A 57671-nucleotide genomic window follows, 5' to 3' on the forward strand; every position below is an offset into this window, starting at 1 on the left:
CAGTCGGCTCTACCCCGTCGGTTCTATCCTGCCGGCGCGTTCCATATCCGCGTCCACATCACCGCGAAGCGGCGCTTGACCAGCGCGCGGCCCTGCTGGCCCTCGTAGACGGGGCGCAGCTGCTCCGGCGGAATCGCCACCCAGCGCTCGCCCTCCGCACGCGCCACCGCGAAGGTGAACGTGTAATCCGGCTCCAACCCCATGCGCAGGTCGCTCAGCTGCAGGCGGCCATCCACCACCTGCGCGCGCATGAAGCCCCGGTTGAACCAGTTCAGCCGCGCCACCGCCGGGATGTGCGCGGCCTGGCGCAGCGCCTGCACGTTCGAGGGATAGCCACGGAACGTCATCGGTCCCGTGTCGGCCACCAGCGAGCGCTCACCAATCACGTAGCCGCTGGGCGTCATCGCCACTACCTGCCACAGCAGCGTGTTGAACGGCGTGGCCACCGAGAACCGCGGCGCATCGCCCAGCCCCATCGCCGCCAGCGCACGGTCGGCCTCGCGCTCGACCTGGTGCTTGGCCAGCAGCGACCAGCCCAGGTAGCCGGTGCTCAGCACCAGCCCGGCCACCAGCGCCTTCTGCGCCAGCGGGCGGCCGCGTGCAAACCACGCCACCACGCAGCCCAGCAGCAGCCACACCGTGTACAGCGGGTCGATGATGAACACACTGGACCACATCGTCGGCGACGGGGTAAACGGCCACCACAGCTGGGTGCCATAGACGGTGAACGCGTCCAGCAGGGGGTGGGTGATCAATGACAGCAGGATCGCCCAGAACCACCGGCCCGGTGATTGCGCCACCCGGCCGTGGCCGAAGCGTTTGAAGCCCCACCAGATCAGCAGCGCCACCCACGGCAGCACCAGCAGCGAATGACTGTAGCTGCGGTGTTCGGTCATCAGCGCCACCGGGTCGGCGGCGGTGAAGGCGAGCAGCAATGCATCCAGGTCCGGCAGCGTGCCAAGCGCGGCGCCGGCAAGCAGGGCGGCGCGGCGGTGGCCGGCAGGGGCGATGGCGGCGGCGATGGCGCCGCCCAAGACGATCTGGCTTAAAGAATCCATTGGCAGATGGTACGTGAGGCTTGTGTACGTGCGCAGGGTCATGGCTTTGACACGCATGGCTTGTGTACGTGCACAGGGTCATGGCTTTGACACGCATGGCGTGTCACTACGACCCTTGGTCGCTCGGGTTTGGGGTCGAACGGTGATGGTGGGCTGCACGCGTCGCGTAGGGACACGCCATGCGTGTCCGGGTGTCAGGCGGCCGCGGCCCGCCGCGGCGCGACCAGTTGCACCAGCGTGTGGCCGTGGTGGTCGAGCAGGCGCAGGCTGCCGTCGGGGTCTTCGGCCAGGGCGGTCAGGCTTTCCACCCAGTCGCCGTCGTTGGCGTAGACCAGGCCGTCGCGCTCGACCAGCGCGGCGCGGTGGATGTGGCCGCAGATGATGCCGTCCAGGCCGCGTCGGCGGACGTCGGCCAGGCCGGCCTGCACGTATCGTTCGATGTAGCGCTCGGCCGCACGGCTGCGCTTCTTCAGGAACTCCGACAGCGACCAGTAGCGCATGCCCAGGCGGCGACGCGCGGCGTTGAGCAAATGGTTGCCGGTGAGGATGCGGTAGTACAGCCAGTCGCCGAAGCGCTCCTGCAGGCCACCGAAATGCGTCGCGCCGTCGTAGTCGTCGCCATGCACCACCAGCAGCCGGCGGCCGTCGGCGGTGGTGTGGATGGCGCGGCGGCGCACCCGCATTGCCGGCAGCATCAGCCCGCACAGCTGGCGCAGCGAGGCATCGTGGTTACCGGGGATGTAGACGATCTCCGTGCCGGCCCGGCGCAGCGCATGCAGGGCCTCGATCACCTCGCTGTGCGCCGGCCGCCAGCTGGCACGCCGGTGCGCCAGCCACCACAGGTCGATGATGTCGCCCACCAGGTACAGCCGCTGGCAGCGCAGCGTGGACAGGAAATGCGCCAGTTCGGCCGCGTGGCAATGCCGCGAGCCCAGGTGGACATCGGAGAGGAACACCGCGCGCCGCCAGGGCGCAGGACCCGGCGGGGACGGCGCCGGGCGTGCCGGGGGCTGCGCGTCGGCCGGGAGATCCAGTGCCGGCGACCGGCCGACCTCGGCCCGACCCACTTCGCGATACTGCAGACGCTGCTCGATGGCGTGCATGGCGCGTGCTCCTGCCTGGCGGCTGAATTGGCCGGGAGCCTGCGCCCGTCACGCGGCAGGCGCATGACCGGCCGGCGACAGCCCCATGACGGGCGCCGGTGAAGGGGCCGCACCGGACCGGCCAATTGTCACGCTGGTGGAACACTGGGCGCCGACGCTGGGGGCCAATCACGCTGCGGCGCCCTCTGGCGGTGGGCACACAGGCTTAACCACGGGCAACCCCCGCTGGGCCACAATGCAATGGCGCGACTTGCCGTGTATCATTCGCGCCCATCTTTCCATCCGAATAAAAGGATATTACGCCTGATGTCCAGCTACCTGTTCACCTCCGAATCGGTCTCCGAAGGCCATCCGGACAAGATTGCCGACCAGATCTCCGATGCGGTGCTGGACGCGATCCTTGCCCAGGATCAGCGCGCCCGCGTGGCCTGCGAGACCATGGTCAAGACCGGCGTGGCGATCGTGGCCGGTGAAATCACCACCAGCGCCTGGATCGACCTGGAAGCGGTGACCCGCAAGGTGATCCTGGATATCGGCTACGACAGCTCCGACGTCGGCTTCGACGGCGCCACCTGCGGCGTGCTGAACCTGATCGGCAAGCAGTCCCCGCACATCGCCCAGGGCGTTGACCGCAAGAAGCCCGAAGAAATGGGCGCTGGCGACCAGGGCCTGATGTTCGGCTACGCCACCAACGAGACCGACAGCTACATGCCGGCCGCGATCCACCTGTCGCACCGCCTGGTCGAGCAGCAGGCCAAGATCCGCAAGAAGAAGAACTCGCCGCTGTCGTGGCTGCGTCCGGACGCCAAGAGCCAGGTCACCCTGCGCTATGAAAACGGCGCCGTGTCGGCCATCGACGCCGTCGTGCTGTCGACCCAGCATGCCCCGGGCATCAAGCAGAAGGACCTCATCGAGGCCGTCCGCGAAGAGATCATCAAGCCGGTGCTGCCGGCGAAGTGGCTGCACAAGGGCACCAAGTTCCACATCAACCCGACCGGCAAGTTCGAGATCGGTGGCCCGGTGGGCGACTGCGGCCTGACCGGCCGCAAGATCATCGTCGACACCTACGGCGGCTGGGCCCGTCACGGTGGCGGCGCGTTCTCGGGCAAGGATCCGTCCAAGGTCGACCGTTCGGCTGCCTATGCCGCCCGCTATGTCGCCAAGAACGTCGTGGCTGCCGGCCTGGCCGACCGTTGCGAAGTGCAGGTCTCCTACGCCATCGGCGTGGCCGAGCCGACCTCGATTTCGGTCACCACCTTCGGCACCGGCAAGATCAGCGATGACAAGATCGAGAAGCTGATCCGCAAGCATTTCGACCTGCGTCCGTACGGCATCATCAAGATGCTGGACCTGATCCACCCGATGTACCAGCAGACCGCTGCCTACGGTCACTTCGGCCGCAAGCCGAAGGATTTCAGCTACCTCAACGCCGCTGGCGAGACGGTCAACGCCACGGCCTTCTCCTGGGAGAAGACCGACCGCGCCGCCGCCCTGCGCGCGGATGCGAAATTGAAGTAAAAGCGGCGTAGCGCCGGGCTCTGCCCGGCGATGGTCGATACAGGAAGGGCCGCGCAAGCGGCCCTTCTTTTTGCCCGTTGCAAACAACCGCCAACTCAAGCGAGCATGTCGCCATCGACCAAGGACGCTCGCATATGCTCTCCACCCTGTTGGACAAGTGGTTCAAGGACACCCCCGGCAACGACGCATTCGCCGAACGTTTCATCGCCACCGCACGCCGCAGCGGCGTCACCAAGCCGATGACCTACGACGCCGCGCTGTTCCGCGTGCAGGTGGGTGAGAGCAGCTACTTCAACCTGCACAACGCCCACCAGGCCTACGTCGGCGCGCCGCGTGGCAAGCAGCAGCAGGCGCTGGACCAGTTCGTGCGCACCCTGCGCGCCAGCGATGACCGCGAGCCCGGATGGGAGGAACTGCGCCCGCTGCTGCGCCCGGTCATCCGCAACCTCGGTCAGCTGGAGCATGTCCGGCTGCAGGGCATTGCAGACAAGGGGTGGGACACCCCCAACACCCTGCAGTACCGCCAGCTCAGCGAGGACTGCGTGGAACTGATCGCCATCGATCATGCCGAACACACGGTCACCCGGCAGCAGGGACCGGCGCCGGAATGGGGTGTTTCGCTGCACGAGGCACTCAGCATCGCGCGCAGCAACCTGCGTGACATCGCGCCGGTCGACTTCGAACCCATCGCGCCCGGCCTGTTCCGCGCCGCGTGGGCAGACTGCTACGACAGCAGCCGCGCCCTGCTGCCCGAGCTGGTGAACCGGGTACCGGTGACCGGGCGCCCCGTGTTCCTGCTTGCCACCCGCGACCTGATGATGGTGGCCGGGGAGAACGACGAGGCGGCACAACGCCAGATGTTCGACATCGCGCTGGAGGAGATCAAGGCAGGACGGGCGATCTCATCGGACCTGTTCTGCCATGACGACGGCGGACGGATCACGGTCCGTGAGCCCGCGACGGCCGAACTGCGCCAGAAGCAGCACCAGCTGCGCCTGTCGCTCCGCCAGGACGCCTACCAGGAGCAGAAGGCGCTGCTGCAGCGCGTGCACGAGACCCACGGCGTCGATGTGTTCGTAGCCACGTTCATGGTGTACCGCAACGACACCGACACCTTCTCGATCGCCAGCTGGGCCCAGGGCGTGGAGGCATCCCTGCCCCACACCGACTACCTGGCCTTCGTGGTTCCTGACGACAACGACTCCCGCGTGGTCCGCGCGCCCTGGAACACGGCGATGCCGATCGTGGGTCACCTGCTGGAAGCCGATCCCCGCCATCTGTACCCGCCGCGCTACCTGACCCGTGGTTTCCCCACCGCGGAACAGCTGGCACAGTTGGAGGGACGCTGAGCGGTACACTCGGGCAATGACGATCGACATTCAATCCCACCAGCTGACCATGACCGTGCTGATGTCGCCGGAGATGGCCAATTTCTCCGGCAAGGTGCACGGCGGCGCGGTGCTGCGCCTGCTCGACCAGGTCGCCTACGCCTGTGCCAGCCGTTACGCCGGCCGTTACGTGGTGACGCTCTCGGTGGACCAGGTGACCTTCCGCGAACCGATCGCCGTGGGCGAGCTGGTGACCTTCCTGGCCTCGGTCAACTACACCGGCACGTCCTCAATGGAGATCGGGGTGAAGGTGGTCGCCGAGGACATCCTCAAGCGCAGCGTGCGGCATGCCAACAGCTGCTTCTTCACCATGGTCGCCGTCGATGACGACGGCAAGCCCACGCCGGTGCCGCCGTTGCAGCTGGACTCCAGCAACCAGCGCCGCCGCCATGCCGCCGCACTGCTGCGCCGTCAGCTGCGGGCGGAGATGGAACAGCGGCACCGCGCCTTGCTGGCGTCCAATCCGCCGTCGCCGGAATAACCGTCACGACCAACGGTATGCCCGCCCGTGGTTCGGTCACGACCAACGGTCGTGACCTACCGGGTCGGGTGCTCATGACACGGGGTAGGTATCGACCGTTGGTCGATACGTGCCTCACCCTGTGTTCTGCACGCCCTGCGAGACGCCATTCACGCACGCCACGAGGGCGCGCAATACATCGTCATCCTCACCGCCGCTGTCGCGCCAGCGACGCAGCAGGTCCACCTGCAGCACGCTGATCGGATCGATGTAGGGATTGCGCAGGCGGATCGACAGCGCCAAGCGCTGGTCATGCTGCAGCAGTTCGTCCTGCCCGGTGATGTCCAGGATCAGCTTGCCGGTAAGCGCCAACTCGCGCTGGATCTGTGGGAAGAACCGCTCATGCAGCGCGCCCGACAACCGCGAGAACTGCTCGGCGATGGTGATGTCACCCTTGGACAGCACCATCGCGATGTCGTCCAGGAACGTGCTGAAGAACGGCCAGTCGCGCGCCATCTCCTGCAACGTCGCGCCATGCCCGGCGTCGATGGCGGCCTGCAATCCGCTGCCCACGCCGTACCAGCCCGGGATCACCGCACGCGCCTGGCTCCAGGCGAACACCCACGGAATCGCCCGTAGATTGGTCAGCGCCGCGTCCTGCCCCAGCCGGCGCGAGGGCCGCGAGCCCAGCGTCATCCGCTCGATCACATCGATCGGCGTGGCCTGGCGGAAGTACTGCATGAAATCGGGCTGGCCCACGAACGCGCGGTAGGCCTCGGCGCTCTTCTCCGCCACCAGGTCCATCACCGGCCGCCACTGCGCCTCGCGCGGCTCCGGCGCACGCGGGCGCAGGCTGGAGCGCAGCACCGCGCCGGTGGACTGCTCCAGCGAACGCAGCGCCAACGCACGGATGCCGTATTTGCGGTGGATCACTTCACCCTGCTCGGTGACGCGCAGGCGGCCATCGATGCTGCCGCGTGGCGAGGCATCCACCGCGTCGGTGGTCTTGCCGCCACCGCGGCTGATCGAGCCGCCGCGGCCATGGAAGAACGTGAGCCGGATACCGCTCTCGGCCGCCACCTCCAGCAGCTCCACCTGCGCCCGCTGCAACCCCCAGCGCGACGCGGCGATGCCGCCGTCCTTGCCGCTGTCGGAGTAGCCCAGCATCACCATCTGAACGTCGTCGCGTGCGACCAGGTGCGCGCGGTAGACCGGATCGGCCAGCAGGTCGCGCAGCGTGTCGGTGCCGCGTTGCAGGTCGTCCACGGTCTCGAACAGCGGCGCGATATCCAGCGGCACCGCACCGTCGTCGTCCACCAGCCCGCCACGCCGCGCCAGCGCCAGTACCGCCAGTACGTCACTGCGGTCATGCGCCATCGAAATGATGTAGCTGCCCAACGCATCGGCGCCGTGGCGGCGGCGGGCATCGGCCAGCGCGGCGAACACCGCATCGAGGCGTTGCCCGCCCTCCTCAGTGCTTTCCGGCAGTGCCTGCTCGCCGCTGGCGAAGGGCGCCAACCGGCTCGCACGGGCCAGCGCGTCGGCTGCATCCCAGGCGTCCTGGCCATCCAGCACGCTGGCCAGCGCGCGCCCGTGCACGCTCGATTCCTGGCGCACGTCCAGCCGCGCCAGATGGAAACCGAAGGTGCGCACCCGCCACAGCAGGCGGCGCACCGCGAAGCCGCCGGCGTGGTCGCCCTTGTTGGCGTGCAGGCTGTCGAGGATCAGCGTGATGTCGTCCTCCAGTTCCTGCGGCGATGCATAGCCGCCTTCGGCATCGTCCAGCGTGGCCTGCACGCGCGCACGCATGCGGTCGTTGAGCAGGCGATACGGCATATCGGCATGACGCGGACGCGAGGTCACCTGTGGCAGCAGCTGCTGGTAGTGCAGCACGCGCGCCTGCAGCGCCTCGCTGACCGCCACCCGCTCGGTGGACTGACTGAGCAGGCTGGCCAGCTGCAGCAGATCCTTCTGGTAGCGCCCCAGTACCGCCTGGCGCTGTGCATCGAGGGTGTTGCGGATGGTGCCGGCATCCACATTGGGATTGCCGTCCATGTCACCGCCCACCCACGTGCCGAAGCGCAGCAATCGCGGCAGCGGCAGGCTTTCGCCATAGGTGTCCAGCAGCGCCTGCTGCAGCGATTCGTACAGCACCGGGATTACGCGGTACAGCACCTGCACCAGATAGAAGCCGACGTGCTCGCGCTCGTCGTCCACGGTGGGCCGTACGGGTGAGGAATCGGTGGTCTGCCAGGATGCGGTGAGCGCCATGCGGAAGCGTGCCGCGTCCGACGCGGCCTCGCCCGGAGTGCGCTGGCCATCCAGGTTGTCGACCAGGCTGGCCACCATCAGCTGCTCTTTTTCCAGCAGCGCGCGGCGTACCGCTTCGGTGGGGTGTGCGGTGAACACCGGTTCGATGTCGATGCGCGGCAACCACTCGCCCAGCTCGGCCAGAGTGACGCCCTGTGCCTTGAGCTTCTGCAGGGCGTCCTGCAGGCCATCGGGCTGCGCCGTGGCTGTACCGGCGCGCTGGTAGTCGCGACGGCGGCGGATGCGGTGCACGCGCTCGGCGATGTTCACCACCTGGAAGTAGGTGCTGAACGCACGCACCATCGCCTCGGCGCGTTCGGGCGGCAGCCCGGTCAGCGCATCGTTGAGGTCGGACAGCGGCGCGTCGCTCTCACGGCGTGCAATGGCGCGCGTGCGCACCTGTTCCACGTCATCGAAGAACTGCGTGGACACCTGCTCGGCAAGCAGGTCGCCGACCAGCGCGCCCAGTCGGCGCACGTCGTCACGCAGGGGAATATCGGGGGTGGCAAAGACGATGCTGCTGCGGTACTCGTTCATCTGCGACGCACTGGCCTCGGGAACGGAATCGCATCAAGCCTAACCCAGATTGTGCGGCGCATTGCGCCGCACAATTGGTTTCATCTGCATGTGTTGCATCGGCAAACCGGCAGACCGTTGCAACGGCAGCCGGGCAGAGCGTTGCAAGAGCAGCCGGGCAGAGCCCGGCGCCACGTCACTTTGTTTTCTTACCCGGCCCGATCGTCTGCTCCAACCAACGCTCGCTCTCGGCCAGCATCGTCATGATCGATTCGCGCGCGCGGTAGGCGTGCGACTCGTTGGGCAGCATCACCAGCCGTGCGGTACCGCCCAGACCCTTGACCGCCGCGAACATGCGCTCGCTCTGGATCGGGAAGGTGCCGGAGTTGTTGTCGTCCACGCCGTGGATGAACAGGATCGGGTCCTTGATCTTGTCGGCGAAATTGAACGGCGACATCTTCAGGTACACATCCTGCGCCTGCCAGAAGTTGCGTTCCTCGGCCTGGAACCCGAACGGGGTGAGCGTGCGGTTGTAGGCACCGCTGCGTGCGATACCCGCCTTGAACAGCCGCGTATGCGCCAGCAGGTTGGCGGTCATGAACGCACCGTAGGAGTGTCCGCCGATGGCGATGTGGTCGCGGTCGGTCACCCCACGCCGCACCACTTCGTCCACCGCCGCTTCGGCGTTGGCGATCAGCTGCGGCAGGTAGGTGTCGTTCGGTTCCTTGTCGCCTTCGCCGATGATCGGCATCGACGGACTCACCAGCACCGCATAGCCCTTGGCCAGGAAGGCCTGCGGACCCCAGTAGCTGATCGCGTTGAAGCGGTACGGCGAATCGGTGACCTGGCTGGCGGCCGCGGCCGTCTTGAACTCGCCCGGGTAGGCCCACATCAGCATCGGCAGCGGGCCGTCCTTCTTCGGGTTGTAGCCCGGCGGCAGCATCAACGTAGCGGTGAGATCCACACCGTCATTCCGCTTGTAACGGATCTGCTCCTTGCTCACCCCGCGCAGCTGCGGCAACGGGTGCTCGAAACGGGTCAGCGCGCGCGGGGGAGCGGCGGCATCGCCCAGTGCCTGCACGTAGTAGTTGGGCGGCGTGTCGGGTGCTTCGCGGGTCAGCAGCAGCGAGGTGCCTTCCTGGTCCAGCAGTGCCTGCGGCAGCGCATAGTCCGGGGCCTGCGAATGGAACAGGCGCGTGGTCTGCCGGCTTTCCAGGTCGAAGCGGTCCACGAACGGGCGGTCGCCCTCCGCCGAGGCGCCCTGGCCGAGCAGGAAGATGCTGCGCCCATCGGCCGTCGTCTGCAGCCGCCCGCGACCGTTGACGTCGCGCACCAGCGCCGGGCGGCCGGGATCGTTGTAGCGGTCCTGCGACGAGCGCTCGGACAGCAGCTGCGGCGCCTGGTCGAGCTGGTCCGGGGCAATCCGCCACTGTTTGACCACGCGGCTCTTCCACCACGACTCATTGAGCAGCGCCAGGTCGCCACGGCCCCATTGGATACCCGCGTAGCGGCTGCCCAGCTGGGCCAGCGTCACCGGCGGGGTCTCGAACGGCGCGGCCTGCATCAGCACCGCGTCGCGCACCTTGGCGTCGCGGCCCGGGTCGCCCCCGTCCTGCGCCTCGGCCCAGACCAGCGTGGCCGGGGCATCGGCGCGCCAGCTCACGTCGCGCACCCCGGTGGGCACCGCGTCGTTGCCGGTCGGCAGGCCTTCCACCAGCGGCAGCGTGGCCACGGTGTGTTCCAGCCGGCCATCGGCGGCGGAGAGCACTTCGATGCGGCGCGGGAAGTCGTCGGCCGGCACCAGGTAGGAATACGGGCGCTGCACACGCTGGGCGAGCACATGGCGCCCGTCCGGTGACACGCTCAGATCGAGGTACACGCCGGCAGTGGACAGCGGGGCGACGACGCCATTGAGCGCGACCCGGGCTGGCTGCGCAGTGGCGTAGTAATCGAACAGGCGCGCATCGGCTTCATTGCTGAGCAGGTCCTGATAGGTGCGGATCGCGCGGACCCCGGCATCGGCCTGGGTCTGCTGGATCGCCGGGCCGGTGGGGATGCCGCCGGCGGCCGGCGCGGACCCCTGCCCCTTGAGCTGCTGAGTCACCAGCAGGCCGCGGCTGTCGGGCAGCCAGGTGTAGCCTTCGCCGGTCACCGTGTTGAGATCGGCGAGCAGCCGCCGTGCCGAACCGCTGGCCACGTCGATGATCCACAGTTCATTGGCACCACTGGCGGCATGCACCTGGTTGAACGCCAGGTACTGCTGGTCCGGCGACCAGGCCAGCGAGGCAACCGACAACGGCTGCGGCAGGCCCGTGATCTGGCGTTCCTTGCCGTCGGCGATGTTCATCAGCCACAGCTTGTTGCCGAAGCTGAAACGGCTGGACGCGTGGGTGGCCGGGTTGATGCGCAGGCCGGCCAGCTTCAGCTCGGGCTGGGCCACCTCGGCAATGGAGGGCAGCGGCGGGGTCTGCAGCAGCACGGCGATGTCCCGGCGCGGTGACAGGTTCAGGGCCGGCGCGCGCGGCGCATCGACCACCGCCTGCAACGCCACCGACGGCAGCTGGTAGCCCTGCACGTCCTTCGCGGCCGCCACCGGCGTGGCCGGGGCCTTGCCGGCTGCGGTCGCGGCCAGTCCCAGCGGTGCCACCGCCAGCAGGGCCATGCCCACGATCAGCGTGCCGCCCCAGCGCGCACGGCGCCGACGATCATTGCCTGTCATCTTCGATCCCCATCCTGTGCAAACCTTGGACCTTAACAGCGGGGCGCGGTTTGCCCCCCTGCCGATGGTTGGGGGCGCGCACCGATTCATGCCCAGGCGGTGCGCCGGGATATAATGGGCATCCCCTCCACCGAGGGGCGCTGCGACCGACCCCGGACCTGATCCGGGCGGCCAGGCTCGGTGGCAGGGCTGGTTCCAACGGCGCCCGGCGAAGACGAGCCATTCGTCCATTACCGGAGCTTTTGCATGAACGCTGTTGCCAAGACCTTCTCCACCGAAGGCGATTACAAGATTGCCGATATCTCGCTGGCCGACTGGGGCCGCAAGGAACTGGATATCGCCGAGCATGAAATGCCGGGCCTGATGTCGATCCGCCGCAAGCACGCCGCCACCCTGCCGCTGAAGGGCGTGCGCGTGACCGGCTCGCTGCACATGACCATCCAGACCGCCGTGCTGATCGAAACGCTGAAGGACATCGGCGCCGACGTGCGCTGGGCCTCGTGCAACATCTTCTCCACCCAGGACCACGCCGCTGCGGCCATCGCCGCTTCCGGCACCCCGGTGTTCGCCTGGAAGGGCGAGTCGCTGGAAGAGTACTGGGACTGCACCCTGGACGCGCTGACCTTCACCCTGGCCGACGGCACCCTGACCGGTCCGGAGCTGGTGGTCGATGACGGCGGTGACGTCACCCTGCTGATCCACAAGGGCTACGAGCTCGAAAATGGCAGCAACTGGGTCAACGAAAAGGCTGCCTCGCACGAAGAACAGGTCATCAAGGACCTGCTCAAGCGCGTGGCCAAGGAGCGTCCGGGTTACTGGGCACGCGTGGTCAAGGACTGGAAGGGCGTCTCCGAAGAGACCACCACCGGCGTGCACCGCCTGTACCAGCTGGCCCAGGCCGGAACCCTGCTGATCCCGGCGATCAACGTCAACGACTCGGTCACCAAGTCCAAGTTCGACAACCTGTACGGCTGCCGTGAATCGCTGGCCGACGGCCTCAAGCGCGCCATGGACGTGATGCTGGCCGGCAAGGTCGCCGTGGTCTGCGGCTACGGCGACGTGGGCAAGGGCTGCGCCGCCTCGCTGCGTGCCTACGGCGCGCGCGTGGTGGTCACCGAGATCGACCCGATCTGCGCCCTGCAGGCCGCGATGGAAGGCTTCGAGGTCAACACCATCGAATCCACCCTGGGCCGTGCCGACCTGTACGTCACCACCACCGGCAACAAGGACATCATCCGCATCGAGCACCTGAGCGCGATGAAGGACCAGGCCATCGTCTGCAACATCGGCCACTTCGACAACGAGATCCAGGTCGATGCGCTGGTCGGCTTCCCGGGCGTGCAGCACGTCAACATCAAGCCGCAGGTGGACAAGTACGTGTTCCCGAACGGCAACGCGATCTTCCTGCTGGCCGAAGGCCGCCTGGTCAACCTCGGCTGCGCCACCGGCCACCCGAGCTTCGTGATGTCCAACTCGTTTGCCAACCAGACGCTCGCGCAGATCGACCTGTGGGCGAACAAGGACAGCTACGAGAAGAAGGTGTACCTGCTGCCGAAGAAGCTGGACGAGGAAGTGGCGCGCCTGCACCTGGAGAAGATCGGCGTGAAGCTGACCACCCTGACCCAGGACCAGGCCGATTACATCGGCGTGCCGGTCGAAGGTCCGTTCAAGCCGGAGCATTACCGCTACTGATCGGCATGCCGGTCCAGTTGCGTTGAACACCGACGGGCGCCGAAAGGCGCCCGTTTTTTTTGGTGTCGTGCCTTGGCCGCGCGGCAGCAGTCTGGGTCAATCCACACCGCCGAGGCTGCGCTAGGATGCGGCCATGACCCCTGCCATCAACCTGCTCAAGCGCCTGGCCATCGCCCACACCGTGCACAGCTATGCACACGACAAGGGGGCCGATTCGTATGGCGACGAGGCGGCGCACAAGCTCGGCCTCGACCCTGCACAGGTGTTCAAGACCCTGCTCGCCAGTACCGAGAAACACGAACTGCTGGTGGCGATCGTGCCGGTCAGCGGCATGCTGGATCTGAAGGCGCTGGCCGAGGCGGCCGGCTGCCGGAAGTGCGAGATGGCCGATATCGACGCGGCGCAGCGCGCGACCGGTTATCTGGTCGGCGGCATTAGCCCGCTGGGGCAGAAGAAGCAGCACCGCACCTTCGTCGACGCCAGTGCGCAGACGCTGCCCATCCTGCACGTCAGCGCTGGCCGCCGTGGACTGGAAGTGGCGCTGGCCCCCGCCGACCTGCTGCAGCTCACCAGCGGCGCCTACGCACCGATCGGCAGATCGGCGTGATCGGCCGCCTGTTCGAGCGCCTGATGGGTACGCCCCTGCCGCCGCTGCAGGAAGGTCGCCCGGGCACTGCCCTGCTGCAGGCGCTGGGCAGTGGCGATTACGGCCGGCTGCGCACGGCGGTCGCCACCATTGCCCTCACCCGCGATGCGGTGGTGCTGGACGACCTTGTTGCGCAGCTGCACTACGTGGCGATCGCCCGGGCACGCTACACCGCGGACCCGGCGTGGGTCCGCGAACACTACGAACTGGATTTCGTGCTGCGCAAGCTGCGCCACTGGCGTGACCACAGTGGCTGCCTGTGCCAGCTGTATCCGCACTGGATGCACTACCAGCCCGGCCGCGAGATCGCCAGCGGCCACGTGCTGCCCATCGCCACCGGTGTCGCCGAAGGAGGCTGGGGCGATACCCAGGACGCCACCTGCACCGTGTGTGGGCGCGGGTGGCGCTGCACCGACCGTGAGTACCACGCGCCGTGGTGGGAGTGGCAGGCCTTGCCACCGGCCTGAGCATGGCCCGGCATGGTCAGGCCGGTGTCACGGCCGCCAGTTGGCGTTGGCCTCCCAGAACGCCACGGCGCGCGCGTACGCCTCGCGGTCCAGCGGCACGCCGGAGCCGCCCTCTTCCACCCCCAGCGCGTTGCGCATCATGGTGATCGGGGCCATCGGCACCTCTTCCGGTTCCGCGGTATAGATGCAGCCGACGATGCCCCACTCCGCCTCGATCGGCGAGCCTTCCAGTGCAAGCTGCTCCGCGCTGTACAGAATCACCACCAGATAGTTCGCCCTCGGCGATTCCACGCCTTCGAACCAGCGCACCAGCACCGGCAGCTCCGCGCGGTTGCGCGCTTCGTAACCGCTGTGCAGCTGGTGGCGGTTGGCATCGGTGATCGGCACGGTCAGGCACCGCGTGCTGGTCCAGTTCTCGTAGACGAACAGCTTGCAGAACGGCGCGTAGCCGTCGAGCACCTTGAACGGCGCATGCGTGTTGAGGTGCGCCTCGAACTGCGCCGCCGTGCAGTCCTGGATGGTATTGCCGCGCGGCACGCGGGGAAACAGGCGGGGACGGGCGAATTCAGTCAGAACGATGGACATGGCTACGCTGCGGCACAAAAGGGTGCACAGGGTAACCCGCGTCATCCATCGAGAATCGCGTGCAGTGCCTGCGCCAGTTCCGGGTACTGGAAGCGGTAGCCGTCCTGCAACGCACGCGCCGGCACCACGCGCTGCCCGGTCAGCAGCAGCCCCGCCATCTCGCCGAACGCCAGTTTCAGTGCGAAGGCCGGCGTGGTGAGCAGCGCAGGACGGTGCAGGCTGGCCGCCAGTGTGCGCGCGAAGGCGGCATTGGGAAGCGCTTCGGGGGCGGTGCCGTTGTAGGCGCCCCGGGCGTTGTCGTGCTCCAGCAGCCAGACGATCAGCCCCACCAGATCCTCGCGGTGGATCCAGCTCATCCACTGCCGGCCATCGCCCATCGGGCCGCCCGCGCCGAGCCGGAACGGCGGCAGCATCCTCGCCAGCGCGCCCCCGTCGCGGTCCAGCACGATGCCGGTACGCAGCACGCAGGTGCGCACCCCGAGCGCCTCGGCCTTGAACGCTTCAGCCTCCCACTGGCGGCACAGCATCGCCGCGAAGTCATGGCCGGGTGCTGCCGCTTCGTCCAGCACCTCATCGCCGCGCGGGCCGTAATAGCCGATCGCCGAGCCGGACACCAGCACCTGCGGCCGCTCATGCAGACCATCCATCCACGCCAGCAGGCCGCGCGTGGTGCCCAGCCGCGAATCGAGCAGCGCCTGCTTGCGCGCGGGCGTCCAGCGGCCCTGCATGATCGGCTCGCCGGCCAGGTTCACCACCGCCTGCACCGGGCCGACATCCTCCAGCCGGGCGACGCTGTGCGCCCCGGCAACCGTTGTGCGGCCGGGGTGGCAGGTCAGTACCGTCACCGCATGCCCCTGCGCCAACAGGCGCGCACACAGGCGCCGCCCGATGAAGCCGGTGCCACCCGTAACCAGAATGTCCATCGTCGCTACCCTCTACCGATACGCTCTACAGTAGACCCGGCCCCGTGCACGGCGGGTGCGACGCACTTCACATTCATCGCGATGAAGCGATATGATGGGTCCACACCCGTCGCCGCCGCCGCCCATGACCGCCATCAGCTTCGAGTTCTATCCGCCCAAGACCGACGAGCAGCGCGCCCAGCTCGATCGCACCGCCGGCAAGCTCAAGTCCTACGCGCCGGAGTATGTGTCGTGTACCTTCGGCGCCGGCGGCTCGACCCTCAGCTACACCTCCGAGACCGTGCGCCACCTCAAGCAGCACCATCGCTTCGATGCGGCCCCGCACCTGTCCTGCGTGGGCGGCAGCCGCGAAGAGATCCGCGAACTGCTCAAACTGTACCGCGCCATCGGCTGCCGCCGCATCGTCGCCCTGCGCGGCGACCTGCCGTCGGGCATGGGCCACCCCGGCGATCTGCGCTATGCCTCGGAACTGATCAGCTTCATCCGCGCCGAACACGGCGATGCGTTCCACATCGAGGTAGGCGCCTACCCCGAAACCCACCCGCAGTCCTCGGATGCCCTGCTGGACCTGAAGCACTTCAAGGCCAAGATCGACGCTGGTGCCGACGCGGCAATCACCCAGTACTTCTACAACCCCGACGCGTATTTCCATTTCGTCGACGCCGTGCGCAAGCTCGGCGTGCAGGTGCCGATCGTGCCGGGCATCATGCCGATCTCCAACTTCAGCCAGCTGCGCCGCTTCTCCGAACAGTGCGGCGCGGAGATCCCGCGCTGGATCGGCAAGCGCATGCAGGCCTACGGTGACGATGCCGAATCGGTGCGCGCCTTCGGTGCCGACGTGGTGGCCCAGCTGTGCGAGCGGCTGCTCGCCGGTGGCGCGCCGGGGCTGCATTTCTACACCCTCAACCTGGCCAAGCCGACCACCCAGGTCCTGAAACTGCTGGGCCGCTGAGCGCGGAAAACGCAATCGCTTGCAGATAACGCAGGCGCCGCTACTCTGCTGCGATGAAACTGCTTGTCCTGCTCCTGCTGGCGTTCTGTGCCCTGTGCGGCCCCTCCGTGGCGTCGGCACAGGCGCAGCGCGTGAACCGCTGCACCAACGCGCAGGGCCAGACCGTGTTCACCGACCGCAGCTGCGATGCGCTGGGCGCGACCGCGCGCATGCCGGCGGGCAATGCATCGGTCGGCAACACCGGCATCTACCGCGCCGGCTGCGCGCGCCGGCTCAGCGAACTGACCGGGCAGATCCGCGATGCGGTGAGCCTGCAGGACGTCAACCGGCTCTCGTCGATCTATCTGTGGGGCAACGTCTCCAACGCGGCCGCCAACCAGATCATCGGCCGGCTGGAGTCGGTGGTGCAGCGGCCGCTGATCGACATCGCGCCGGTCTACCCCGAGACCGAGGCGCCGCTGCCACCGCCGCCACCCAACCCGGACGCCACGCTGGTGGAGGCGGTGGAGGCTGCCGCGCCGGTAGCCGGCCGTCCGCGCCCGATCGGCCTGCGGCTGGAACAGACCCTGGGCAACACGGCCACGCCGGCACGCACCGTGTTCGGCCTGCGCCGCCAGTACGGCTGCTTCTGGATCACGCTTTAAGCGCTTTTTCAGGCGTTTGATTGCTTCTTTCGATGGTCGCCGAAATGCAGAGACCAGCGCACATTCGCGCCTGAGTCGCGTCCGGATACTGGCGCCTCCGATGACAGGAGGTTCCCGATGATCATGCATGTACACCGCGTTGCCGCGCGCCGCACGCTGCTGTTGCTGGCCCTGCTCGCGCCGGCCGCTCCGGGCTGGGCAGCCGCTGATACTCCCCTGCTCCTTGCACACGGGCAGTGGTCGTTCGCGGGTGGCGAGGTGCAGCTGCAGTGGAACCAAGACCTGGCCGAACGCCTGGGGCTGCGCCTGGACATGCCGGGCGTGCATGCACCGCACGCTGCGACCGTGGCCAGTCCCGCACTTGGGGTGTCCGGCGCGCATGCGCTCACGGTCGATGCGCGCCATGGCGCCATCCAGCGTTATCAGGGCGGCGCCCTGCATCTCGCCGCAGCAGGCCAGTTGCGGCTGCCGGACGGAGCGCCCATCGCGCTTGAGCAGCTGCGGCTGGCCGCGCTGCCCGACCGCAACGACACCCTGGGCGTGCTCGATGCCAGCGGCGCCGTGCTGTTCGAGCTGGACGCGATGATGACCACGCTGGACGCCACGCGGCAGCGGCTCTCGGTGGTGTCCTCGGACCTGCGCATCAGCGCGGCGCTGGCGGCACGCATCGGCAGGCCCGAGGTCGCCGGCTGGGTGATCGCCAGCCTGGGGCTTGAGACCCAGGCGGCCCGGCCCGGCGCACGGGTGAGCGTAGCGGCACCGGTGCGCCACTGGGACGGCGAGCCCGCACCGGACGGCGATGTCTACCGCACCGACCTGATGATGCTGGAGAACAAGGTGCAGTTCACCCGCTGCAACGGGTGCAGTGGCAACGCCGGCAATGGCGAGATGGTGATCACCCCGGATGCCGAACTGAAGAACAACCTCAACGCGGGTGAGCTGCTACCCACCATTCCCGGTGACCCGCTGGGCACAAGCAGCGCGCGCTGGGCCGCGAGCATTCCGTGGCGGCGCATGTTCTCCGACGATGGCGGCCCGTACCAGAACGACCAGCACCCGTACCTGGTCTGGAGCATGTACCGCATCAACGCCGAGGGCGGCCTGCAGCAGATCGGCGCGTCGTGGGCCAAGCATGCGTTCTTCGCGATCAACAGCAACTGCCTGTATCCCGATGAGCCTGCCGGCTTCGCGGTGGGACCGGGCTGCGAGGACCTGTATTCGGCCGGCACCAATGACGCGCTGTGGATCATGTCCCCGCGCAACGAGATCCTCGCGCACAGCGGGCAGTGGGGACGTTGTGGCTCCGTGTTCGACCCCGACTGTACCGGCCGGCCCACCTATCCCAGGGAGGACGACCAGTACCAGGGCCGGCTGCGGGTGAACGAACAGCAGGTCTCGCCCACCACCCATCGCGGCGCACGCTGGTTGTTTGAAACCTGGTACGTGGCGCGCGACGACATCAACCCGCTCAACTCCATGGCGACCCAGCGGGTGCGGCCGCGCTGGTCGAACAATCTCTGGACGTTCCGCAGCAGCGGCTATGCGCTGGGCCCGGCCATCGACCGCTGGGTCACGCCGGGCAGCGAGCACCCCACCGAACGCAACACCCGCGTGCACACCGGCAGCGGTACCGCGATCCTGGCCATGAAGGCGCGCCAGTTGCCCAACGGCCTGTGGCGCTACGACTACGCGCTGATGAACATCGACGCGGGCACCGCGCGGCTCGGCGGCAGCGGCTCGAACCTGCGCCTGCACGACCATGTTGGCCTGCGCGCACTGTCGATGGAGGTGGCCGGTACGGTCGATCCCGGCGGCGTCGGCTTCCACGATGTCGACGCGCAACCCGACAACGACTGGACCGTCTCCACGGCGCCGGGCCGGCTGAGCTGGACCGCACGCGATGACGATGCGCATGGGCTGGGATGGGGAACCCTCTACGCGTTTTCCCTGCACAGCCCTCATGGCCCGGGCACGGGTACGGTGCGGGTGCAGGGTGGCGGGGAGCAGCCGCAGGCGGTCATCACACTGGTTCCCGGGGGTACGCCAGTGCGCTGAGCCCAGCAGGTGCGCGGCAGCGTCGCTGGCTCAGCGGCCGGCCGGAGCAGCCTCGCCGGCCCACAGCTGGCTGATCGAGGCGATGCCCTGGGCACCGTGGCGGCGCGCCTCCACGATGTCGCCCGGGCCCAGCCCGCCCAGCGCGTACAGCGGCAGCGACACCTGCGCACGCAGCGATTCAAAGCCGTTCCAGCCTATCGGCGTGGCGTCGGTGTGGCTGGTCGTGGCCTGCACGGGGCCCAGCACGGCGAAATCGCAGCCCAGCCGTTGGGCGGCCTGCAGTTGGGCAAGGTCGTGGCAGGAGGCGGCCACCAGCTGCCCGGCCGGCAGCGGCCGGGCATCCAGCTGCAGCAGCTGTTCGCTGCCCAGGTGCACGCCGACCCCCAACCGACGGGCGAGGTCGATATCGCGGTTGAGCAGCCACTGCACGCCGCCCCGGTGGCGGGCCACGGCCTGCTCGGCCAGCGCGATGCGCGCGGCACTGCCGGGCGTACGCAGCTGGACGCGACGAACGCCTGCCTCCAGCGCCCGGGCCAGCCGGGCGACCCATGCCTGGTGGGCGGCGGCGTCATCCGCATCCGGTTCGGGGGTGATCAGGTAGCGGTCCGGGTGGCGCAGCGCGGCCACCACCGGCAGGTCGGCCGGCGGCATGGAATAGCGCGACAGCTTGTCCGGGGTCACCCAGGTGATGGCCTGGCCCTCACGACCGCGCGGCGAGCCCTTCCAACTGCGGATATGCCGCACCTCCAGCCGCAGGTGCTTGTCCGGGTAGACCTGCGGCACGTCCATGATCCACTCGCCCACCTCGGCCTCGATCCCCAGCTCTTCACGCAGCTCGCGCACCAGCGCCTGCTCCGAGGTCTCACCGGCCTCGCGCTTGCCGCCAGGGAATTCCCACAGGCCGGCCATGTCGCTGTTCTCGGTGCGACGGTTGAGCAGAATGCGGCCACGGGCGTCGGTGATGACGCCGGCCACGACATGGATCGAGCGTTTGGGGGATGGCATGCAGGCAGGATGCCGAATGACCGCAGGGGTGCGCAATCCCCCGTGGTGAGCCGCGGAAGCGCATTCACCGACCCGGCGCCGCCGCGCAAACGGCCGCGTGGGCCGGTAGACCGGACGGAAGTGTCCTGAAAGAACGCGCCGTTGACGCCATGCCATGCAATCCGCCAACCGTGCGTGAAAGCCACCGAAAACGTCGCGTTAGCCACTCGCACTGGCAGTGCATCCAACTATCAGAGTGATGCGCATCAAAGTCCGAAGACGAAGTTCGCATTCAACATATTCTGAAAGTGCATCAGCTCAATTGCCTGCACAAAGCACCGCCGATACCTTCCCCGCACCGACGCCCACTGACATCACAACGTGGATGCCGTCATGCACTCAACAGGAGGCGGAGCGTGCTGTTGCACTGGTGGAAAAATGGACTTCAATTGAAACTGAGCGTGCGCATCTATCCAGATGGACTGCTAGTCGCGGCGTTGTACGCACTGCTCTGCTTAGCTGCGCGACAGATATCGGTTGATCAATTCAATCTGCTTGCAGGTATTCGCGTTGCTGCACTACTGCTATGCCCAGTCAGGCTCTGGCCCTATCTGGTCCTCGGGGATTATGCCCATCTGACGCTAGTGCGCTATCCGATGATAGACAAGTACGGCCCCGCTTGGGCCATCATCTGCTCCGCACTGCTAATGCCTGCTGTAGCGCTCATTGTTCGAGTTCAAAGAAGCGTGCTGACTGGAATCCCGGGCGTTCAGTTGCTCTCGTTGGCCGCCACCGTTGCCATAGCCGCTGCATTGATCAACATTTACGCGGCCCAGCTGCTTTGGCCTTCGCCACCTAGTATTCCACTGCCAACGAGGGCGGCACATCAGACGCTGGGAAATTTCATTGGCATTCTGACAGTGGCCCCTCTTGCATTGCTGTGGTTACAGCGCACGGCACTGGGGCCGCACCAGATGTTCTCAATACCAGCCATTGCGTTGCTCTCCCTGATGCTTTCCCTGGGGTACTCAGCAACTCAAATTCCACCCAGCTACACAGTGTTCGCGACCAGCCTGCAACTGCTGATGGCACTCCCGGCCATCGCGCTGACCTGCCTGCATGGCTGGCGTGGCTCGGCTATAGCGGTCCCTTCGCTGTATCTGATCGTGGGCTTGTTCATGCCTACCAGTGGCCAGCCTTGGTCATTCGATTCTGCCACGTTCACTGTCCAGCAGATTCTGGCGGTGGCTGGTGCCGCATTGCTCGCACTAGGCTCAACCATCAGCGATCACTACCATCGCTACAAATCCAATACGTTCGATGGCAAGTGGGCCGCATCGCTGGCCAAGGCATCGCACCTTTCAGGTGAAATGGACCTTCGGCAGCGCGCACTGGACATCAACCGGATCGGCGACGGAATCGACACCTACCTCAGTGAGACCGCCGATTGGCTGAAGCGACAGGGCCATCATGAGATCGCCCGCAACCTGATCAGCGCGTCGAGCCTGTACTCGCGCAAGTTCCGCGAGCAGGCCAGCATGGTCTACCCCACAGCACTGGAACATGTGGGCCTGTACCTCGCGCTGCAGGTAGGCGGCATTAGCGAGGCCTGGTCGAACACCGAACGCATGACCCAACCCCGGTTGATTGGCGATCCCTGCCGCCTGACGGTAGCGTTGCAGCTGGCCACCTACCGCACACTGACCGAAGCGGTGTCCCTACTGCTGCAGCATGAGCCCGGGCAGCTGCGCGTCAATGCACGCTGCGGGCGGCTGGGCAACCGCGAGGGCATTCTGGTCGTGGTGACAATGCTTGACCCAGAGCATCGGCTGTCCGAGACGACCTGTGCACTGGCGACCGAGCAGCTCCCAGGGCGCACCCTCGCCTACAGCGGCACTGTGCAGTGCCGCCGCAATCGCATCCGCATGTTGTTCGTGGAGGCCCCGGACGCTCAGCGCGCAGGGCCGGGAGCCTCAACCGACCATACCGCGCTGTCGCCCACACGATAGCGCATCAACGAGAACGCAGGGTGTCGGTAGACCTCGACCGGCACTGTGCTCTTCGACACCTGCGGCCGCTGGGGAGGCAGGACCATGTGACTCACCGCCTCGCCGGCGGGCAGGGCCCAGAACAGCCCATCCAAGCTGCCGACGATCAACTGGACACGACCTGCAAGATCATTGACCTGGAAGTACTCCACACCATCGCGCTTGAATCCGTAAACCCGCCAAGTTGCATCCAGACTCAGGTCAGTCCCTGACGGGTGTGTTTGCCCCAATCCGGTTGAGTTCAATGGTTGCCCGTGGTCTCCTCCCGGGCAGCAACCCGCCACTACGAACCCCGTGTGATCCACCAAAGGTTCCCCCTCACTCGCATGCAGCTGCGCAGTGTTGTCGTCACCCAAGCAACACGCCGCGGTCGAATGTTCCGATCTTGTTGCCCCGGCACCCGCCACCGGCATCCCCGCCAACACCACCACAGATACTGCAATACCACGCTGAAAAAGGCGCACAAACCACCTCCAAGTTCAAATGGATAGACCCGGAGATCACTGTATCCACGGCCCTGCGCAACCGCGTTGAACTACGTCCGAAAAGGTATGCACGCCGCGTGACGTCGCGTCAGAACCATTGCGCCAATCACCTGCCAGAAAACACGAAGGGCCCCTTTCGGGGCCCTTCGTTTGCTTCATCCAACCCGTTCGATCAGAACAGGATGTTCCAGTTCAACTGACCGCCGAACTCGCTGGTGCCGTCGCCGCTGCGGCCCTGTGCGAAGAACGACAGGCGGCTGTTGTCGGTGGGCTTGAACGAGAAGCCCAGCTCGGCAATGGCCACGTCGCCGGCCAGCGGCAGGCCGCTTACCGTGAAGCGGTCGCTGCCGGCCACGAAGCGGTTGCGGGTGTCGGCACGCAGGTCGCCACCGCCGTGCTGCCAGGCCAGACCGGCCTCGATGCGGGTGCCGCCTTCCTGGTCCGCGCTGACGTCCCAGGCCGCACGCAGGCCGGCGGTGGTGGTCCACGCCGTGTCCTCGCTCGAGTCCACTGCCAGTGCCGCGCTGCCGCCGGTTTCGGCGAAGGCATCACTGCTCAGGCGCGTGTAGGCCAGCGCCAGGTACGGCGTGAGCGTCAGCGCGTCAAGCTCGATGTCCCAACCGCCCTCGGCGAAGCCGGTGATCGCGCTGGCGTCCTGGCGACCATCCAGCGTCTGCGCCCAGGCCTGCCCGGCGCCCACGCGACGCTGGGTGTCCGTGCGGTAGTCGGCGTAGCTGGCGCCGCCGTTCAACCAGAACGACTCGCCACGGAAGCCGGTGTACAGCCCCGCGTGCAGGGCGTCCACGTCGCTGTCGGCGTTGCGGTCGTCGACCTTGTTGCGCAGCCGCTCCGAGCCCAGCGCCACCCCCAGCGTCCAGCTGCCACCGACGCTCAGGTCGATGCCGGCCATCACACCGGCGCGGTTCTGGCGCACGCGCGCGGCCGAATCGTCACTGTCCTGGCGCTTGGAGCTGCCGCTGCCGGCCACCCAGAGCGAGGCGCCTTCCACGGCCATGGTCGGGTCCGGCCGCAGGCGCTGGGAAACGCCCTCGCGCAGGAAGCGGTCGTCCAGCAGCATCGCGCGGTTGCTGGCGTGGATTTCGCCGGACAGCTCGTTGAAGGCCGTCCGCGCGCTCGCCTCGTCGAGCATCAGCAGCGCGTTGTACAGCGCCAGCGCCTCACCGGACTGCTGCAGGCTGTTCAGGCCGTTGGCAATGCCCTGCTGGTTGGGGGTCTGCGCCACGGGATTGAACACTTCCGGCGGCGGCGTGCCCGGGGTTCCGGGAGTACCGGGAGTACCGGGATTACCCGGCGTGCCAGGATTCCCCGGCGTACCCGGATTACCCGGATCGACCGGCGTGGTGCCGCCATTGTTGACCGCGATGGTCAGCACCACCTGGTTGCCGTTATGGCTCAACGTGGGCGTGATGAAGGCCGACCGCGAGCTCACCCCGTCGAAGCCGCCCTGCACGCCACCGGCAGCGTCCAGCACGGTGTAGGTGCGACCGTTCTGGTAGCTGGTGGCCGGGTCCAGCCCGTTCACGCGCATGACCGCGTCGCCGTTGTTGGCCAGGTTCGAGCCGCGACCTACGAAGGCCTGGCCGGTGACCTTCAGCAGGTCGCCCTGGCCGTTGCCGAGCAGGTCCACGTCGTAGAACGCGGCCGACGAGACCGCGCCCGATACGCCCGCGTTGAAGAACAGATTTCCGTCAACGGTGATCGTGCCCACGTTGCCGCGGCCCGGCGAGAGCACACCGCCATTGGTCACATAGGTATCGCCCACGGTGGCATTGCCGGCCAGCACGCCGCCGTCGCGAACATTGACGTTGGAGCTGCGCTCCACGCTGGTGGTGCCGCCCAGGTTGAGGGTCTGCTGGAAGCCGGCGCTGCCGTTGAGTACCAGCGTGCCGCCAGAGACATCGATCTGCTGGGGCAGCGCCAGCGACGGGTCGGTGTAGCCCTGGCCGGTGTACAGGTTGGAGTTGAGCACCAGCGTGCCGGCCCGCACGTCGACCTTGCCGCCGAACGCGCTGAGGTCGCCGGTCAGCGTGGTGTCGCCGGCCACGTTGATCAGTGCACCACCGGTCCAGGTGGTGCCGCTGGGCACGCTGCGCACGGTGTTGGCCAGGCTGATGTCGCCGGTGTGGTTGAACACCAGGCCGCCGGCGTTGGCCTGCATGTCGATCGGCGCGCCGGAGATCGCACCGGCGGTCTCGGCCGCCTTCCAATTGAAGGCTGCGGTGGCCGTCGTCCAGTTGGCCGCTTCCCCGCCCAGCACCAGGAAGCCGTTGCCGGACAGGGTGAGGCCGGTGCCCGCGTCGATGCGGCCCTCATCGCTGGCAATAAGGAGGCCGAACGGCTCACTGGCCGCTGCGCCTACGGTGATGCCGTTGGTGGCGGTAATCAGCGAACCCGCGCCGCTCACGTGCACACCTTCGGTCACGACGGCAGGGCTCATCGTGGCAGCGTTGATGCCACCGGACACCTGCAGACTGTCACTGGTCAACCGCCCGCCCGCCATGACATTGAAGGAGCTGTTGACCGTCATCAGACCACTGTTGGCCCAGTGCGAGCCGGCTTCCAGAATCATGCTGGGCGCCACTGAGATGCTCGAACTGTCCTTGATCAGCGCGGTGTTCGACACGATGGAGCCGCCGAGCATGAGCTGCACCGAAGTAAGCTCCACGGTGCCGGCGTTGATGCGCGCATTCGGGCCACTCACGTTGATCGTCGAAAGTCGGTTGGGGTTGTTGCCACCGACCTCGGCCACCAGCGCACTTGCGTTGAGCACGCCACCATTCTGCACGTTCAGAATGCCGCCACCGTTGCCGCCGACGACCACGTTGGGCGCGTTCACCACTGCGCCGATGCCGTCGATGGTCACCGTGCTCACCGCGTCCTGCGCCACGCCAATGTTCAGCGTTTTGCCGGTCGCGAGTGTGACCGTGCCCCCTGCATTCACGTTCAGCGCTCCAACGCCGCCGGACTGGACGCCCATCAGCAGATCGCCGCCGACGGTGACCTTGCCATTGTTGTCCACGTTGAGCGTACCGGTACCGGCATCACCCAGGCGCAGCGCGTTGTTGATGATGCTCAGTTCGCCGCCGCTGCCAACGTTGACGATGCCGGTGCTGCGGTCATTGCCGCTGGCGAGAGCGCCGACGTTCATGCCATAGCTGCCGCCGGTGTTGCGCACCTCGACCTTGGCGTTGTTCGCGATGTTGAGCGTGCCTGTTCCCGAGCGGCCCACCTCGATGACGTCGGCGTTGAGGAACGAACCGGCGCCGTCCACCACCACCAGACCGGTGCCGTTGGCCGCGGAGCCCAACGCAAGCAGGCCGCTCAAGTCCGCCTTACCACCGCCAAGCACGTTCAACGTGCCCTTGCCGCTCGCGCCCACCAGCGTCGCACCGCTGCCGTCGACCTGCAGCAGGGCCTGCTGACCGTTGACAGTGAGGGTGCCCTCGCTGCCTGCATTGGTGGCCACCGACGCGCCGCCGCTGTTGGACAGGAGCGTGCCGCTGCCGGTCACGGTCACCGTGACCGGCGTGGGTCCAATCGGGCCGACCATGAAGCCGTTGAAATGGGAGGTCGGCGTGGTGATGGTCTCATCAACCGTGTAGGGGTAAACCTGGGCAGATACCGACGGCAGCGAGGCGGCGGAAAGTCCCAGCGCCACCGTCATGGCGGCGCACAACGGCGCGCGGCGATGCACGGCTGCGGTGGACTGCGCGGGGGAAGCGTGCGTGGAAGCAAGCTCGGAAGCGACCTGCATCAGGCCGGTGGTGCGGTTGAACATCAGGCGAAAAATCCTGATCATGACACTCCATGGATAGCGACTCGAAAACGCGACGCGGCCACTCCCCGTGGCACAGGTGCGCGACACTCCCGCAGCGGAACCCCTTCCGCGGCCGGAGGCACAGGGTAATGCCTGGGGGTGGCGCTCGCCACCCATAAGACACGCCAGATGCGTCACCTGCAGCGCTGTTTCAGCTCGTTCCATGTGAATTTATGTGATTCACGTCGCACTTCGCGGGGCAAAAAAACCCCGCATCGCTGCGGGGTCTTTTCGACTTCATCGCGCCCGATCCGATGCGATCAGAACGCCACGCTCCAGTTCAACTGAGCGCCGACCTCGCGTTGGCCGCCTCCGGCACGCCCCTGCGCGAACATCGACAGCCGGCTGTTGTCGGTGGGCTTGACCGACACACCCAGCTCGGCGATGCCCACGTTGCGCGCCAGTGGCACGCCGCTGACGGTGAAGGCGTCGCTGCCCGCCACGAACGCGTGACGGGATTCCGCACGCAGTTCACCCGCCGCGGTCTGCCACGCCAGCCCCGCCTCCAGGCGGGCGCTATCCTGCTGGCCGCCGCTGATGTCCCACGCGGCACGAACGCCCGCCGTCGTGGTCCACACCTCGTCCCTGCTGGCGGCAATGGCCAGTGCCGCACTGCCACCGCTTTCAACCGTTCCCTCGCTCGACAGGCGGGTGTAGGCCGCGGCCAGATACGGACTCAGGGTCAGCGCATCCAGTTCGATGTCCCAGCCGCCTTCGGCGAACACCGACACCGCATGCGCGTCCTGGCGGCTCTCCAGGGTCTGCGCCCAGGCACTGCCGGCCCCCAACGCGCGGCGCGTTTCCACGGCGTAGTCAACATAGCTGGCGCCCGCCTGCACCCAGGCCTGGTCGCCGCGGAACCCGGCATACAGGCCGCCATGCAGGGCGTCCACCTCGGTGGTCGCGGTGCGCTCGTGGATCTGCTGGCGCAGCGATTCGGGTCCACCGGCCAGGCCTACCGTCCAGTGCTCGCCAAACGTCCAGTCGTACCCTGCCATCAGACCCTGGCGGTGGTTGCGGGTGCCGGCGACACCGTCGTTGCCATTCTGCCGCTGCGACATCCCGCTGGTGACCACCCACGCCGACGACCCGTTGGGGGTCATGCTCGGGTCGGGGCGCAGGCGCTGGGAGATGCCGTCGCGCAGGAAGCGGTCGTCCAGCAGCAGCGCCCGGGCACTGGCATGCACCTCGCCGGACAATGCGTCGAACGCGACGCGGGCGGCGGCCTCATCCAGCATGAGCAGGCTGTTGTACAACGCCAACGCGTCGCCCGACTGCGTCAGCGAATCCAGTGCGGCTGCCGTGGCGCGCTGGTTGCCGGTGACGGCCACGGTGCGGAACACGGCGGGCGGCGCCTCGTCGCCGGCCGCCGGGTCCAGCACTGCGTCCGGGTTGTTGACGGCGATGTTCAACAGCACCTGGGTGTCGGTCCGGGTCAGCGTGGGGGTGATGAATGCCGAGGTCGAGCTGACATCGTCGAAGCCGCCGTCGATGCCGCCGGCCGCGTCGAGGATCGCGTAGGTGTGGCCCTGCTGGTAGCTGACGGCCGGGTCCAGGCCGGTCGCGCGCACGCCGGCGTCGCCGTGGTTGCCGGCGATGTCGGCGCCACGACCGATATGCGCCTTGCCGGTAACGGCGATGAAATCGGCGTGACCGTTGCCGAGCAGATCCACATCGTAGAACGCCTTGGACGCCACGCTTGCTGCATCGCCGGCACCTGCGTTGACGAACAGATCGCCATCGATGGTGAGCGTGCCGACCCCGCCGTTGCCGGGCGAGAGCACGCCGCCGTTGGACACCTCCGTGCGCCCCACGGTCGCGTTACCGGCCAGGATGCCGCCATCGCGCACGCGCACGCTCGAGCTGCGTACAACGCGGCTGCCGTTGGAGTCATCGAAGGCCTGCCGGAAGCCCGAACTGCCATTGAGCACCAATGTGCCGCCGCTGACGTTGATCTGCTGTGCGGGCCACAGGTCCGCGTGGACGTGGTCCTGGCCGGTGTACATGTCGGCGTTGATGACCAACATGCCGCCCGCCACGTTGACGTCGCCGCCAAACGCGCCGAGGTCGCCACTGAGGGTGGTGGTGCCGGCCACGCTGGTCACCGCACCGGCGTTCCAGCTCGCGCTGCTGATGGTGTTGGCCAGTTCAATGTTGCCGGTGTGGTTGAACACCAGACCGCCCGCGCCAGCCTCCATCTCGATCGGCGCGCCGGACAGTTCGCCCGCGGCCTCGGCCGGTCGCCACGACGGACCGACGGACGCGACCCACTGGTCCACGCCTCCACCCACGACCAGATAACCCGATAACCCCAGCGCGAACCCGGTACCGCCATCGAGAACACCGCCGTTGGCAACGCTCAGCATGCCGTACGGCTCAAAGACGCCGGCGCCGACCGCAATGCCGTTGGACGCGCGGATCGATGATCCGGCACCGCTGACACGGACCTGTTCGTTGACCAGCTTCGCCTCGAGCGTGGCCGAGTTGATTCCGCCGGAAACGGCCAGCGTATCGGTCTCGAGGGTGGCGCCATCCACAACGTCGGCGTTGCCACGTATCTCCATCGCACCGCGGTTGGTCCAGTTCGACCCGGCCCCGGTGAGGGTGGCCACTGCCGGGCCGCCCGCGTAGGAATCCTTGATGAGGGCCGTGTCGGAGCGGATCGAGGCACCGCCTTCAATCAACAGTTCATTGGTGGTGTGAACGAGCGGCGCTTCGATCGCCGAACCGGCACCACGGACGTCGATCCGGCCCTTCTGCCCGAACGTCCCCGCACCCAGGCCGTCGTAGCGCTCCGCACGCACCTCGGTGTCCGCGCGCAGCACGCCACCGTCTTCCACACGCAATGTGCCATCGCCGCGGGAGCCCACCCATACGTTGCTGGCGTCCACCTGCGCGCCCGTGCCGCTGATGCCGAGAGAGCCGCTGGAACGCGTGCCGCCGCCCAGGGTCAGCTGGGCGGTCTTCAACTGCCCACCGGCGTTGACCATGATGCTGCCGATCCCGTCCGCATCGGTACCCACGCCCACGCCACGTTCGGCGACCACGAGGCCGCCGTCGTTGATGTGGAGGACGCCGGTACCCGCCTCGCCCACGCGCAGGTAGTTGTCGGTGACCTTCAGGGTGCCGCGACTGCCCACGCTGACGATGCCGGTGGAACCTTCCTCTGCGCCGATGCTGAGGCCGTGGTTGTTGGCGCCGGTGTAGGACCGGGTGGTGACGACCGACGCACCGTCCGCGATGTGCAGCGCACCGTTGCCGGCGCGACCCACCTGCAACCAGCCCGCGGACAGCTGGGTGCCGTCGCCGTTGACCTCGGTGGTGCCCGTACTGCCGGCCTTGAACCCCATTGCCAGCAGGCTCCAGATGGTGGCCTCGGCGCCGCCGTCCATCCGGAACTGGCCGGTGCCGCCGTCGCCGACACGCATGGACCGGGTGCCCTGCACGACCAGGCGTGGGCCCGCACCGGCCAGACGCAGGCTGCCGTGGTCACTCTGCGCGCTACCCAGCGTTACGGCCGCGCCGGAGGTAATCATCCCCGCCCCGGCGACATCGATGGTGGCGGCGGCATTGATGCGGAACCCTTCCGCGTACTGGCGCGTGTCGTTGACCGTCTCGTCGGCACTGAACTCATGCACGGCCGCGAAGGCCGCGGGGAGGCAGGCGGCCGATACGCCAAGCGCAACCAGCAGGGCAGCGCTCAGCGGCGAGCGGCGGCGCACGCGGGCGTTGGCCTGGCGCAGAAAGGGAGAAGGGATGGAGGTGCGTTGGCGCACCGGGCGATGGATCCTGTTCATGACACTCCATGGATGGCGACTCAGGGAAACGCGACGCGCCCGCGTGCCGTGGCACGTAACGCGTGTCGGTTCTGACGCGGGAGCAGCGCCCCCACGGCAGGGCTGAGGACGTTACTGCGCACTCCTTCGCGCGCCTCTGAGATACATCCGAGAAGCGGGTGAGGATGCGCCACGCCTCCCTGTCGGCGTTTCCTGAAAGTGAGGTTTCAGCGCAACAGATCACACAACCGCGTACGCGCCGGGTCGCATTGCACGAACGGCAGCACAAAAAAAAGCCCCGCTTTCGCGGGGCTCCCCTTTCGCATCTGCTGCGATCAGCTCAGCTGACCGTGGCAGTGCTTGTACTTCTTGCCGCTGCCGCAGGGGCACGGATCGTTGCGGCCCACCTTGGCTTCCTCGCGGGTGACCTGCGAAACGCCATTGCGCTGGGCTTCCACTTCGGCCGCTTCTTCGTCGGCACCGTAGCCACCGGCATTCTGGTGCTGGAACTGCGACTGCAGCAGGCGCGCTTCGGCCTGCTGGCGCTCGGCCTGCTCCAGTGCGGCCACTTCCTCTTCGCTGCGGATCCGCACGCGGGCCAGCAGGGTCACCACTTCGCGCTTGACGTTCTCCAGCATTTCCGAGAACAGCTCGAATGCTTCCTTCTTGTATTCCTGCTTGGGCTGCTTCTGCGCGTAACCGCGCAGGTAGATGCCCTGGCGCAGGTAATCCATGCGGGCCAGGTGCTCCTTCCAGCTCTGGTCGAGCACGGTCAGCATCACGTGCTTCTCCAGCGCGCGCATGGTCTCGTCGCCAACGCCGGCTTCCTTTTCCGCGAAGTGCTCGTCGATGCGAGTCTGTACCTTCTCGGCGATCGCCTCGGCGTCCAGCTCTTCATGCAGCTTGACCAGGCCGGTGACGTCCATCTGCACGCCCAGGTCAGAAGCCAGCGTGGCCTCCAGGCCCGGCAGGTCCCACTGTTCGTCGATCGAGTTCGGCGGCACGAAGCGCGCCACGATGTCGTAGATCACGTCGCCACGGATGCCGTCGACGTTTTCCTTGACCGACTCGGCGTCCAGCAGCTCGTCGCGCTGGGCGTAGATCACCTTGCGCTGGTCGTTGTTGACGTCGTCGAAGTCCAGCAGGTTCTTGCGGATGTCGAAGTTGTGCGCTTCGACCTTGCGCTGCGCCTTTTCGATCTGGCGGCTGACCAGGCGGTCTTCGATGACGTCGTCTTCCTTCATGCCCATCATGCGCATCGCCTTCTGGACCCAGTCCGAGGCGAAGATGCGCATCAGGTTGTCTTCCAGCGACAGGTAGAAGCGGGACGAGCCCGGGTCACCCTGGCGGCCGGAACGACCACGCAGCTGGTTGTCGATACGGCGCGATTCGTGGCGTTCGGTGCCCACGATGTGCAGGCCGCCGGCGGCCTTGACCTGGTCGTGGCGAACCTGCCAGTCGGCCTTGACTTGGGCGCGCTGCTCGGCACTGGCCTCTTCGCCCAGCTCGTGCAGCTGCGCTTCCAGCGAACCGCCGAGCACGATGTCGGTACCGCGACCGGCCATGTTGGTGGCGATGGTCACCGCACCGGGCATGCCGGCGTTGGCGATGATGGTCGCTTCGCGATCATGCTGCTTGGCGTTGAGCACTTCGTGGTGCACGCCGGCCTTGCGCAGGTGCTCGGACAGCATCTCCGAGGTTTCGATCGAGGTGGTGCCGACCAGCACGGGCTGGCCGCGCTTGTTGCACTCCTGGATGTCCAGCAGCACCGCATTGAACTTGCCGTTGCGGTTGAGGAACACCTGGTCCGGCGAGTCCTTGCGGATGGTCGGGCGGTTGGTCGGAATGACCACCACTTCCAGGCCGTAGATGCTCTGGAATTCGTAGGCTTCGGTGTCGGCCGTACCGGTCATGCCGGACAGCTTCTTGTACATGCGGAACAGGTTCTGGAAGGTGATGCTCGCCAGGGTCTGGTTCTCGCGCTGGACCGGCACGCCTTCCTTCGCTTCCACCGCCTGGTGCAGGCCATCCGACCAGCGGCGGCCGGCCAGGGTACGGCCGGTGAATTCGTCCACGATCACCACTTCACCATCGCGCACGATGTAATCCACATCGCGCTGGTAGATGGCATGCGCGCGCAGCGCGGCATTGAGGTGGTGGACCACGGTCAGGTTCTGCGCGGCGTACAGGCCTTCGGTCTCGGCATTGAGGATGCCCGCATCGACCAGCAGCTGCTCGGCATGCTCCATGCCGGCCTCGGACAGGTGCACCTGCTTGCCTTTCTCGTCCACCCAGAAGTCGCCCTCGCCTTCTTCGGCTTCCTGGCGGATCAGGCTGGGCACCACGCGGTTGACGCGGATATACAGCTCCGGGGAGTCGTCGGCCGGGCCGGAGATGATCAGCGGGGTGCGCGCTTCGTCGATCAGGATCGAGTCGACTTCGTCGACGATGGCGTAGTGCAGGCCGCGCTGGTAGCGGTCGGCACGCGACAGCGCCATGTTGTCGCGCAGGTAGTCGAAGCCGAATTCGTTGTTGGTGCCGTAGGTGATGTCGCTGGCGTAGGCCTCGCGCTTGTCGCTGTGCGGCATGCCCGGGTACACCACGCCGACGCTCATGCCCAGCCAGTTGTACAGCTTGCCCATCTGCGCCGAGTCGCGGCGGGCCAGGTAGTCGTTCACGGTCACCACGTGAACGCCCTTGTCTTCCAGCGCGTTGAGGTAGACCGGCAGCGTAGCCACCAGGGTCTTGCCCTCACCGGTACGCATTTCGGCGATCTTGCCCAGGTGCAGGACCATGCCGCCGATCAGCTGCACGTCGTAGTGGCGCATGCCGAGCACGCGGCGGCTGGCCTCGCGGCAGACGGCGAAGGCTTCCGGCAGCACCTTGTCCAGGGCTTCACCGTCAGCGATGCGCTGCTTGAATTCCGGGGTCTTGGCCTTGAGCTGCTCGTCGGAGAGCTTTTCGATTTCCGGCTCCAACGCATTGATCTTGGCGACGATGCGGTTGAGCTGGCGCAGCTGTCGTTCATTACGACTGCCGAAGACGCGGGTAAGCAGGCTGTTGATCATTGAAGGAACCGGTTGGAATGAGACGCCCCAACGGCGACGCTCCCTGGGGAGCCGCCCGCCGCAAACGAAACAGGGCGCATCGCGCCCTGTCTATGGCAACACCCATTGTAGCTTGGGACGAGGGCGCTTGGTTTCAAGCGCCGTCGATCCGCCAGATGGCGCCCTCAGCCGCGGGAAACCCGCCCGACCGGGGTATTGCCGCCATCGCCCAGGAACTTGCGCGGGTTGACCACCTGGCCGCGTTCCCAGACCTCGAAGTGCACGTGGGCACCGGTGGAACGGCCCGTGGAACCGGCCTTGGCCACTTCCTGCCCTGCCCGGACCAGGTCGCCCGGCTTCACCACCAGGCGCGAATTGTGCGCGTAGCGGGTGACATAGCCGTTGCCGTGGTCCACGTCGACCACGTTGCCGTAGCCGCCCTTCACGCCGGCGAAGCTGACCACGCCGTCGGCCACGGACATGACCGGGTCGCCGACCTTGGCGTGGAAGTCCATGCCCTTGTGGGTGGCGGCACCGCGGCCGAACGGATCGCTGCGGGTACCGAAGTTGGAGGTGATGTAGGTGTTGCGGATCGGCATGCGACCCGGCACCGAATTCTGCTCCAGCTGGTGGTCGAACAGCAGCGACTCCATCACCGAGAGCTGGCGGCCTGAAGCAGCGAAGCGCTGCTCCAGCACCTGTAAGTCGGCGTTGACCGCGCTGGCCGGGATGTCCTGGGTAGGGCCAGGCTCGCCTTCACCGAGGCCGGGGGTCTCGTTGAAGTCGAACTCGCCGTCTTCCAGCTTGCCCATCTGGGTCAGCCGTTCGCCCAGGGCGTTCAGCCGGGTGGCCTGCGCCTGCAGCTCGCCCATGCGGGCGGCCAGGGCGTTCACCTGAGTCTGGGCCTCTGCCCGGGCCTGCACCAGCTCACGTTCCTGCTGGGCGACCTTGGCATGAAGCCGGGAATCATTGAGCTGGCTGCCACCGAAACCGGCACCAACGCCGATCAGGCAACCCAGCCCGAGTACACTGCCCAGCAGGGCGCGGGGCCTGTCTTCGAAGTAAAAACGCAAACGCGTCAGCGGCGTCTTGGCCTTTCCTTCACGCGTTTTGATTACGATCTTTTTGAATGCCATCAGTGAGTTTTCATGTCTGAGCCGAAATCCAGTGCCCGTCCTGCCTCAACGCCGAAACCGGCGTTGGATGCAGTCATGGGAGACAAGGCCGGCAACCCGCTGCGTCGTGCCCTGTGGCTCGACGCGCTGGACCGTCAATTGCGCCCCCATTTGCCTCCCACCCTTGCCACCCGTTGCCGGCTGGCGAATGTGAACGGCGAGCACCTCGTTTTTGTCGTCGAATCTCCTGTCTGGCACGCCAAAGTCCGGCTTGCCGAGGCTCAGTTGATCGACGCGGCCCGGTCCATCGGGCTGAAGGTCACCAAGGTGACCGTCAAAACTGCGTCTGCCCCTCCTCCACGCTCCCCAGCGATCGACAACCGGAATGGCCCCCACGCAGTTTCAGCCGCCACGCACAAAGGGCTACGCGACGCGTTGGCTTGTCTCCAGGACGTGGATTCCTCCAAGTCCTGAAAGCATCGGGGCATCCCGCCCCTTCCTCGCCGTCGTCACGATCATGTGAATCTGGCGGGGAGCCGGGGAGCATCGTAGCTGCCGTTGGCCGTCCAGTCGTTAGTCTTTTATTAAAATTAAGTTAAATCCGGCCCAAAACCGGATCGGGTTCACAAATCCGTGACGCCGGTACGTAGACGGTTCACCGACATCAAGATCACGCGGCGTTAACCCCGAAAACGCAAAACGGCGCCGAAGCGCCGCAAATAACCGAATAAAATCAACACCCTACGGTGGAGAGCCACCCCATGGGTGGCTGCAAGGGCCGGGCACCCGATCAAGCGTAAGCCGGCACCCCATACACCACCGGCGCCGCATCGGCCGCCGCGTCATAGCTCACCCACTCCCACGCCGAGGCATCTGCCAGCAGCGCGCGGACCAGCTTGTTGTTGAGCGCGTGGCCCGACTTGAAGCCTTCGTAGGCGCCCAGCACCTGGCCGCCGGCGAGGTACAGATCGCCGATCGCATCGAGGATCTTGTGGCGCACGAACTCGTCGGCATAACGCAGGCCGTCGTCGTTGAGCACGCGGAATTCGTCGAGCACGATGGCGTTGTCCATCGAACCGCCCAAGCCCAGGTTGCGCTCGCGCATGTACTCCAGGTCGCGCATGAACCCGAAGGTGCGCGCGCGGGAGATTTCCTTGGTGTAGGCCGCCGTGGAGAACTCGATCTCGGCGCGCGACTGCTTGGCCGGGATCATCGGGTGGTCGAACTGGATGGTGAAACCGAGCTTGTAGCCCTCATAGGGCTCGAAGCGGGCGACCTTGTCGCCTTCGGTGACTTCCACCGTCTTGAGAATGCGGATGAAACGCTTGGCCTTGTTCTGTTCGGCAATCCCCGCCGACTGCAGCAGGAACACGAACGGGCCCGAGGAACCGTCCATGATCGGCAGCTCGGCCGAGGACAGTTCCACGATGATGTTGTCCACACCGAGACCGGCCAGGGCCGACATCAGGTGTTCGACGGTCTGGATCTTGGCGTCGTTGCAGGTCAGCCCGGTGCACAGGGTGACTTCGGTGACCAGGTCGGCACGTGCGGGCACTTCCACCACCGGGTCCAGATCCACGCGCCGGAACACGATGCCATGGTCGACCGGTGCCGGGCGCAGGGTCATGTAGACCTTGTCACCGCTGTGCAGGCCAACGCCGGTGGCGCGGATCGTGTTCTTGAGGGTGCGTTGCGGAATCATGGGGGCCCAACCGGGAAAGCGCGCAGTCAGCGCGACAGTGACAAACAAGAATAACACGCAGTACCACCCCTCCTTTCTGAACCGGAGGCGGCAGACTGCCGGGCCTATCCTGGCCCGGCAGCAAGGGACATGGAGGCGCTTACCGGGGAGGACAAGACCCCGGCCGGCACTCCTCAGTCCGCCTGGCGGCGCAGGAACGCCGGGATGTCCAGGTAATCGTTGGGCAGTTCAGCCGTTGCCGGGCCCGATGCCGAGGGAGCCGAGGCCGCCACGGTGTCCGCGCTCGGACGACGCAGGCCCAGGCCCATGCCGCCGACGGCCTTGGACACGGCGTCGCCGCCATTGTCGAAGTCACCGAATTCCGGCTGGCCGGTGGTGGCATTGCGGACCAGCTTGATCGGCGCGCGCTCGCCCGGACGCTGGGTCTTGGCAGCCACGGCACGGTTCAGGCCGGTGGCCACGACGGTCACGCGGACTTCGTCCTGCATGTCCGGATCCAGCACGGTACCGACCACCACGGTGGCATCTTCAGACGCGAAGCCATCGATGGTGCGGCCGATCTCGTCGAACTCGGCCATGGTGAAGTCGGCGCCGGCGGTGATGTTGACCAGGATGCCGTTGGCACCGGCCAGGTTCACATCGTCCAGCAGCGGGTTCTGGATGGCGGCTTCGGCAGCGGCCTGGGCGCGGTCATCGCCACGCGCGGTGCCGGTACCCATCATCGCCAGACCCATTTCGGACATGACGGTGCGCACGTCGGCGAAGTCGACGTTGATCAGGCCCGGACGCACGATCAGGTCGGCGATGCCCTGCACGGCGCCCTGGAGGACGTCGTTGGCGGCACGGAAGGCCTGGATCATGGTGGCGTTGCGGCCCAGCACGGTGATCAGCTTTTCGTTCGGAATGGTGATCAGCGAGTCGCAGTGCTGGCTCAGTTCTTCGATGCCCTTCAGCGCAACCTGCATGCGGCGACGGCCTTCGAACGGGAACGGCTTGGTGACCACGGCGACGGTCAGGATGCCCATCTCCTTGGCCAGCTGTGCCACCACCGGCGCAGCGCCGGTACCGGTGCCGCCGCCCATGCCGGCGGTGATGAACACCATGTCGGCGCCCTGCAGGGCGTCCATGATGCGCTCGCGGTCTTCCAGTGCGGCCTGGCGGCCCACTTCCGGGTTCGCGCCTGCGCCCAGGCCCTTGGTGACGTTGGTACCCAGCTGCAGCTGCAGCTTGGCACCGCAATTCTTGATGGCCTGCGAGTCGGTGTTGGCGGTGATGAATTCCACGCCGTCCACGCTGGTGCTGACCATGTGCGCCACGGCGTTGCCGCCGCCGCCGCCCACGCCGATCACCTTGATCACCGCATTGGGTGCCATCTTTTCAATCAGTTCGAAATGCGCCATGTCCGTGTCCTCGTTATATCCGCTTCTGGTGGCATGGGCGTCCAGGCGTCCTGCCTTCGCGCTGCATGTTGCCGTTGCGGCTGTGTGGGTTATGTGTTGCCGTTGGTGCGTTGTGTTGCGGGTGTTGCTTAGAACTCGCCCCTGAACCAGGTTTTGAGTTTCTTGAACATGCTGCCCGCGCGGCCGGTAGGCAGCGACGGACGGCGGGGGTGTTCGATCTGGCTGCCCATCAGCAGCAGACCCACGCCCGTGGCGTGGACCGGGTTGCCGACGACTTCGCCCAGGCCGGTGACGTGCTGCGGAATGCCCACGCGTACCGGCATCTGCAGCATTTCTTCGGCAAGCTCGACCACGCCTTCCATCTTCGAGGCACCGCCGGTGAGCACCATGCCGGCACGCACCAGTTCCTCGAAGCCGGAGCGGCGCAGTTCGGCCTGCACCATCTCGAAAATTTCCTCGTAACGACCCTGCACCGCCTGCGCTAGCGCGTGGCGCGGCATGCGGCGCGGCGGCCGGTCACCGACGCTGGGCACCTGGATGCTTTCCTCGGCGGTGGCCAGCTGGGCCAGGGCGCAGGCATAGCGCACCTTGATCTGCTCGGCTTCCGGGGTCGGGGTACGCAGCATGTGCGCGATGTCGTTGGTGACGTGGTCGCCGGCGATCGGCAGCGATGCGGTGTGGCAGATCGCGCCCTGCACGAACACGGCCAGGTCAGTGGTGCCCGCGCCCATGTCGACCAGCACCACGCCCAGCTCGCGCTCGTCGGCGGTCAGCACGGCCACGCTGGAGGCCAGCGAGGACAGCACCAGATCGTCCACCTGCAGGCCACAGCGCTGCACGCACTTGCTGATGTTGGCCGCGGCCGACTGCGCGCACACCACCAGGTGCGCATGCACCTCCAGGCGCACGCCGGTCATGCCGACCGGGTTGCGGATGCCTTCCTGCGAATCATCCAGCACGTACTCGCGCGGGATGGCATGCAGGATCTTCTGGTCGGCGGGAATGGCGACCGCCTTGGCCGCGTCGAGCACGCGGTCCAGGTCGCCCCAGGTCACTTCACCGTCGCGGATCGGCACGATGCCCGGCGAATTCTTGCACTGCACGTGGTTGCCGGAAATGGAGGCGTACACCGAGCGGATCTCGCAGCCGGCCATCAGCTCGGCCTCTTCGACCGCGCGCTGGATCGACTGCACGGTCGATTCGATATCCACCACCACGCCGCGCTTGAGCCCGCGCGACTCATGCGAGCCGATGCCGATCACCTCGATGGGATTGCCCGGCGAATACTCGCCGACCAGCGCCACCACCTTGGAGGTGCCGATATCCAGCCCGACGATCAGCGATTTGTCACCCTTGCGATTCATGTCCTGTCCTGCGTCCTGTGCGCCACATTGGCCGGCGCGGCCGGGGCCGGGGTACCCCAGCTCAGCGTGAAACCATTGGTATATCGGAGGTCGGCGCGTTCGATCGGCACCTGCTGGTTGGCCAGCTGCGGCAGCACGCGCACGAAGCGCTGCAGGCGCGAGCGTGCATCGTCGCGGCCCACCACCACTTCGGTGCCGTTGCTCAACAGCAGCGACCAGCTGCCGCGCGCATCCATGCGCACCCGGGTCACGTCGACCCCGGCCGGTGCGAACAGCGCGCGTGCGTCGTTGTAGAGCGCCACCACTTCTTCGGTCTGGGTGTCCGGACCTTCGAGGTCCGGCAGCGCCAGGTCCTGCAGCTTCTGCGGCGTGGCGAACAGCTTGCCCTGCTCGGACAGCAGCCGGTCCTTGCCCCAGCGCGCGAACGGCTTGTGCTCGACCAGGGTGATTTCCAGCACGTCCGGCCACTGCTTGCGGACCTGCGCGCTCTCCACCCAGGGCAGCGTTTCGATTGCGTCCTGGGCGTCCTGCAGCTTGACCGCGAAGAAGCCCGACTTCGCATACGGCAGCACCACCTGCTGCAGCTGTTCGGCCGGCACCCGCTTGAATTCGCCGTGCACGCGCAGCTTGGCCAACGGCCAGCGTTCGGCACCGACCCAGCCGTTGAGCACCGCCACCACGGGCAGCGCCACCAGCGACAGGGCCAGCAACCAGACGAAGATGCGCAGCACCGCGTTCATGCGTGGGCAGTCTCCATGGCGGCGTCCTGCGGCAGCACCAGGGTCTGTTCCAGCACGCGCCAGACCAGCTCTTCAAAGCCGATGCCGGCCTGACCGGCCGCCTTGGGCACCAGCGAATGGCTGGTCATGCCCGGCGCGGTGTTCACTTCCAGCAGGAAGAAGCGGCCGCTGCTGCGGTCACGCATCACGTCCACGCGGCCCCAGCCACGGCAGCCGGCGGCGCGGAAGGCGGCCAGCGCGATGCGGCGGATCTCGGCCTCATCGCCGCCGTCCAGGCCGGGGCACAGGTACTGGGTGTCCTCGGCGATGTACTTGGCGTTGTAGTCGTACCACTGGCCCTTGGGCACGATGCGGATCGACGGCAGCGCCTGGTCGCCCAGGATCGCCACGGTCAGCTCGTCGCCCACCACCATCTGTTCCATCAGCAGCTGGCCGTCATAGCGCGCGGCCAGGGCCACGGCGTCGTCCAGGCCGGCATCGTCGGTGACCCGGCTGATGCCCACGCTGGAACCTTCGTTGGCGGGCTTGACCACCACCGGCAGGCCAAGCTCGGCCGCCAGGGCGTGCACGGTGGTGCTGTCCACCTTCCGGTACTGCGGGGTGGGCAGGCCGAGCGACAGCCACACCTGCTTGGTGCGGATCTTGTCCATGCTCAAAGCAGAACCCAGCACGTTCGAGCCGGTGTACGGCACACCGAAGGCCTCCATCAGGCCCTGCACGATGCCGTCCTCACCGCCACCGTTGTGGCCGTGCAGGATGTTGAAGACGCGGTCGAAGCGCTTTTCCACCAGCGCACGCGCCAGCGCCGGGATGCCGTCCACCGCGACGGCGTCGACGCCGCGCGCGCGCAGCGCCTCGATCACGTTGCGACCGGAATCGAGCGAGACCTCGCGTTCGCTGGAGGTGCCGCCCAGCAGCACGGCAACCCGGCCGAACAGGGCCGGGTCGGTCACGCGCAGCGGCGGGAAGTGGATCGTGTTCATGCCGCAGGGGTCTCCTTGAAGCCGTCGGTCGCCAGGTGCTGGGCGACATAGCCGATGTCGCCGGCGCCCATCAGCAGCAGCAGGTCGCCGTCCTGCAGCACGTCGGGCAGCACGTGCGAGAGCTCGGCGGCTTGGCCGACCACCACCGGTTCGCTGCGGCCACGCGCGCGGATGGCGCGGGCCAGCGAGCGCGCGTCGGCACCCGGGATCGGTGCTTCGCCGGCCGGGTAGACCTCGCACAGCACCAGCGCGTCGACCTCGGACAGCACCGCGGCGAACGCATCGAACTGGTCGCGGGTACGGCTGTAGCGATGCGGCTGGAACGCCACCACCAGGCGCTGGTCCGGCCAGCCGCCACGCGCGGCGGCGAACACGGCCGCCAGTTCACGCGGATGGTGGCCGTAGTCGTCGATCACGCGCACCTTGGCGCCGCTGGGCGTAGTGGCGATGCCCAGGTCGTTGAAGCGACGGCCGATGCCGGCGAAGCTTTCCAGCGCGCGGGCGATGGCGTCCGGCGCCACGCCCAGCTGCCAGCCCACAGCGGCCGCGGCGAGTGCATTGAGCACGTTGTGCGCGCCCGGCAGGGCCAGCGTGACCGGGTAGCTGCTGCCTTCGGGCAGGCGCAGGGTGAAGTGCATGCGCGGGCCGTCCTGGACCACGTCTTCGGCGCGCACGTCGGCATTGCTGCTCATGCCATAGCTCATGACATGGCGCGGCGTCTGCGCGGCCAGCGCGGCCACTTCCGGATCGTCGATGCACAGCACCGCCAGCCCGTAGAACGGCAGGCGCTGCAGGAATTCGGCGAACGCGGCCTGGACCCGGGCGAAATCGTTGCCGTAGTTTTCCAGGTGGTCCGCATCAATGTTCGTGATGACCGACACCAGCGGGTTCAGGCGCAGGAAGCTGCCGTCGCTTTCGTCGGCCTCGGCCACCAGCCACTGGCCACCGCCAAGCTTGGCGTTGGCACCGGCCGCCAGCAGCTGGCCACCGATGACGAAGGTCGGGTCCAGTCCGCCCTCGCTCAGTACCGCCGCGGTGAGGCTGGTGGTGGTGGTCTTGCCGTGCGTGCCGGCCACCGCGATGCCGCGGCGGAAGCGCATCAGTTCGGCCAGCATGGCCGCGCGCGGCATGATCGGAATGCGCTGGCTGCGCGCTTCCATCAGCTCGGGGTTGTCGTCGCGGATCGCGCTGGAGACCACCACGCAGTCGGTGCCCAGCACGTTGGCGGCCGAGTGGCCGCGCATCACGCGTGCGCCCAAGCCCGCCAGGCGACGGGTGGCCGCATTGTCTGCGTTGTCCGAGCCGGACACTTCATAGCCCAGCGTCAGCATCACCTCGGCGATGCCGCTCATGCCGGTGCCGCCGATGCCGACGAAGTGCACGCGCGGGAACGCGCGGACCAGGTCGTTGGTGTCGTGAAGGCGGCGGATCATGCGCGGCCTCGCGTCGGGCTTGCGCCATGGCGCGGTGCGGTGTTCATTTGGATTCCTCGAGAATGATGTCGGCGATGCGTTCGGCCGCATCGACCTTGGCCAGTGCACGCGCGGCCGTGGCCATCTGCATGCGTCGGGCCGGATGTTCGGACAGATCACGCAGCACGCCCTGCAGCTGCGTGGCCAGCGTGTCGTCCTGCTTCAGCAGCACCGCCGCGCCGCGCTCCACCAGGTATTCCGCGTTGCGGGTCTGGTGGTCGTCGACGGCGGCCGCGAACGGCACCAGCACGCTGCCGATGCCGACCGCACACAGTTCGGCCAGGGTCGACGCGCCCGAGCGGCACACCACCAGGTCGGCCCAGGCGAATGCCTCGGCCATGTCGGCGATGAACGGCTCCACGCGCGCGCTGACGCCGGCGTCCTGGTAGGCGGTGAGCGCCTCGGCGTGCAGCTTCTCGCCGCTCTGGTGGCGCACGTCCACCGCCACGCTGCTGCCCAACGCGGCCAGTGCCTTCGGCACGGCATTGTTGAGCGCGCGTGCGCCCTGGCTGCCACCGAGCACCAGCACCCGCAGGGGGCCCTGGCGGCCGGCGAGCCGCTGTTCCGGCGCGGCGACGGCGGCGATCTCGGCGCGGACCGGATTGCCCACCGCCTCTTCGCGCTGGGCGAAGCTGCCCGGGAACCCGGTCAGCACGCGGCGCGCGAAGCGCGACAGCACGCGGTTGGTCAGGCCCGGTGCGCGGTTCTGTTCGTGCACCAGCAACGGCAGGCCGTGCAGGCGCGCGGCCAAGCCGCCAGGACCGGAGGCGAAGCCGCCGAACGCGATCACCGCACGCGGCTGGCGGTCGCGGATCAGGAAGCCCGCCGCGCGCACGGCGCGCAGCAGGCGGCCCGGCGCGGTCAGCAGCGCCAGCTTGCCCTTGCCACGCAGGCCACTGATGGCCAACGTGTCGATGTGGATGTCGTGCTGCGGCACCAGGCGGGTTTCCATACCGCCTTCGCTGCCCAGCCAGGTCACGGGAATGCCACGCTCGCGCAGCACCTTGGCCACGGCAAGGCCGGGGAAGATGTGCCCGCCGGTACCGCCGGCCATGATCATCACCGGGCGCTGGAGGTTCGGGGCGCTCATCCCATCCTCCCCAGGGTCGGTTCAATGCGCTGCTGCATGCGGCTGGTGCCACGCGGCGCGCTGTCGCGCGCTGCCGACGCACTGGGTGCGGCATCCGCCATCGCGGCGGCGTTGGCCGGCACCTCGACGCGCTCTGCGGGTTCGTCATGCTCGCTCGCGCACATGCGTACCGCCTGGCGGCGCTCGGCGCGGTCCAGCTCATACGACACGCGCAGCAGCAGGCCCATCGCCACGCAGGTCATCAGCACGCTGGAACCACCAGCGGAGATCAGCGGCAGGGTCAGGCCCTTGGTCGGCAGGATGCCGAGGTTGACCCCGATCGAGACGAAGCTCTGCATGCTCACCCACAGGCCGATGCCGAAGGCGATGTAGCCGGAGAAGTGGCGCTTCATTTCCACGCAGCGCATGCCGATCCAGAACGCGCGGCCGGCCAGCAGCGCGTACAGGCCCACGATCAGGCAGGTACCGACGAAGCCCAGCTCTTCGGCGGTGACGGAGAAGATGAAGTCGGTATGCGCTTCGGGCAGGTAGTACAGCTTCTGCACCGAGTTGCCCAGGCCCACGCCGGTCCACTCGCCACGGCCGACGGCCATCAGCGCGTTGGACAGCTGGTAGCCATCACCCTGCTGGTCGGCCCACGGGTCCCAGAACGAGGTGATGCGGCGCATGCGATACGGTTCGATGATGGCCAGCGCGCTCATCGCGACCAGGCCGAACACGATCGGCATCGACATGCGTGGCAGGTTCACCCCGCCCAGCACCAGCATGCCGGCGGTGATCGCCAGCAGCAGGGTGGAGGAGCCGAAGTCGGGCTGCAACAGCAGCAGCACCACCAGCGCGCCGGCCACGCCCAGCGGCTTGAGCATCGCCGGCCAGGTCGCATTGACCTCGTCGCGGAAGCGTACCAGGTAGCTCGAGAGCCACACGATGTAGAGCACCTTCACCGCTTCGACGGTCTGGAACTTGGAGAAGCCCAGGTTGATCCAGCGTCGTGCACCGTTGACGCTGCTGCCCAGGCCCGGAATGAACACCACCAGCAGCAGCGCGAAGCAGCCCAGCAGCAGGATCTGGTTGTACTGCTCGATGCTCTTCAGCTCGGTGCGCATGGCGACGGCGGCCAGCGCGATACCAACCGCCAGGAAGATCAGATGGCGGTTGAGGTAATAGAACGGGCTGCTCATCAGCGCGATCGAGCTCGACGCGACCATCACCACGCCCAGCCCGGTGAGCGCGATGATCGCGCCCAGCAGCCACGGATCAAAGCGGCCTCCGATGGCTTCTAGGCGGGTTGCCTGGCGCGACAGGTCATTCATCAGCGGACCTTCAACGTGGCAAGGCCGATCAGCACCAGCACCACCGAGATGATCCAGAAGCGCACGATCACGCGCGGCTCGGGCCAGCCCTTCAGTTCGAAGTGGTGATGGATCGGCGCCATCTTGAACACGCGCTTGCCGGTGAGCTTGAACGACGCCACCTGGATCATCACCGACAACGTCTCGATCACGAACACGCCGCCCATGATCACCAGCACCAGTTCCTGGCGGGTAATGACGGCGATGGTGCCGAGCACCGCGCCCAGCGCCAGCGCGCCGATGTCGCCCATGAAGACCATGGCCGGGTAGGTGTTGAACCACAGGAAGCCGAGGCCGGCGCCGGCGATGGCCGCGCAGATGATCACCAGCTCACCCGCACCGGGAATCTGCGGGATCTGCAGGTAGTTGGAGAACACCACGTTGCCCGACGCGTAGGCGAACACGCCCAGCGCGCAGGCGACCAGCACGGTCGGCATGATCGCCAGGCCATCCAGGCCGTCGGTCAGGTTGACCGCGTTGGAGAAGCCGACGATCCAGAAGTAGGCGATGGCCACGAAGCTGATCCCGGCCAGCGGCAGCGCCACGGACTTGAACATCGGGATATAGAAGGTCAGCGCCGCCGGCACATCGGCGGTGTAGAACAGGAACAGGCCCGCGGCCAGGCCGAAGATCGACTGCAGCAGGTACTTCCAGCGCGACTTCAGGCCGTTCGGGTCGCGCCGCACGATCTTGATCCAGTCGTCGTACCAGCCGATGGCGCCGAAGCACAGCATCACCGCCAGCACCACCCACACGTAGCGGTTGCGCAGGTCGGCCCACAGCAGCACCGACAGGGTGATGGTGAGCAGGATCAGCGAGCCGCCCATGGTCGGCGTACCGGCCTTGGAGAAGTGGGTCTGCGGACCATCCTTGCGGATCGGCTGGCCGCCCTTGAACTGGGCCAGCTTGCGGATCATCGCCGGGCCCATCCACAGCGACAGGAACAGCGCGGTAAGCGCGGCAAGAATGCCACGCAGCGTCAGATAGCCGAACAGCCCGAACAGGCTCTCCAATTGCTGCAACCATCGGGCCAGTTCAAGCAACATGGGGGGTTTCCTCTCCTCGCGCCAGCAGCGCTTTTACGATCTTGTCCATGGCGCTGCCGCGCGAGCCCTTGACCAGGCAGCGCACGCCAGCATGCAGTTCGGTGGCCAGCGCGGCGGCCAGGGCGTCGTGGCTCTGGAAGTGATGGCCGCCGTCGCCGAACGCGTGCGATGCCGCCGCGCTCAGCGTGCCCAGCGTGTACAGCCGCTTCAGCCCGGCCTCGCGCGCGCGGCGGCCGGCCTGCGCGTGCAGCGCCTCGCCGTCGGGGCCGAGCTCGCGCATGTCGCCCAGCACCAGCCAGGCCTCGTCCTTCGCCGCCGCCAGCGCGTCGATGGCGGCGGCCAGCGAGCCCGGGTTGGCGTTGTAGCTGTCATCGATCAGCACGGCGCCGCTGGGCAGCCGGTGCGCGATCTGACGGCCAGGCACCGGCTCGGCGTGGGCCAGGCCGGCGGCGATCGACGCCAGGCCGATATCCGCGGCCAGCGCCAGCGAAGCGGCGGCCAGTGCGTTGCTGATGTTGTGCCGGCCCGGCAGTGCCAGCGCGATGTCCACGCTGCCCGCCGGGGTCACCAGCAGGAACTGGCTTCCTGAAGCGGTCGCGCGGATCGCCTGTGCGGTTACGTCCGCACTGTGGTCCAGGCCGTAGCGAAGCACGCGGCTGCGCGGCGGCGTGCCGACGATGTGCTGTTCGAACCAGATGCCGAACGCGTCGTCGGCGTTGATGACCGCCACGCCATCGGCGGGCAACGCGGCATAGATGGCGCCCTTGGTGCTGGCCACGCCCTGCAGGCTGCCCATGCGCTCCAGGTGCGCAGGCGCGATGTTGTTGACCAGCGCGTACTGCGGGCGCGCGATGTCGGTGAGGTAGGCGATGTCGCCCGGCTTGCCGGCACCCATCTCGTAGATGGCGAAGTCGGCGTCTTCCGGGGCGTCGATCACCGCCAGCGGCAGCCCGATCTCGTTGTTGCGGTTGCCCGGGTTGGCGTACACCACCGTCTGCTGCTCGCGCGCGACCTGCTCCAGGATCGCCAGCAGCAGGCTCTTGACGCTGGTCTTGCCGTTGCTGCCAGTGATGGCGAACACGCGGGCGGCGCGGTCGCGCTGCATGCCGGCGGCGATGCGGCCGAGCGCGTGCTCGCTGTCGCCGACCACGATCTGCGGCACCGCCACGTCGAGCAGGCGCTCGACCAGCATGGCGCTGGCCCCCCGGGCGACCGCATCGGCGGCGAAGTCATGCCCGTCGAAACGCTCGCCACGCAGCGCCACGTAAAGGCTGCCCGGGGCCAGGGTGCGGGTGTCGTTGCTGATGGCATCGATGGCGGTGTCTTCGCCATGGATCTCGCCACCGGCCCAGTGGGCGATCAAAGAGAGCGGTGTGCGCTTCACAGCAGGCCCTCCTTCGCGCTGAGCGCGGCCGCAGCCACCAGGGTGTCGTCGAAGTCATGCTTGACCCCGCGCACTTCCTGGTACGGCTCGTGACCCTTGCCGGCCACCAGCACGATGTCACCCGCGCCGGCCAGCTTCACTGCCAGGCCGATCGCGCGCGCGCGGTTGCGCTGCACGGTCACGGCGTCGGGCGCGGTGAACCCGACCAGGATGTCGGCCACGATGCTGTCGCCGTCTTCGCCGCGCGGGTTGTCGTCGGTGACGATCACCTGCTGGGCCAGCCGTTCGGCGATGGCGGCCATCTGCGGGCGCTTGCCGGCATCGCGTTCGCCACCGCAGCCGAACACGCAGAACAGCCTGCCCTGCAGGTGGCCCTGCAGGCTCTGCAGCGCCTGTTCCAGCGCGTCGGGGGTGTGCGCGTAATCGACCACCACGGTCGGCAGGCCGCGCTCGCCGCCGAGTCGGTTCATGCGCCCGGCGATGGGCTGCAGCTGCGAAATCAGCGCCGCGATCGCGTCCGGGGCATGGCCCAGCCCATGCAGCACGCCGGCCACGGCCAACAGGTTGTCCACGTTGAAGCGGCCGAGCAGCGGCGACTGCACCGGGTAGCGCGCACCGTCGACCACCAGGTCGAAGGCGATGCCGCGGCCGTCGAGCCGGGGCGAATCGGCACGCAGCGTGGCCTGCTGCGCACCGCGCGAGCTGACCCCGATGTGGGCGATGCCGGCGTCGACCGTGCGCAGCAGTTCGCTCCCGAAGCTGTCGTCCAGGTTGACCACCGCGGCCTTGAGGCCGGCGCGGTGGAACAGCTTGGCCTTGGCCGCGCCGTACTGGGCCATGTCGCCGTGGTAATCCAGGTGATCGCGGGTGAGGTTGGTGAACACCGCCACGTCGTAGTGCACGGCATCCACGCGGCCCTGGTCGAGCGCGTGCGAGCTGACTTCCATCGCCACCGCACCCGCGCCCTGGTCGCGCAGCTGCGCCAGCACTTCATGCATCTGCAGCACCAGCGGGGTGGTGAAGCCGGTCGGCACCACGTCGCCGTACAGGCCCACGCCGAGCGTGCCGATGCTGCCACTGCGCGTGCCGAGCAGGTGCCAGGCCTGGGCCAGCAGCTGCACGGTGGAGGTTTTGCCGTTGGTGCCGGTCACGCCCACCATGGTCATCGCACGCGATGGGTGGCCGTGGAACTGGTCGGCCATCGCGCCCATGCGCGCGCGCAGGCCGGGCACTGCAATGGCGTCGGCCGGTGCGGGCAGCGCGTCCGGAGCGGGCGGTTCGAACAGGATCGCACTCGCGCCCGCATCACGGGCCTGGTCGACGAAGCCGAGCCCATGCGCGCCGAAGCCGGCAATCGCCACGAAGGCGTTGCCAGGGCGCACGGCACGGCTGTCCAGCACCAGGCCGGTAATGGACGGGTCGTGGCTCAGCGCCACATCGGGAAGCAACTGCGAAAGCAACATCATCTGGCTCATTGCGTGCCTCCCTGTGCGGGCGGCATCGTGGCGTGCGCGCTGGGCAGCGCGGCATCGAATTCGGCGGCGGCATCGGGCGCGGCCACGGTCTCCGCCGGCGGCGGGGTCGGCAGCGACGCGGCGGCGTGCCCCATCTTTCCCGACTGCTGGGCGGCCAGCCAGGAATCGATGTCGTCCGGCGGCACGTCCATCAGGCGCAGTGCGCCTTCCATGACGTTGTGGAACACCGGGGCAGACACCAGGCCGCCGTAGTACTTGCCGGCCTGCGGGTCGTTGATGACGATCACCGTGGCAAAGCGCGGGTTGGTGGCCGGCACCACGCCGGCGAACAACGCGTTGTAATGGCCACGCTCGTAGCCGCCAGGGCCGGCCTTGCGCGCGGTGCCGGTCTTGCCGGCCACGTGGTAGCCCAGCACCGCAGCCTGCTTGGCGCCGCCCTGGGTAACCACCGTTTCCATCATCGCCACCACTTCCTTGGCGACGGCCTCATCGATGATCTGCTTGCCTTCGTTGCGCTGGCCCTTGACGAAGGTCGGCGCGATCAGCTTGCCGCCATTGCCGAGCGCCGAGTAGGCGGTGGCGATCTGCAGCGGCGTGACATTCAGGCCATAGCCGTAGGACATGGTGGTCTTGGACGAGCCGCTCCAGCGCGCCGGGCGCGGCAGTACGCCGGCCGATTCGCCGGGGAAGCCACTGTGCGGGGCCACGCCGTAGCCGAAGCTGTGGACGTGGTCGTAGAAGACCTGGTCCGGCATCTTGGCGGCGATCTTGGCCGCACCGATGTTCGAGCTGCGGGTGATCACGCCGGTGACGTTCAGCACGCCGTTGTTCCGCGGCACGTCCTTGATGGTGTAGCGACCGATCGCCATGTAGCCCGGGTTGGTGTCCACCGTGGTGTCTTTGGTGACCACGCCGGACTGCAGCGCCGAGGCAATGGTCAACGGCTTCATGGTCGAGCCGGGCTCGACCAGATCGGTCACGGCGCGGTTGCGGCGCGTGTCCGGCGCGGCGCCACCGACCGAATTCGGGTTGTAGGTGGGCAGATTGACCATCGCCAGCACTTCGCCGGTGGCCACGTCCATGATGACCATCGAGCCGCCCGCAGCCTTGTTCTCGATCAGCGCGTTGCGCAGCTCCTTGAAGGCCAGGAACTGGATACGGCGGTCGATGCTCAGGGTCAGGTCCTTGCCCGGCTCGGCGGCGCGCAGCAGGTCGCTCTCGACGGTCTCGCCCTTGCGGTTGCGGATCACGCGCTTGGCGCCGGCCTTGCCGCGCAGCCATTCGTCGAAGGCCAGCTCCAGCCCTTCCTGGCCGCGGTCGTCGATATTGGTGAAGCCGAGCACGTGCGCCATCGCCTCACCCTGCGGGTAGAAGCGGCGGAACTCGCGCTGCGAGGCCACGCCCGGAATCTTCAGCGCCACCACCTTCTCCGCCTCGTCCGGATTGATCCGGCGGCGCAGGTACATGAATTCCTTGTCGGCCTTCTGGCTCAGCTTGGACGTCAGTTCGTCCAGCGGCATGCCCAGCGCGTTGGCCAGTTCCGGAATGCGGTCGGGCGAGCGCATCAGCTCCTGCGGATTGACCCAGATCGAGGCGACCGGAGTGGACACCGCCACCGGCTCGCCGTTGCGGTCGGTGATCATGCCGCGCGAGGTGTTGATCGGCAGTTCGCGCAGGTAGCGCGCTTCGCCCTGGCGCTGGTAGAAATCGCTGTTGACCAGCTGCACGTAGGCGGCGCGGCCGACCAGCGATACCGAGCACAGGCCAAGCGCCAGCCCCACCCACTTCAGGCGCTGGCGAAGGTTGAAGCTGTTGCGTGCGCGGTTGCGACCAGACTTGTTCATGGCCGGATCACCACGACGTCGGCCGCTTCGGGGAACTTCATGCCCAGCCGCTCGCGCGCCACGCGATCCACGCGGGTAGCTTCGGCCAGGGTCGCCTGCTCCAGCTGCAGGCGGCCGAATTCGATGTTCAGATCGTCGCGGGCACGCTCCACGCGCGACAGCTCGACGAAGGTCTGGCGGTGCCGGTGGCGCATGAACACCACACCGATCGCCGAGGCGATGGTGCAGGCCAGCAGCACGACCAGCAGCAGGCGGCTCATCCGGCCACCGCGCGCTTTTCGGCCACGCGCAGCACGGCGCTGCGCGAGCGGGGGTTGACCGCCAGTTCGTCGTCCTCGGCCTTGATGGCGCCGCCGATCAGGTCCAGCGTCGGCACGAACGCGGCCAGCTCGGGCAGCCGGCGGTTGGTCGGCGGGGCCTTGGCGTGGCGGTTCATGAACTGCTTGACGATGCGGTCTTCCAGCGAATGGAAGCTGATCACCGCCAGCCGGCCACCGGGCTTGAGCCGCGCCATCGCCGCGTCCAGACCGGCTTCAAGATCAGCCAGTTCGCGGTTGATGTGGACGCGGATGGCCTGGAAGCTGCGCGTGGCCGGGTGGATCTTGTCCTTGCCACGCGGCATCACCGAGGCGATCAGCTCGGCCAGTTCGGCGGTGCGGGTGAACGGCTGCTTGTCGCGGCGCGCGATGATCGCACGGGCGATGCGGCGGCCCTGGCGCTCTTCGCCATAGGTCCACAGCACGTCCATGAGCTCACGCTCTTCCACGCGACTGAGCCACTGCGCCGCGCTTTCGCCGCTGTCCGGGTCCATGCGCATGTCCAGCGGGCCGTCCTTGCCGAAGCTGAAACCACGCTCGGCTACGTCCAGCTGCGGCGAGGACACGCCCAGGTCGAACAGCACGCCGTCCAGGCCTTCGGCGGTTTCAGTCCAGTGCAGCAGGTCGGCGAAGCTGCCACGGAAGATCGAGACGCGCGGATCCGGCGCGAAATCACGCTCGGCTACCGCGATTGCCTCCGGATCCTTGTCCATGACCAGCAGCCGGCCTCCAGGACCGAGTTGCTCGAGCACGCCGCGGGCGTGACCGCCACGACCAAACGTGCCATCGAGATACGTTCCGTTTTCGATCACCCTCAGGCCGTCCAGGACCTGCGTGTACAGCACCGGCAGGTGGCCCGCCGGCGACTGCGACACCGGAAGGTGACCGGTCTGCGCGCCTCCGCGCACCCGGGCACCCCGGGTCACAACTTCAGGTCGAGCAACCCATCGCCCAGATCCCCGTCAGACAACGTCTGCTGGATCAATGCGCGATGAGCCTGCTCGCTCCACAATTCGAATTTGTCGCCCATGCCGAGCAACACCGCCTTCTTTTCAATGCCAACAGCGCCGCGGTGGCTTGCCGGAATACTGATGCGGCCGTTGCCATCCAGCTCCAGATGCGCGGCCGAACCGACCAGCTTCTGTTGCAGCAGGCGCACGACGCGCTGTGTGTTGGGTTTGGCCATGACGTCGTCGCGGACCCGCTCCCACTCCTGTTCGGCGTACAGCCAGAGGCAGCCGGACTCGAAGGGGTTGTAGGTCAGGACCAGGCGGTTGTTGCTCACACGCGCGACGAGGTCGCGATGCGCGGTGGGAACCGCCATGCGTCCTTTATCGTCAACCGTGATGGCCGTCTCGCCTTGAAACACGACGCGTGCACCTTTCCTTCGCCCGGTGAAACATTGAACCACGAAAAACCACAAAAAACCCGGTTTCTCCTCTGTTGCCCACCTTAGCAGTGCCGATTGGGTTGTCAACAACTTTGCGAGCGGTAAATCGCCTTGGACATCAAGGGCTTGCAGCAATGTTTAGAGACTTGTTCAAGGCTTATCCACAAGTTGCTGTTTCGTCTCATTTTTTGAGATTGGGGCGAAGTTCAGGCCTGTGGAGACCGCGTGAAACATCGACGCGCATTCATCGGCAGGGGCGTCGCAAGCGGCCCGTTCCTGCGCAAAAGCTGCACAATGCGTCCATGTGTCTGCTTGCATTGGCCTGGAAGGTCCACCCCCGCTGGCAGTTGCTGATGGCCGGCAACCGCGATGAGTTCCATGCCCGCCCCACGGCGCCGCTGGCGGCCTGGGCGGCCCCGGACGCCGGCCTGCTGGCCGGGCGCGACCTGCGCTCGGGCGGCACCTGGGCCGGCGTGGGTGCCAACGGCCGCATGGCGGTGGTCACCAACGTCCGCGACCCGCTGGCGCGGCAGAGCGGCCCGTCGCGCGGCGCACTGGTCGCCGATTACCTGCGCGCCGACACCCCGGCGGCGGCCTTTGCCGACACCCTGGCCGCCGACGCCCCCGCCTTCGCCCCGTTCAACCTGCTGCTGGCCGACCGCGACAACTGCCAGTTCCTGGGCAACCACCCGTTGCTGCGCCAGCCGCTGGCGCCCGGCATCCATGGCATGTCCAACGGGCCGCTCGACGCGCCCTGGCCGAAGACGCTCGCATTGAATGCCGCGCTGCAGGCCTGGGTGGACGCCGGCCGCGAGGACCTGGCGCCGCTGTGGGCGGCGCTGGCCGACGAAACCCGCGCCGATGACGCCACCCTGCCCGACACCGGTATCGGCCTGGACCGCGAGCGCTGGTTGTCGTCGGCGTTCATCCGCAGCCCCGACTATGGAACGCGCGCGAGCACGATCATCGCGTTGGACGCGGACGGCCAGGGCTTCATCCATGAGCGTCGTTTCGGCCCGGAAGGCGCCTGCATCGGCGACACCCGACTGGCGGTGGGCGCGGCTGTTTCCGCTGTACCGGCGGCCACTGGATCGCCGCTACCGCCCCGGTAATGCGGCGGATGTGCGAAACTGCGCGTGGCGGAGTCGGCCAGACAGTCGCGTCATCCCTTGCGGATGCCGAGGAAAGTCCGGGCTCCATAGGGCAAGGTGCCAGGTAATGCCTGGGCGGCGCGAGCCGACGGAAAGTGCAACAGAAAGATACCGCCTACGTTCCCTTCGGGGAGCCGGTAAGGGTGAAATGGTGCGGTAAGAGCGCACCGCGAGTCTGGCAACAGACCGGCACGGCAAACCCCACCTGGAGCAAGACCAAATAGGGTCCTCATGACGTGGCCCGCGTCGGGACCGGGTAGGTTGCTTGAGCGCTGTGGTGACGCAGCGCCTAGAGGAATGACTGTCCACGACAAAACCCGGCTTATCGGCCGGCTCCGCCCTTCCTTTTGCTCAACACCGGTAGAGCCACCCCATGGGTGGCTGCCGTGCGTTCCGGCACCGCGCTCAGCCACCCATGGGGTGGCTCTACACCGCGTATTGCCCCCCACCGTAGAGCCACCCCATGGGTGGCTGCGCGGGCTCAACCGCCGTACAGCGATTTTCTCGGGGCGCCGGTCAGCTCTGCCGCCAACTTGGCCGCGGTGGACGGCGCCAGATGCTCGCTCAGCTTGGCGTACATCCGACGGCCGGCGGCCAACTGCGCCTCTTCGTCATTCGCGGCGCCCTGCACCATCACCACGAATTCGCCCTTGCGCTGGTTGTCGTCCGCTTCCACCTGCGCCAGCAGGCTGGCCAGGTCGCCATCAAGCACGGTCTCGAACAGCTTGGTCAGTTCGCGCGCCAGCACCGCCGGGCGCTCCGGGCCAAAGGCGGCAACCATGTCCGCCAGGGACTCCGCGATGCGGTGTGAGGATTCGTAGAACACCAGCGTGCGGGTTTCCCCCGCCAGTGCCTGCAACCGTTCGCGGCGGCCGGAGGCCTTCGCCGGCAAAAAGCCTTCAAAGGTGAAGCGGTCACTGGGCAAGCCGGCCACGCTCAAGGCCGCGATCGCCGCGCAGGCGCCCGGTACCGGGCTGACCCGGATGCCGGCCTCGCGCGCCGCCCGCACCAGCCGGTAGCCCGGGTCGCTGACCAGCGGCGTGCCCGCATCGCTGACCAGAGCGAGCGATTCGCCCGCCTGCAGCCGCGCCACGATGCGCTGGGCCAGCGCCTCCTCGTTGTGGTCGTGCAGCGCCACCAGCGGCTGCTGGATGCCGAAGTGCGCCAGCAGCTGGCCACTGCGGCGGGTGTCCTCGGCGCAGATCGCCGCCACCGAGCGCAGCACGTCCTGCGCCCGCGGCGTCAGGTCGGCCAGGTTGCCGATCGGGGTGGCAACGACATACAGCGTGGGGACAGCACTCATCGCAACGGCACTCGCAGGTCAAGGGTAGAATCGTACCGTGTACACGACTACGGCCGCTGCCCCCATCGAATGGACCTGATCATGAACAAGCCCGCCGCACGGATCTCCGCCTTGTCGTTGTCGCTGCTGCTGCTTGCCGGCTGCGCCACGACCAGCCTGACCAGCGCCCCGGAGTCGCCGGCGCAGAGCCAGGCCCTGGCGTTGATCGACCAGGGCAAGCCGCGCGACGCCGCCGTACAGCTCGAAGCGCTGGCCAACACCCTGCGCGGCAATGCGCGCAGCGCCGCGCTGGCCGATGCGGCCTTCGCCTGGCATGAAGCCGGCGACGACGCCCGCGCGCGCACCCTGCTGGCCCAGGTCACCCCGCGCCAGCTCAGCGGCGCCAGCCTGCAGCGCTACAACCTGGCCAGCGCCGAGCTGGCACTGGCCGACAAGCAGCCGGCGCAGGCACTGGCGCTGCTGAAGGAACCCTCCGACACCGTGGCGGCCCCGCTGCGCACGCGCTGGCAGCTGGCCCGTGCCAACGCGCTGCAGGCCAACGGCGACGCCATCGGCGCGGCCACCGAGCGCGCCCGCGCGCACGCCTCGCTCACCGGGCAGGCGCGCACCGACAACCAGCAGGCCATCGCCGGCCTGCTCGGCACGCTCGACGATGCCACCCTGCGCGCACGCGCCGCCGCGCTGCCGGCCAACGAGCCGCTGTACAACTTCGCCGGGCGTGCGCTGATCGCGCGCGGCCTGCCGCTGCCGCGCCCGTTCGACCGCGACGGCGTGGCCCAGTTCGACACCAGCAAGCGTCCGCCGGCCATGAGCGACGGCTACCGCCCGCCGGTGAAGATGGCCGTGCTGCTGCCGCTCAGCGGCCGCCTGGCCACCGCCGCGCAGCCTGTGCGCGATGGCCTGCTCAGTGGTTATTACGGCGAGACCCGTCGTCGCCCGGACATCCAGTTCATCGACACCGCCGGCACCGCCGCGGGTGCGGTGGCCGCCTACGACAAGGCGGTGGTGGCCGGCGCGGACTTCATCGTCGGGCCGCTGGGCCGCGACGAGGTGGATGCGGTCTTCGGCCGCACCGAACTGCCCGTGCCGGTGCTCGCGCTGAACCGTGGCAAGAGCAGCCCGCCGGCCGGCAGCGCCGGCTTCTCGCTGGCACCGGAGGACGACGGCATCATCGCCGCCGAGTTCCTGCGCGGCCGCGAGCGCACCAAGGTGCTGGTGATCCACAGCAATGACGAGAACGGCCGGCGCACCGCCGCCGCCTTCCGCGAACGTTTCACCCAGCGCGGCGGCCAGGTGCTGTCCACCGTCGGCGTGGGCGAGGCGGTCGGCGACATCGGCGCGCAGATCCGCGCGGCCGGCGCCGTGGACGGCGTGCTGCTGGCGGTGAAGGCACCGCAGGCACGCGCGCTGGCCCCGCAGCTGGCGTTGGCCGGTGCCGGCGGTGCAACGCGGGTGGGCACCTCGCAGCTCACGCTGGGCACCGGCAAGGCCGAAGAAGACGTGGCGCTGGACGGCATCGTCTACCCGAACGAAGCCTGGAACGTGCGCAGCGTGGCCGGCCTGCCGTCCGCCGCGACCGCCGGCCAACTGCTGCCCAGCGCACGCGGTGCGGCCGGCCGGCTGTTCGCGTTCGGCTTCGACGCCTGGAAGATCAGCGCCTACCTGGACAAGGTCGCCGCCGAAGGCGGCCTGGCCGGCGCCACCGGCACCCTGTTCCTGGACAGCAACGGCAACGTGCTGCGGGTGCCGGCGTGGTCGACCTTCAGCGGCGGCCGTCCGATGCCGGTCGCCAGCAACAACTGAGTGCCGTGCCCAGCGAACGGGCACAGCGTGGTGCGGCGGTAGAGACCGCCGCACTGGCGTACCTGCGCCGCGCCGGGCTGAGCCCGCTCGCACGCAACGTGCGGTACAAGGGTGGTGAGCTGGACCTGGTGATGCGCGATGGCGACACCACCGTGTTCGTCGAGGTGCGCTACCGTGCCACCGCCCACTTCGGCGGCGGCGCCGCCTCGGTCGACCTGCGCAAACGACGCAAGCTGGTCCTCGCCGCGCGGCTGTTCCTGCTCGCGCATCCGGCGCTGGCACAGCAACCGTGCCGCTTCGATGTGATTGACGGCAGTGGCGAGCCCCTGCAGCTGGTCTGGCTGCGCGATGCGTTCCGGCTGGAGGATTGCTGATGCCCAGCGCGTTCACCCATGCCGCCATTCCGCTGGCGCTGTGGTGCGCGTCCGACCGGGGGCGCATTTCCGGCCGGTTGCTGGGCGCCGGCGTAATCGCCGCGATGCTGCCCGATGCCGACGTACTGGCCTTCGCCCTGCACATTCCCTACGCCGACAGCTTCGGCCATCGCGGCGCAAGTCATTCGATCCTGTTCGCCGCACTGCTGGCGTTCCTGGCCGCGTTGCTGCATGCGCGCCTGCGGGCCGGCGCGGTACAGGCCGCCGCGTTCGTCGGCCTCAGCGCGCTGTCGCATCCGCTGCTGGACGCGTTGACCTCGGGTGGCCTCGGCGTCGCCCTGTGGTGGCCGTGGAGCGGTGAACGCCTGTTCGCGCCGTGGCGCCCCATTCGTGTCTCGCCGTTCGCCGGCCAGTTCTTCAGCGCGCGCGGGTTGGCCACGGTCCTCTCTGAACTGCGCTGGGTGTGGCTGCCGCTGGCCCTCGCCGTGATTGGCTGGCGGCTGATCCAGCGCGCCCCCGCGCATCCCCGGAATCCTGCATGACCTCCCCTTCCCTGCCCCCCACCTTCGCCACCACCCTGCACGCGCTCCTGGGCGACGACGGCTGGCGCACCGACGACGCCGCGCTCGCCGCGCACGCGCAGGACAACTCCTGGCGGCACGCACTGCCGAACGGCGTGGCGCTGCCGCGCAACCGCGACCAGGTGCTGCAGATCGTGCGCGCCTGCCGCGCCCACGGCGTACCGGTGGTGGCACGCGGTGCCGGCACCGGCACCACCGGCGCGGCCGTGCCGGTGAACGGCAGCATTGTGCTGTCTTTCGCCCGCATGAACCGCATCCTCGACATCCAGCCCGGCAATCGCTGCGCGGTGGTGGAACCCGGCGTGCTCAACGGCGACCTGCAGCAGGCGCTGATGCCGCACGGCCTGTTCTGGGCACCGGACCCGTCCAGTGCCGACATCTGCAGCATCGGCGGCAACCTGGCCTGCAATGCCGGCGGCCCGCGCGCGGTGAAGTACGGCACCAGCCGCGACAACGTGCTGGGCCTGGTGGCGGTGACCGGCGCCGGCGAGCTGATCCAGTGCGGCGGCGCCTATACCAAGGACGCCACCGGCTACGACCTGACCCACCTGCTGGTGGGCAGCGAGGGCAC

43 protein-coding genes, 1 other RNA gene, 1 pseudogene and 1 riboswitch (1 of these 46 running past the window's edge) are annotated in these 57671 nt (G+C 67.8%); of the genes and pseudogenes, 18 read left to right on the forward strand and 27 right to left on the reverse strand.

All coding sequences use genetic code 11. The features are described 5' to 3' along the window. Window positions 1-23: 23 nt before the first annotated feature. Both ACREPD_RS05060 and ACREPD_RS05065 read right to left on the reverse strand, forming a co-directional pair. Complete coding sequence (locus ACREPD_RS05060) at window positions 24-1058, reverse strand: metal-dependent hydrolase (protein WP_431598302.1); 1035 nt, start codon at window positions 1056-1058, stop codon at window positions 24-26. A 194-nt stretch (window positions 1059-1252) separates the two neighbouring features. Then, window positions 1253-2161 (reverse strand): UDP-2,3-diacylglucosamine diphosphatase, encoded by a 909-nt coding sequence (locus tag ACREPD_RS05065; protein ID WP_431598303.1) that lies wholly within the window; start codon window positions 2159-2161, stop codon window positions 1253-1255. A gap of 306 nt (window positions 2162-2467) precedes the next feature. Between ACREPD_RS05065 and metK the strand changes: the two genes are divergently transcribed. From metK to ACREPD_RS05080, 3 genes are all read left to right on the forward strand, one after another. Beyond that, window positions 2468-3679 carry a methionine adenosyltransferase gene (gene metK, locus ACREPD_RS05070; RefSeq protein ID WP_421570415.1) on the forward strand — a complete coding sequence of 404 codons (1212 nt, stop codon included), beginning with the start codon at window positions 2468-2470 and terminating at the stop codon, window positions 3677-3679. A gap of 134 nt (window positions 3680-3813) precedes the next feature. Then, the gene (locus ACREPD_RS05075) at window positions 3814-5028 is read left to right on the forward strand and encodes a hypothetical protein (RefSeq protein WP_431598304.1); all 1215 of its coding nucleotides are present in this window, start codon (window positions 3814-3816) and stop codon (window positions 5026-5028) included. 16 nt (window positions 5029-5044) lie between these two features. Beyond that, window positions 5045-5548 carry an acyl-CoA thioesterase gene (locus tag ACREPD_RS05080; RefSeq protein ID WP_431598305.1) on the forward strand — a complete coding sequence of 168 codons (504 nt, stop codon included), beginning with the start codon at window positions 5045-5047 and terminating at the stop codon, window positions 5546-5548. Window positions 5549-5662: 114 nt separating this feature from the next. Here ACREPD_RS05080 and ppc read toward each other — a convergent pair whose 3' ends face one another. Further along, window positions 5663-8374 (reverse strand): phosphoenolpyruvate carboxylase, encoded by a 2712-nt coding sequence (ppc, locus tag ACREPD_RS05085; protein WP_431598306.1) that lies wholly within the window; start codon window positions 8372-8374, stop codon window positions 5663-5665. A 175-nt stretch (window positions 8375-8549) separates the two neighbouring features. Next, a complete protein-coding gene (locus ACREPD_RS05090; protein WP_431598307.1) occupies window positions 8550-11072 on the reverse strand; it encodes a S9 family peptidase in 2523 nt (840 codons plus the stop codon). 126 nt (window positions 11073-11198) lie between these two features. After that, window positions 11199-11286: riboswitch (S-adenosyl-L-homocysteine riboswitch) on the forward strand. 32 nt (window positions 11287-11318) lie between these two features. Between ACREPD_RS05090 and ahcY the strand changes: the two genes are divergently transcribed. The 3 genes from ahcY (at window position 11319) to ACREPD_RS05105 (ending at window position 13877) form a co-directional block, all read left to right on the forward strand. Further along, window positions 11319-12764, forward strand: coding sequence for an adenosylhomocysteinase (gene ahcY, locus ACREPD_RS05095; protein ID WP_421570410.1), 1446 nt, complete (start codon window positions 11319-11321; stop codon window positions 12762-12764). A gap of 133 nt (window positions 12765-12897) precedes the next feature. Next, complete coding sequence (ybaK, locus tag ACREPD_RS05100; protein WP_431598308.1) at window positions 12898-13371, forward strand: Cys-tRNA(Pro) deacylase; 474 nt, start codon at window positions 12898-12900, stop codon at window positions 13369-13371. Next, on the forward strand, window positions 13368-13877 hold the full coding sequence (locus ACREPD_RS05105; protein ID WP_431598309.1) for a hypothetical protein: 510 nt from the start codon (window positions 13368-13370) through the stop codon (window positions 13875-13877). Before ybaK ends, ACREPD_RS05105 begins: the two co-directional genes overlap by 4 nt. A 27-nt stretch (window positions 13878-13904) precedes the next feature. Here ACREPD_RS05105 and ACREPD_RS05110 read toward each other — a convergent pair whose 3' ends face one another. Together ACREPD_RS05110 and ACREPD_RS05115 are read right to left on the reverse strand one after the other, a co-directional pair. Further along, window positions 13905-14462 carry a DUF3228 family protein gene (locus ACREPD_RS05110; RefSeq protein WP_431598310.1) on the reverse strand — a complete coding sequence of 186 codons (558 nt, stop codon included), beginning with the start codon at window positions 14460-14462 and terminating at the stop codon, window positions 13905-13907. Window positions 14463-14503: 41 nt separating this feature from the next. Next, window positions 14504-15385 carry a TIGR01777 family oxidoreductase gene (locus tag ACREPD_RS05115; protein WP_431598311.1) on the reverse strand — a complete coding sequence of 294 codons (882 nt, stop codon included), beginning with the start codon at window positions 15383-15385 and terminating at the stop codon, window positions 14504-14506. 124 nt (window positions 15386-15509) lie between these two features. Here ACREPD_RS05115 and metF point away from each other — a divergent pair, with 124 nt between their 5' ends. The 3 genes from metF (at window position 15510) to ACREPD_RS05130 (ending at window position 19036) form a co-directional block, all read left to right on the forward strand. Continuing rightward, the gene (gene metF, locus ACREPD_RS05120; RefSeq protein WP_421570467.1) at window positions 15510-16337 is read left to right on the forward strand and encodes a methylenetetrahydrofolate reductase [NAD(P)H]; all 828 of its coding nucleotides are present in this window, start codon (window positions 15510-15512) and stop codon (window positions 16335-16337) included. Window positions 16338-16390: 53 nt separating this feature from the next. Next, window positions 16391-16981, forward strand: coding sequence for a hypothetical protein (locus tag ACREPD_RS05125; protein ID WP_431598312.1), 591 nt, complete (start codon window positions 16391-16393; stop codon window positions 16979-16981). 117 nt (window positions 16982-17098) lie between these two features. After that, complete coding sequence (locus ACREPD_RS05130) at window positions 17099-19036, forward strand: hypothetical protein (RefSeq protein ID WP_431598313.1); 1938 nt, start codon at window positions 17099-17101, stop codon at window positions 19034-19036. A 30-nt stretch (window positions 19037-19066) separates the two neighbouring features. Here the strand turns inward: ACREPD_RS05130 and ACREPD_RS05135 are convergent, their stop codons facing one another. Then, window positions 19067-20041, reverse strand: a complete 975-nt coding sequence (locus tag ACREPD_RS05135; RefSeq protein WP_431598314.1) for a Nudix family hydrolase — start codon at window positions 20039-20041, stop codon at window positions 19067-19069. A gap of 395 nt (window positions 20042-20436) precedes the next feature. Between ACREPD_RS05135 and ACREPD_RS05140 the strand changes: the two genes are divergently transcribed. Next, entirely contained in the window at window positions 20437-22029 is a 1593-nt protein-coding gene (locus ACREPD_RS05140; RefSeq protein WP_431598315.1) for an MASE1 domain-containing protein, read from the forward strand. A 696-nt stretch (window positions 22030-22725) separates the two neighbouring features. Here ACREPD_RS05140 and ACREPD_RS05145 read toward each other — a convergent pair. From ACREPD_RS05145 to ACREPD_RS05160, 4 genes are all read right to left on the reverse strand, one after another. Further along, complete coding sequence (locus ACREPD_RS05145; RefSeq protein ID WP_431598316.1) at window positions 22726-26373, reverse strand: autotransporter domain-containing protein; 3648 nt, start codon at window positions 26371-26373, stop codon at window positions 22726-22728. Between the two features lie 278 nt (window positions 26374-26651). Beyond that, entirely contained in the window at window positions 26652-30188 is a 3537-nt protein-coding gene (locus ACREPD_RS05150; RefSeq protein WP_431598317.1) for an autotransporter domain-containing protein, read from the reverse strand. Window positions 30189-30502: 314 nt separating this feature from the next. Then, entirely contained in the window at window positions 30503-33235 is a 2733-nt protein-coding gene (secA, locus tag ACREPD_RS05155; RefSeq protein ID WP_431598318.1) for a preprotein translocase subunit SecA, read from the reverse strand. 164 nt (window positions 33236-33399) lie between these two features. After that, a complete protein-coding gene (locus ACREPD_RS05160; protein ID WP_431598341.1) occupies window positions 33400-34254 on the reverse strand; it encodes a peptidoglycan DD-metalloendopeptidase family protein in 855 nt (284 codons plus the stop codon). Here ACREPD_RS05160 and ACREPD_RS05165 point away from each other — a divergent pair. Both ACREPD_RS05165 and ACREPD_RS05170 read left to right on the forward strand, forming a co-directional pair. Then, window positions 34168-34356 carry a hypothetical protein gene (locus ACREPD_RS05165; protein ID WP_431598343.1) on the forward strand — a complete coding sequence of 63 codons (189 nt, stop codon included), beginning with the start codon at window positions 34168-34170 and terminating at the stop codon, window positions 34354-34356. The two genes, ACREPD_RS05160 and ACREPD_RS05165, sit on opposite strands and share 87 nt — an antisense overlap. A 6-nt stretch (window positions 34357-34362) precedes the next feature. Then, window positions 34363-34803: a DUF721 domain-containing protein gene (locus ACREPD_RS05170; RefSeq protein ID WP_421570391.1), complete on the forward strand. Its 441-nt coding sequence runs from the start codon at window positions 34363-34365 to the stop codon at window positions 34801-34803. Window positions 34804-35119: 316 nt separating this feature from the next. Here ACREPD_RS05170 and lpxC read toward each other — a convergent pair whose 3' ends face one another. From lpxC to mraZ, 15 genes and pseudogenes are all read right to left on the reverse strand, one after another. Next, a complete protein-coding gene (gene lpxC, locus ACREPD_RS05175) occupies window positions 35120-36031 on the reverse strand; it encodes a UDP-3-O-acyl-N-acetylglucosamine deacetylase (protein WP_431598319.1) in 912 nt (303 codons plus the stop codon). Between the two features lie 173 nt (window positions 36032-36204). Next, complete coding sequence (gene ftsZ, locus ACREPD_RS05180; protein WP_431598320.1) at window positions 36205-37431, reverse strand: cell division protein FtsZ; 1227 nt, start codon at window positions 37429-37431, stop codon at window positions 36205-36207. A 128-nt stretch (window positions 37432-37559) separates the two neighbouring features. Beyond that, window positions 37560-38795, reverse strand: coding sequence for a cell division protein FtsA (gene ftsA, locus ACREPD_RS05185; RefSeq protein WP_017355446.1), 1236 nt, complete (start codon window positions 38793-38795; stop codon window positions 37560-37562). 62 nt (window positions 38796-38857) lie between these two features. Next, window positions 38858-39535 (reverse strand): annotated as a pseudogene (locus ACREPD_RS05190) (cell division protein FtsQ/DivIB); the annotation flags it as partial. Continuing rightward, entirely contained in the window at window positions 39532-40518 is a 987-nt protein-coding gene (locus ACREPD_RS05195; RefSeq protein WP_431598321.1) for a D-alanine--D-alanine ligase, read from the reverse strand. The gene ACREPD_RS05195 and the pseudogene ACREPD_RS05190, both read right to left, overlap by 4 nt. Continuing rightward, complete coding sequence (gene murC, locus ACREPD_RS05200) at window positions 40515-41951, reverse strand: UDP-N-acetylmuramate--L-alanine ligase (RefSeq protein WP_421570388.1); 1437 nt, start codon at window positions 41949-41951, stop codon at window positions 40515-40517. The genes ACREPD_RS05195 and murC overlap by 4 nt, the downstream gene beginning before the upstream one ends. Before the next feature lie 43 nt (window positions 41952-41994). Then, window positions 41995-43080, reverse strand: a complete 1086-nt coding sequence (gene murG, locus ACREPD_RS05205; protein WP_431598322.1) for an undecaprenyldiphospho-muramoylpentapeptide beta-N-acetylglucosaminyltransferase — start codon at window positions 43078-43080, stop codon at window positions 41995-41997. After that, a complete protein-coding gene (gene ftsW, locus ACREPD_RS05210) occupies window positions 43077-44393 on the reverse strand; it encodes a putative lipid II flippase FtsW (RefSeq protein ID WP_431598323.1) in 1317 nt (438 codons plus the stop codon). Before ftsW ends, murG begins: the two co-directional genes overlap by 4 nt. After that, on the reverse strand, window positions 44393-45478 hold the full coding sequence (gene mraY / locus ACREPD_RS05215) for a phospho-N-acetylmuramoyl-pentapeptide-transferase (RefSeq protein ID WP_431598324.1): 1086 nt from the start codon (window positions 45476-45478) through the stop codon (window positions 44393-44395). The genes ftsW and mraY overlap by 1 nt, the downstream gene beginning before the upstream one ends. Further along, window positions 45468-46862 carry a UDP-N-acetylmuramoyl-tripeptide--D-alanyl-D-alanine ligase gene (locus ACREPD_RS05220; protein ID WP_431598325.1) on the reverse strand — a complete coding sequence of 465 codons (1395 nt, stop codon included), beginning with the start codon at window positions 46860-46862 and terminating at the stop codon, window positions 45468-45470. The genes mraY and ACREPD_RS05220 overlap by 11 nt, the downstream gene beginning before the upstream one ends. Next, on the reverse strand, window positions 46859-48337 hold the full coding sequence (locus ACREPD_RS05225; protein WP_431598326.1) for a UDP-N-acetylmuramoyl-L-alanyl-D-glutamate--2,6-diaminopimelate ligase: 1479 nt from the start codon (window positions 48335-48337) through the stop codon (window positions 46859-46861). The genes ACREPD_RS05220 and ACREPD_RS05225 overlap by 4 nt, the downstream gene beginning before the upstream one ends. Next, window positions 48334-50181 carry a peptidoglycan D,D-transpeptidase FtsI family protein gene (locus tag ACREPD_RS05230; RefSeq protein ID WP_431598327.1) on the reverse strand — a complete coding sequence of 616 codons (1848 nt, stop codon included), beginning with the start codon at window positions 50179-50181 and terminating at the stop codon, window positions 48334-48336. Before ACREPD_RS05230 ends, ACREPD_RS05225 begins: the two co-directional genes overlap by 4 nt. Then, window positions 50178-50441, reverse strand: a complete 264-nt coding sequence (gene ftsL / locus ACREPD_RS05235; protein ID WP_431598328.1) for a cell division protein FtsL — start codon at window positions 50439-50441, stop codon at window positions 50178-50180. Before ftsL ends, ACREPD_RS05230 begins: the two co-directional genes overlap by 4 nt. Further along, window positions 50438-51406, reverse strand: a complete 969-nt coding sequence (gene rsmH, locus ACREPD_RS05240; protein WP_431598342.1) for a 16S rRNA (cytosine(1402)-N(4))-methyltransferase RsmH — start codon at window positions 51404-51406, stop codon at window positions 50438-50440. Before rsmH ends, ftsL begins: the two co-directional genes overlap by 4 nt. Before the next feature lie 14 nt (window positions 51407-51420). Next, a complete protein-coding gene (gene mraZ, locus ACREPD_RS05245) occupies window positions 51421-51867 on the reverse strand; it encodes a division/cell wall cluster transcriptional repressor MraZ (protein ID WP_259209259.1) in 447 nt (148 codons plus the stop codon). A 323-nt stretch (window positions 51868-52190) separates the two neighbouring features. Between mraZ and ACREPD_RS05250 the strand changes: the two genes are divergently transcribed. Both ACREPD_RS05250 and rnpB read left to right on the forward strand, forming a co-directional pair. Beyond that, window positions 52191-53000, forward strand: a complete 810-nt coding sequence (locus ACREPD_RS05250; protein ID WP_431598329.1) for an NRDE family protein — start codon at window positions 52191-52193, stop codon at window positions 52998-53000. A gap of 29 nt (window positions 53001-53029) precedes the next feature. Further along, window positions 53030-53380: RNase P RNA component class A (gene rnpB / locus ACREPD_RS05255), an RNA gene on the forward strand. Window positions 53381-53520: 140 nt separating this feature from the next. On the opposite strand, the gene rsmI is transcribed toward rnpB, so the two are convergent. Continuing rightward, entirely contained in the window at window positions 53521-54342 is an 822-nt protein-coding gene (gene rsmI, locus ACREPD_RS05260) for a 16S rRNA (cytidine(1402)-2'-O)-methyltransferase (RefSeq protein ID WP_431598330.1), read from the reverse strand. A gap of 81 nt (window positions 54343-54423) precedes the next feature. Between rsmI and ACREPD_RS05265 the strand changes: the two genes are divergently transcribed. The 4 genes in view from ACREPD_RS05265 to ACREPD_RS05280 are tightly spaced (at most 5 nt apart) and all read left to right on the forward strand, a layout consistent with a single transcriptional unit that may run on beyond the window. Beyond that, on the forward strand, window positions 54424-56145 hold the full coding sequence (locus ACREPD_RS05265) for a penicillin-binding protein activator (protein ID WP_431598331.1): 1722 nt from the start codon (window positions 54424-54426) through the stop codon (window positions 56143-56145). A 5-nt stretch (window positions 56146-56150) separates the two neighbouring features. Further along, window positions 56151-56519 (forward strand): YraN family protein, encoded by a 369-nt coding sequence (locus ACREPD_RS05270; RefSeq protein ID WP_431598332.1) that lies wholly within the window; start codon window positions 56151-56153, stop codon window positions 56517-56519. Beyond that, window positions 56519-57061, forward strand: a complete 543-nt coding sequence (locus ACREPD_RS05275) for a metal-dependent hydrolase (RefSeq protein ID WP_431598333.1) — start codon at window positions 56519-56521, stop codon at window positions 57059-57061. The genes ACREPD_RS05270 and ACREPD_RS05275 overlap by 1 nt, the downstream gene beginning before the upstream one ends. After that, window positions 57058-57671: the 5' portion of an FAD-binding oxidoreductase gene (locus tag ACREPD_RS05280; RefSeq protein WP_431598334.1), read on the forward strand. It continues 775 nt past the right edge of the window; only the first 614 of its 1389 coding nucleotides appear in the window; its start codon is at window positions 57058-57060; its stop codon lies off the right edge, out of view. Before ACREPD_RS05275 ends, ACREPD_RS05280 begins: the two co-directional genes overlap by 4 nt.

The organism is Stenotrophomonas sp., from assembly GCF_050737075.1.
In the GTDB taxonomy this organism is placed as follows: domain Bacteria; phylum Pseudomonadota; class Gammaproteobacteria; order Xanthomonadales; family Xanthomonadaceae; genus Stenotrophomonas.

Coding starts and splice junctions, on each gene's coding strand:
- ACREPD_RS05060 (WP_431598302.1), bottom strand. CDS start 1,058: ATGGATTCTTTAAGCCAGATCGTCTTGGGCGGCGCCATCGCCGCCGCC.
- ACREPD_RS05065 (WP_431598303.1), bottom strand. CDS start 2,161: ATGCACGCCATCGAGCAGCGTCTGCAGTATCGCGAAGTGGGTCGGGCC.
- metK (WP_421570415.1), top strand. CDS start 2,468: ATGTCCAGCTACCTGTTCACCTCCGAATCGGTCTCCGAAGGCCATCCG.
- ACREPD_RS05075 (WP_431598304.1), top strand. CDS start 3,814: ATGCTCTCCACCCTGTTGGACAAGTGGTTCAAGGACACCCCCGGCAAC.
- ACREPD_RS05080 (WP_431598305.1), top strand. CDS start 5,045: ATGACGATCGACATTCAATCCCACCAGCTGACCATGACCGTGCTGATG.
- ppc (WP_431598306.1), bottom strand. CDS start 8,374: ATGAACGAGTACCGCAGCAGCATCGTCTTTGCCACCCCCGATATTCCC.
- ACREPD_RS05090 (WP_431598307.1), bottom strand. CDS start 11,072: ATGACAGGCAATGATCGTCGGCGCCGTGCGCGCTGGGGCGGCACGCTG.
- ahcY (WP_421570410.1), top strand. CDS start 11,319: ATGAACGCTGTTGCCAAGACCTTCTCCACCGAAGGCGATTACAAGATT.
- ybaK (WP_431598308.1), top strand. CDS start 12,898: ATGACCCCTGCCATCAACCTGCTCAAGCGCCTGGCCATCGCCCACACC.
- ACREPD_RS05110 (WP_431598310.1), bottom strand. CDS start 14,462: ATGTCCATCGTTCTGACTGAATTCGCCCGTCCCCGCCTGTTTCCCCGC.
- ACREPD_RS05115 (WP_431598311.1), bottom strand. CDS start 15,385: ATGGACATTCTGGTTACGGGTGGCACCGGCTTCATCGGGCGGCGCCTG.
- metF (WP_421570467.1), top strand. CDS start 15,510: ATGACCGCCATCAGCTTCGAGTTCTATCCGCCCAAGACCGACGAGCAG.
- ACREPD_RS05125 (WP_431598312.1), top strand. CDS start 16,391: ATGAAACTGCTTGTCCTGCTCCTGCTGGCGTTCTGTGCCCTGTGCGGC.
- ACREPD_RS05130 (WP_431598313.1), top strand. CDS start 17,099: ATGATCATGCATGTACACCGCGTTGCCGCGCGCCGCACGCTGCTGTTG.
- ACREPD_RS05135 (WP_431598314.1), bottom strand. CDS start 20,041: ATGCCATCCCCCAAACGCTCGATCCATGTCGTGGCCGGCGTCATCACC.
- ACREPD_RS05145 (WP_431598316.1), bottom strand. CDS start 26,373: ATGATCAGGATTTTTCGCCTGATGTTCAACCGCACCACCGGCCTGATG.
- ACREPD_RS05150 (WP_431598317.1), bottom strand. CDS start 30,188: ATGAACAGGATCCATCGCCCGGTGCGCCAACGCACCTCCATCCCTTCT.
- secA (WP_431598318.1), bottom strand. CDS start 33,235: ATGATCAACAGCCTGCTTACCCGCGTCTTCGGCAGTCGTAATGAACGA.
- ACREPD_RS05165 (WP_431598343.1), top strand. CDS start 34,168: ATGAAGCCGGGAATCATTGAGCTGGCTGCCACCGAAACCGGCACCAAC.
- ACREPD_RS05170 (WP_421570391.1), top strand. CDS start 34,363: ATGTCTGAGCCGAAATCCAGTGCCCGTCCTGCCTCAACGCCGAAACCG.
- lpxC (WP_431598319.1), bottom strand. CDS start 36,031: ATGATTCCGCAACGCACCCTCAAGAACACGATCCGCGCCACCGGCGTT.
- ftsZ (WP_431598320.1), bottom strand. CDS start 37,431: ATGGCGCATTTCGAACTGATTGAAAAGATGGCACCCAATGCGGTGATC.
- ftsA (WP_017355446.1), bottom strand. CDS start 38,795: ATGAATCGCAAGGGTGACAAATCGCTGATCGTCGGGCTGGATATCGGC.
- ACREPD_RS05195 (WP_431598321.1), bottom strand. CDS start 40,518: ATGAACACGATCCACTTCCCGCCGCTGCGCGTGACCGACCCGGCCCTG.
- murC (WP_421570388.1), bottom strand. CDS start 41,951: ATGATCCGCCGCCTTCACGACACCAACGACCTGGTCCGCGCGTTCCCG.
- murG (WP_431598322.1), bottom strand. CDS start 43,080: ATGAGCGCCCCGAACCTCCAGCGCCCGGTGATGATCATGGCCGGCGGT.
- ftsW (WP_431598323.1), bottom strand. CDS start 44,393: ATGAATGACCTGTCGCGCCAGGCAACCCGCCTAGAAGCCATCGGAGGC.
- mraY (WP_431598324.1), bottom strand. CDS start 45,478: ATGTTGCTTGAACTGGCCCGATGGTTGCAGCAATTGGAGAGCCTGTTC.
- ACREPD_RS05225 (WP_431598326.1), bottom strand. CDS start 48,337: ATGAGCCAGATGATGTTGCTTTCGCAGTTGCTTCCCGATGTGGCGCTG.
- ACREPD_RS05230 (WP_431598327.1), bottom strand. CDS start 50,181: ATGAACAAGTCTGGTCGCAACCGCGCACGCAACAGCTTCAACCTTCGC.
- ftsL (WP_431598328.1), bottom strand. CDS start 50,441: ATGAGCCGCCTGCTGCTGGTCGTGCTGCTGGCCTGCACCATCGCCTCG.
- ACREPD_RS05250 (WP_431598329.1), top strand. CDS start 52,191: ATGTGTCTGCTTGCATTGGCCTGGAAGGTCCACCCCCGCTGGCAGTTG.
- rsmI (WP_431598330.1), bottom strand. CDS start 54,342: ATGAGTGCTGTCCCCACGCTGTATGTCGTTGCCACCCCGATCGGCAAC.
- ACREPD_RS05265 (WP_431598331.1), top strand. CDS start 54,424: ATGAACAAGCCCGCCGCACGGATCTCCGCCTTGTCGTTGTCGCTGCTG.
- ACREPD_RS05275 (WP_431598333.1), top strand. CDS start 56,519: ATGCCCAGCGCGTTCACCCATGCCGCCATTCCGCTGGCGCTGTGGTGC.